At 74.4% G+C, this 54,398-nt stretch carries 57 protein-coding genes and 4 pseudogenes (1 of these 61 only partly in view); 33 read left to right on the forward strand and 28 right to left on the reverse strand.

Translation table 11 applies throughout. The annotated features are described in order from the left end of the window. The 3 genes in view from ACFSJS_RS16780 to ACFSJS_RS16790 are tightly spaced (each overlapping or abutting the next) and all read left to right on the forward strand, a layout consistent with a single transcriptional unit that may run on beyond the window. Positions 1-254, forward strand: partial view of an AMP-binding protein gene (locus ACFSJS_RS16780; RefSeq protein ID WP_380901093.1) — the end only. Its footprint begins 2,332 nt before the window's first position; the window shows 254 of its 2,586 coding nt (coding positions 2,333-2,586); its start codon lies off the left edge, out of view; its stop codon occupies positions 252-254. Continuing rightward, entirely contained in the window at positions 251-1,543 is a 1,293-nt protein-coding gene (locus ACFSJS_RS16785; protein WP_380901095.1) for an acyl-CoA dehydrogenase family protein, read from the forward strand. Before ACFSJS_RS16780 ends, ACFSJS_RS16785 begins: the two co-directional genes overlap by 4 nt. Next, complete coding sequence (locus ACFSJS_RS16790) at positions 1,540-2,775, forward strand: MFS transporter (protein WP_380901097.1); 1,236 nt, start codon at positions 1,540-1,542, stop codon at positions 2,773-2,775. Before ACFSJS_RS16785 ends, ACFSJS_RS16790 begins: the two co-directional genes overlap by 4 nt. A 141-nt stretch (positions 2,776-2,916) precedes the next feature. On the opposite strand, the gene ACFSJS_RS16795 is transcribed toward ACFSJS_RS16790, so the two are convergent. From ACFSJS_RS16795 to ACFSJS_RS16805, 3 genes and pseudogenes are all read right to left on the reverse strand, one after another. After that, on the reverse strand, positions 2,917-3,735 hold the full coding sequence (locus ACFSJS_RS16795) for an endonuclease/exonuclease/phosphatase family protein (RefSeq protein ID WP_380901099.1): 819 nt from the start codon (positions 3,733-3,735) through the stop codon (positions 2,917-2,919). A 75-nt stretch (positions 3,736-3,810) separates the two neighbouring features. Then, positions 3,811-4,278, reverse strand: coding sequence for a hypothetical protein (locus tag ACFSJS_RS16800; protein ID WP_380901101.1), 468 nt, complete (start codon positions 4,276-4,278; stop codon positions 3,811-3,813). Between the two features lie 63 nt (positions 4,279-4,341). After that, positions 4,342-4,520: pseudogene (locus tag ACFSJS_RS16805) on the reverse strand (alpha/beta hydrolase); the annotation flags it as partial. Positions 4,521-5,001: 481 nt separating this feature from the next. Between ACFSJS_RS16805 and ACFSJS_RS16810 the strand changes: the two are divergent. From ACFSJS_RS16810 to ACFSJS_RS16825, 4 genes are all read left to right on the forward strand, one after another. After that, on the forward strand, positions 5,002-6,039 hold the full coding sequence (locus ACFSJS_RS16810; RefSeq protein WP_380901103.1) for an XRE family transcriptional regulator: 1,038 nt from the start codon (positions 5,002-5,004) through the stop codon (positions 6,037-6,039). Between the two features lie 218 nt (positions 6,040-6,257). After that, the gene (locus ACFSJS_RS16815; protein ID WP_380901105.1) at positions 6,258-7,547 is read left to right on the forward strand and encodes a right-handed parallel beta-helix repeat-containing protein; all 1,290 of its coding nucleotides are present in this window, start codon (positions 6,258-6,260) and stop codon (positions 7,545-7,547) included. A gap of 438 nt (positions 7,548-7,985) precedes the next feature. Beyond that, complete coding sequence (locus ACFSJS_RS16820) at positions 7,986-8,396, forward strand: helix-turn-helix domain-containing protein (RefSeq protein ID WP_380901107.1); 411 nt, start codon at positions 7,986-7,988, stop codon at positions 8,394-8,396. A gap of 577 nt (positions 8,397-8,973) precedes the next feature. Further along, the gene (locus ACFSJS_RS16825) at positions 8,974-9,495 is read left to right on the forward strand and encodes a hypothetical protein (protein WP_380901109.1); all 522 of its coding nucleotides are present in this window, start codon (positions 8,974-8,976) and stop codon (positions 9,493-9,495) included. A gap of 105 nt (positions 9,496-9,600) precedes the next feature. Here the strand turns inward: ACFSJS_RS16825 and ACFSJS_RS16830 are convergent, their stop codons facing one another. Then, complete coding sequence (locus ACFSJS_RS16830; RefSeq protein WP_380901111.1) at positions 9,601-10,101, reverse strand: hypothetical protein; 501 nt, start codon at positions 10,099-10,101, stop codon at positions 9,601-9,603. A gap of 194 nt (positions 10,102-10,295) precedes the next feature. Further along, positions 10,296-10,494: pseudogene (locus tag ACFSJS_RS16835) on the reverse strand (transposase); the annotation flags it as partial. A gap of 240 nt (positions 10,495-10,734) precedes the next feature. Between ACFSJS_RS16835 and ACFSJS_RS16840 the strand changes: the two are divergent. Next, complete coding sequence (locus ACFSJS_RS16840) at positions 10,735-11,118, forward strand: hypothetical protein (RefSeq protein WP_380901113.1); 384 nt, start codon at positions 10,735-10,737, stop codon at positions 11,116-11,118. A 53-nt stretch (positions 11,119-11,171) separates the two neighbouring features. Continuing rightward, positions 11,172-11,558: pseudogene (locus ACFSJS_RS16845) on the forward strand (COG3415 family protein); the annotation flags it as partial. Between the two features lie 95 nt (positions 11,559-11,653). Here the strand turns inward: ACFSJS_RS16845 and ACFSJS_RS16850 are convergent. Both ACFSJS_RS16850 and ACFSJS_RS16855 read right to left on the reverse strand, forming a co-directional pair. After that, positions 11,654-12,412: a formylglycine-generating enzyme family protein gene (locus ACFSJS_RS16850; protein WP_380901297.1), complete on the reverse strand. Its 759-nt coding sequence runs from the start codon at positions 12,410-12,412 to the stop codon at positions 11,654-11,656. Positions 12,413-12,705: 293 nt separating this feature from the next. After that, entirely contained in the window at positions 12,706-13,581 is an 876-nt protein-coding gene (locus tag ACFSJS_RS16855; protein ID WP_380901115.1) for a helix-turn-helix transcriptional regulator, read from the reverse strand. Positions 13,582-13,906: 325 nt separating this feature from the next. Here ACFSJS_RS16855 and ACFSJS_RS16860 point away from each other — a divergent pair, with 325 nt between their 5' ends. After that, positions 13,907-14,782 (forward strand): helix-turn-helix transcriptional regulator, encoded by an 876-nt coding sequence (locus ACFSJS_RS16860; RefSeq protein WP_380901117.1) that lies wholly within the window; start codon positions 13,907-13,909, stop codon positions 14,780-14,782. A 112-nt stretch (positions 14,783-14,894) separates the two neighbouring features. On the opposite strand, the gene ACFSJS_RS16865 is transcribed toward ACFSJS_RS16860, so the two are convergent. Both ACFSJS_RS16865 and ACFSJS_RS16870 read right to left on the reverse strand, forming a co-directional pair. Continuing rightward, positions 14,895-15,362, reverse strand: a complete 468-nt coding sequence (locus ACFSJS_RS16865) for a MarR family winged helix-turn-helix transcriptional regulator (protein WP_380901119.1) — start codon at positions 15,360-15,362, stop codon at positions 14,895-14,897. 187 nt (positions 15,363-15,549) lie between these two features. After that, a complete protein-coding gene (locus tag ACFSJS_RS16870) occupies positions 15,550-16,296 on the reverse strand; it encodes a VOC family protein (RefSeq protein WP_380901121.1) in 747 nt (248 codons plus the stop codon). Between the two features lie 218 nt (positions 16,297-16,514). Between ACFSJS_RS16870 and ACFSJS_RS16875 the strand changes: the two genes are divergently transcribed. Continuing rightward, on the forward strand, positions 16,515-16,973 hold the full coding sequence (locus tag ACFSJS_RS16875; RefSeq protein WP_380901123.1) for a hypothetical protein: 459 nt from the start codon (positions 16,515-16,517) through the stop codon (positions 16,971-16,973). Between the two features lie 112 nt (positions 16,974-17,085). Here ACFSJS_RS16875 and ACFSJS_RS16880 read toward each other — a convergent pair whose 3' ends face one another. The 6 genes from ACFSJS_RS16880 to ACFSJS_RS16905 all read right to left on the reverse strand — a co-directional run bounded on the left by ACFSJS_RS16880 (position 17,086) and on the right by ACFSJS_RS16905 (position 20,524). Continuing rightward, entirely contained in the window at positions 17,086-17,769 is a 684-nt protein-coding gene (locus tag ACFSJS_RS16880; protein ID WP_380901125.1) for a hypothetical protein, read from the reverse strand. A 304-nt stretch (positions 17,770-18,073) separates the two neighbouring features. Next, positions 18,074-18,673, reverse strand: a complete 600-nt coding sequence (locus ACFSJS_RS16885; protein ID WP_380901127.1) for an Asp23/Gls24 family envelope stress response protein — start codon at positions 18,671-18,673, stop codon at positions 18,074-18,076. A 21-nt stretch (positions 18,674-18,694) separates the two neighbouring features. Continuing rightward, complete coding sequence (locus tag ACFSJS_RS16890) at positions 18,695-19,363, reverse strand: DUF6286 domain-containing protein (protein WP_380901129.1); 669 nt, start codon at positions 19,361-19,363, stop codon at positions 18,695-18,697. Then, on the reverse strand, positions 19,360-19,746 hold the full coding sequence (locus tag ACFSJS_RS16895; RefSeq protein WP_380901131.1) for an Asp23/Gls24 family envelope stress response protein: 387 nt from the start codon (positions 19,744-19,746) through the stop codon (positions 19,360-19,362). The genes ACFSJS_RS16890 and ACFSJS_RS16895 overlap by 4 nt, the downstream gene beginning before the upstream one ends. Before the next feature lie 39 nt (positions 19,747-19,785). After that, complete coding sequence (locus tag ACFSJS_RS16900; RefSeq protein WP_380901133.1) at positions 19,786-19,971, reverse strand: hypothetical protein; 186 nt, start codon at positions 19,969-19,971, stop codon at positions 19,786-19,788. Positions 19,972-20,023: 52 nt separating this feature from the next. Beyond that, a complete protein-coding gene (locus ACFSJS_RS16905; RefSeq protein WP_380901135.1) occupies positions 20,024-20,524 on the reverse strand; it encodes an Asp23/Gls24 family envelope stress response protein in 501 nt (166 codons plus the stop codon). Between the two features lie 211 nt (positions 20,525-20,735). On the opposite strand from ACFSJS_RS16905, the gene ACFSJS_RS16910 reads away from it, so the two are divergent. Further along, positions 20,736-21,545: a nucleopolyhedrovirus P10 family protein gene (locus tag ACFSJS_RS16910; RefSeq protein ID WP_380901137.1), complete on the forward strand. Its 810-nt coding sequence runs from the start codon at positions 20,736-20,738 to the stop codon at positions 21,543-21,545. A gap of 159 nt (positions 21,546-21,704) precedes the next feature. Here ACFSJS_RS16910 and ACFSJS_RS16915 read toward each other — a convergent pair whose 3' ends face one another. Next, entirely contained in the window at positions 21,705-22,532 is an 828-nt protein-coding gene (locus ACFSJS_RS16915) for an SAM-dependent methyltransferase (protein WP_380901139.1), read from the reverse strand. 447 nt (positions 22,533-22,979) lie between these two features. Next, positions 22,980-24,014 carry a saccharopine dehydrogenase family protein gene (locus ACFSJS_RS16920; protein ID WP_380901141.1) on the reverse strand — a complete coding sequence of 345 codons (1,035 nt, stop codon included), beginning with the start codon at positions 24,012-24,014 and terminating at the stop codon, positions 22,980-22,982. A gap of 110 nt (positions 24,015-24,124) precedes the next feature. On the opposite strand from ACFSJS_RS16920, the gene ACFSJS_RS16925 reads away from it, so the two are divergent. From ACFSJS_RS16925 to ACFSJS_RS16945, 5 genes are all read left to right on the forward strand, one after another. Next, on the forward strand, positions 24,125-25,162 hold the full coding sequence (locus ACFSJS_RS16925) for a helix-turn-helix domain-containing protein (protein ID WP_380901143.1): 1,038 nt from the start codon (positions 24,125-24,127) through the stop codon (positions 25,160-25,162). Between the two features lie 322 nt (positions 25,163-25,484). After that, positions 25,485-26,741, forward strand: a complete 1,257-nt coding sequence (locus tag ACFSJS_RS16930; RefSeq protein ID WP_380901299.1) for a PP2C family protein-serine/threonine phosphatase — start codon at positions 25,485-25,487, stop codon at positions 26,739-26,741. Further along, positions 26,738-27,100: an STAS domain-containing protein gene (locus ACFSJS_RS16935; RefSeq protein ID WP_380901145.1), complete on the forward strand. Its 363-nt coding sequence runs from the start codon at positions 26,738-26,740 to the stop codon at positions 27,098-27,100. The genes ACFSJS_RS16930 and ACFSJS_RS16935 overlap by 4 nt, the downstream gene beginning before the upstream one ends. Positions 27,101-27,273: 173 nt before the next feature. Continuing rightward, positions 27,274-27,621: a DUF1330 domain-containing protein gene (locus tag ACFSJS_RS16940; RefSeq protein ID WP_380901147.1), complete on the forward strand. Its 348-nt coding sequence runs from the start codon at positions 27,274-27,276 to the stop codon at positions 27,619-27,621. A gap of 375 nt (positions 27,622-27,996) precedes the next feature. Then, positions 27,997-28,566: an LOG family protein gene (locus tag ACFSJS_RS16945; RefSeq protein WP_380901149.1), complete on the forward strand. Its 570-nt coding sequence runs from the start codon at positions 27,997-27,999 to the stop codon at positions 28,564-28,566. 349 nt (positions 28,567-28,915) lie between these two features. Here the strand turns inward: ACFSJS_RS16945 and ACFSJS_RS16950 are convergent, their stop codons facing one another. Beyond that, positions 28,916-29,842 carry an alpha/beta fold hydrolase gene (locus ACFSJS_RS16950; RefSeq protein WP_380901151.1) on the reverse strand — a complete coding sequence of 309 codons (927 nt, stop codon included), beginning with the start codon at positions 29,840-29,842 and terminating at the stop codon, positions 28,916-28,918. A 108-nt stretch (positions 29,843-29,950) separates the two neighbouring features. Here ACFSJS_RS16950 and ACFSJS_RS16955 point away from each other — a divergent pair, with 108 nt between their 5' ends. Further along, the gene (locus tag ACFSJS_RS16955; RefSeq protein ID WP_380901153.1) at positions 29,951-30,580 is read left to right on the forward strand and encodes a TetR/AcrR family transcriptional regulator; all 630 of its coding nucleotides are present in this window, start codon (positions 29,951-29,953) and stop codon (positions 30,578-30,580) included. A gap of 158 nt (positions 30,581-30,738) precedes the next feature. Here ACFSJS_RS16955 and ACFSJS_RS16960 read toward each other — a convergent pair whose 3' ends face one another. Further along, positions 30,739-31,170, reverse strand: coding sequence for an ankyrin repeat domain-containing protein (locus ACFSJS_RS16960; RefSeq protein WP_380901155.1), 432 nt, complete (start codon positions 31,168-31,170; stop codon positions 30,739-30,741). Positions 31,171-31,377: 207 nt separating this feature from the next. Here ACFSJS_RS16960 and ACFSJS_RS16965 point away from each other — a divergent pair, with 207 nt between their 5' ends. After that, a complete protein-coding gene (locus ACFSJS_RS16965; protein WP_380901157.1) occupies positions 31,378-32,025 on the forward strand; it encodes a dihydrofolate reductase family protein in 648 nt (215 codons plus the stop codon). A gap of 141 nt (positions 32,026-32,166) precedes the next feature. Here the strand turns inward: ACFSJS_RS16965 and ACFSJS_RS16970 are convergent, their stop codons facing one another. Next, positions 32,167-32,676 (reverse strand): DinB family protein, encoded by a 510-nt coding sequence (locus ACFSJS_RS16970; protein WP_380901159.1) that lies wholly within the window; start codon positions 32,674-32,676, stop codon positions 32,167-32,169. 114 nt (positions 32,677-32,790) lie between these two features. Then, positions 32,791-33,591, reverse strand: coding sequence for a GNAT family N-acetyltransferase (locus ACFSJS_RS16975; RefSeq protein ID WP_380901161.1), 801 nt, complete (start codon positions 33,589-33,591; stop codon positions 32,791-32,793). Between the two features lie 413 nt (positions 33,592-34,004). Here ACFSJS_RS16975 and ACFSJS_RS16980 point away from each other — a divergent pair, with 413 nt between their 5' ends. From ACFSJS_RS16980 to ACFSJS_RS17000, 5 genes are all read left to right on the forward strand, one after another. Then, positions 34,005-35,708 carry a PHP domain-containing protein gene (locus ACFSJS_RS16980; RefSeq protein WP_380901163.1) on the forward strand — a complete coding sequence of 568 codons (1,704 nt, stop codon included), beginning with the start codon at positions 34,005-34,007 and terminating at the stop codon, positions 35,706-35,708. Continuing rightward, positions 35,705-36,355 (forward strand): hypothetical protein, encoded by a 651-nt coding sequence (locus ACFSJS_RS16985; RefSeq protein WP_380901165.1) that lies wholly within the window; start codon positions 35,705-35,707, stop codon positions 36,353-36,355. The genes ACFSJS_RS16980 and ACFSJS_RS16985 overlap by 4 nt, the downstream gene beginning before the upstream one ends. A gap of 243 nt (positions 36,356-36,598) precedes the next feature. Next, positions 36,599-37,048 carry a helix-turn-helix transcriptional regulator gene (locus ACFSJS_RS16990; RefSeq protein WP_380901167.1) on the forward strand — a complete coding sequence of 150 codons (450 nt, stop codon included), beginning with the start codon at positions 36,599-36,601 and terminating at the stop codon, positions 37,046-37,048. A 5-nt stretch (positions 37,049-37,053) separates the two neighbouring features. Then, positions 37,054-37,263 carry a hypothetical protein gene (locus ACFSJS_RS16995; RefSeq protein WP_380901169.1) on the forward strand — a complete coding sequence of 70 codons (210 nt, stop codon included), beginning with the start codon at positions 37,054-37,056 and terminating at the stop codon, positions 37,261-37,263. A gap of 266 nt (positions 37,264-37,529) precedes the next feature. Beyond that, positions 37,530-39,920 (forward strand): ATP-binding cassette domain-containing protein, encoded by a 2,391-nt coding sequence (locus tag ACFSJS_RS17000; RefSeq protein WP_380901171.1) that lies wholly within the window; start codon positions 37,530-37,532, stop codon positions 39,918-39,920. Here the strand turns inward: ACFSJS_RS17000 and ACFSJS_RS17005 are convergent. Both ACFSJS_RS17005 and ACFSJS_RS17010 read right to left on the reverse strand, forming a co-directional pair. Further along, the gene (locus tag ACFSJS_RS17005; protein WP_380901301.1) at positions 39,883-40,038 is read right to left on the reverse strand and encodes a hypothetical protein; all 156 of its coding nucleotides are present in this window, start codon (positions 40,036-40,038) and stop codon (positions 39,883-39,885) included. The genes ACFSJS_RS17000 and ACFSJS_RS17005 overlap by 38 nt on opposite strands. Further along, a complete protein-coding gene (locus ACFSJS_RS17010) occupies positions 40,025-40,528 on the reverse strand; it encodes a hypothetical protein (protein WP_380901173.1) in 504 nt (167 codons plus the stop codon). Before ACFSJS_RS17010 ends, ACFSJS_RS17005 begins: the two co-directional genes overlap by 14 nt. A 401-nt stretch (positions 40,529-40,929) precedes the next feature. Between ACFSJS_RS17010 and ACFSJS_RS17015 the strand changes: the two genes are divergently transcribed. Continuing rightward, positions 40,930-42,087 carry an FAD-dependent oxidoreductase gene (locus tag ACFSJS_RS17015; RefSeq protein WP_380901175.1) on the forward strand — a complete coding sequence of 386 codons (1,158 nt, stop codon included), beginning with the start codon at positions 40,930-40,932 and terminating at the stop codon, positions 42,085-42,087. A 188-nt stretch (positions 42,088-42,275) separates the two neighbouring features. Then, on the forward strand, positions 42,276-43,688 hold the full coding sequence (locus ACFSJS_RS17020) for an amino acid permease (protein ID WP_380901177.1): 1,413 nt from the start codon (positions 42,276-42,278) through the stop codon (positions 43,686-43,688). 57 nt (positions 43,689-43,745) lie between these two features. Here the strand turns inward: ACFSJS_RS17020 and ACFSJS_RS17025 are convergent, their stop codons facing one another. Next, entirely contained in the window at positions 43,746-44,405 is a 660-nt protein-coding gene (locus tag ACFSJS_RS17025; RefSeq protein WP_380901179.1) for a tryptophan 2,3-dioxygenase family protein, read from the reverse strand. A gap of 266 nt (positions 44,406-44,671) precedes the next feature. Between ACFSJS_RS17025 and ACFSJS_RS17030 the strand changes: the two genes are divergently transcribed. Beyond that, positions 44,672-45,943, forward strand: a complete 1,272-nt coding sequence (locus tag ACFSJS_RS17030; RefSeq protein ID WP_380901181.1) for a cation:proton antiporter — start codon at positions 44,672-44,674, stop codon at positions 45,941-45,943. A gap of 105 nt (positions 45,944-46,048) precedes the next feature. Here ACFSJS_RS17030 and ACFSJS_RS17035 read toward each other — a convergent pair whose 3' ends face one another. Together ACFSJS_RS17035 and ACFSJS_RS17040 are read right to left on the reverse strand one after the other, a co-directional pair. After that, on the reverse strand, positions 46,049-46,312 hold the full coding sequence (locus ACFSJS_RS17035) for an SAM-dependent methyltransferase (protein ID WP_380901183.1): 264 nt from the start codon (positions 46,310-46,312) through the stop codon (positions 46,049-46,051). Positions 46,313-46,364: 52 nt separating this feature from the next. Next, the gene (locus tag ACFSJS_RS17040; RefSeq protein WP_380901185.1) at positions 46,365-46,892 is read right to left on the reverse strand and encodes a hypothetical protein; all 528 of its coding nucleotides are present in this window, start codon (positions 46,890-46,892) and stop codon (positions 46,365-46,367) included. Between the two features lie 294 nt (positions 46,893-47,186). Here ACFSJS_RS17040 and ACFSJS_RS17045 point away from each other — a divergent pair. Then, positions 47,187-47,840: pseudogene (locus ACFSJS_RS17045) on the forward strand (IS5 family transposase); the annotation flags it as partial. 118 nt (positions 47,841-47,958) lie between these two features. On the opposite strand, the gene ACFSJS_RS17050 reads toward ACFSJS_RS17045, so the two are convergent. After that, positions 47,959-48,612, reverse strand: a complete 654-nt coding sequence (locus tag ACFSJS_RS17050; RefSeq protein ID WP_380901187.1) for a TetR/AcrR family transcriptional regulator — start codon at positions 48,610-48,612, stop codon at positions 47,959-47,961. Between the two features lie 117 nt (positions 48,613-48,729). Between ACFSJS_RS17050 and ACFSJS_RS17055 the strand changes: the two genes are divergently transcribed. The 5 genes from ACFSJS_RS17055 (at position 48,730) to ACFSJS_RS17075 (ending at position 53,881) form a co-directional block, all read left to right on the forward strand. Continuing rightward, the gene (locus ACFSJS_RS17055) at positions 48,730-49,740 is read left to right on the forward strand and encodes a hypothetical protein (RefSeq protein WP_380901189.1); all 1,011 of its coding nucleotides are present in this window, start codon (positions 48,730-48,732) and stop codon (positions 49,738-49,740) included. A 368-nt stretch (positions 49,741-50,108) separates the two neighbouring features. Then, positions 50,109-50,711, forward strand: coding sequence for a hypothetical protein (locus ACFSJS_RS17060; protein WP_380901191.1), 603 nt, complete (start codon positions 50,109-50,111; stop codon positions 50,709-50,711). Between the two features lie 23 nt (positions 50,712-50,734). Further along, positions 50,735-51,253 (forward strand): toxin-antitoxin system, toxin component, encoded by a 519-nt coding sequence (locus ACFSJS_RS17065; protein WP_380901193.1) that lies wholly within the window; start codon positions 50,735-50,737, stop codon positions 51,251-51,253. Further along, positions 51,253-52,449 (forward strand): DUF6545 domain-containing protein, encoded by a 1,197-nt coding sequence (locus ACFSJS_RS17070; RefSeq protein ID WP_380901195.1) that lies wholly within the window; start codon positions 51,253-51,255, stop codon positions 52,447-52,449. The genes ACFSJS_RS17065 and ACFSJS_RS17070 overlap by 1 nt, the downstream gene beginning before the upstream one ends. Next, positions 52,439-53,881, forward strand: coding sequence for an NAD(P)/FAD-dependent oxidoreductase (locus ACFSJS_RS17075; protein WP_380901197.1), 1,443 nt, complete (start codon positions 52,439-52,441; stop codon positions 53,879-53,881). The genes ACFSJS_RS17070 and ACFSJS_RS17075 overlap by 11 nt, the downstream gene beginning before the upstream one ends. A gap of 163 nt (positions 53,882-54,044) precedes the next feature. On the opposite strand, the gene ACFSJS_RS17080 is transcribed toward ACFSJS_RS17075, so the two are convergent. Next, on the reverse strand, positions 54,045-54,236 hold the full coding sequence (locus tag ACFSJS_RS17080) for a hypothetical protein (RefSeq protein WP_380901199.1): 192 nt from the start codon (positions 54,234-54,236) through the stop codon (positions 54,045-54,047). Positions 54,237-54,398: the final 162 nt, after the last annotated feature.

Genomic DNA, 54,398 nt, shown 5'->3' on the forward strand with positions numbered 1-54,398 from the left:
AGGAGATGCTGACGCGGATGGCGGACGGCCAGGTGGGGTTCGACGACCTGGTGGGGGCGCTCGGCGACCGCTTCGCCCACGTCCACCTCCTGTGGAACGGCACCAACTTCTACGAGTTCGTGGCGTGTGACGACGCCGGGGCGCTCGCGGAGTTCCTGGAACTGGCGGGGCAGCCGTTCATCCCGGACGGCTTCTGCTTCGAGGACCCGGTCGTGCGCCGGGTCGGCGGGCACGGCGGGGCGGGGCCGCGGTGAGGGGCGCGGACGCGCACGCCGAGGGCGCCGACCCGGAAGTGCTCGCCGCCGTCGACACGCTCGCCGGCCGGTGGGGCGGCCGGGCCGCCGAGGCGGAGCGGGAACGCCGGCTGCCGGACGCGACCGTCGCCGAGCTGCTCGACGCCGGGCTGCTCCAGCTCGCCGCGCCGCCGGGCTTCGGCGGGGCGGGGCACAGCTGGCCCACGCTGGTGGAGGCGGCCCGGCACGCGGCCCGGGCCTGCCCGTCCACCGGGTGGGTCATCGGGGTCGTCGGCGGGCACGCCGCACTGGCCGGGCGGCTGCCGCGGACGGCGGCCGAGACGGTCTTCGCGGCGGGTGCCCGGCAGGTGTTCGCGACGGCGTCCGCGGCGGCCGACGGACGCCTCACCCGCGTTCCCGGCGGTTTCGAGGTGGCGGGCCGGTGGCGGTTCTGCTCCGCCGCCGACCACGCCGACTGGTTCCTGCTCAACGGCCGCGGCGACGATCCGGCGGACCGGGTGCTGGTCCCGCTCGCCGCCGGACAGGTGCGGGTCGAGGACGGGTGGGACGTCAGCGGGATGGCCGGCACCGGATCGCGGGACATCACCGTGGACGGGGTCTTCGTGCCCGAGGCGCTGACCGGCTCCCTGCCGCGCTGCTTCGCCGGGCGGCGACCGTCCGGCACCGGACCGTCGACGTCGCCGTACTACCTCGACGAGGTGCCGTTCCCGGCGTACGTCAACAGCTGCGTCATCGGCCCGGTGCTCGGCTGCGCCGAGGGCGCCTTCGCCGCCTGCCTGGACCGGTTCGCGCGGGGCGGCGGCGGGTCGCGTCCGCTGGAGCAGCCGCTGGTGCGGGACGGGCTGACGGAGAGCGCGGCGGAGCTGGCCTGCGCCCGGCACCTGTACGAGGCCGTGTGCGCGCGCCTGCACGCGGCGGGAACCGCCCGGCGGGCCCTCTCCCCCGAGGATGCCGCCGCGATCGGCAGGGACCGCGCCTACCTGGCCCGCCTGTGCGTCCGCTCCGTGCACCGGCTGGTCCAGCTGGCCGGGACGGCCGCCCACTTCGCCGGCGACCCGCTCGCCCGGCACTGGCGCGACCTGCAGATGATGGCGGCCCACCGCGACCTGGACTGGGCCCGCAACGCGGCGGCGTACGCGGCGGCGGCCTTCGCCGCCGACGGGGCCGGAGGACCCGGCGCCGGTACCGGTCCGGCTCCCGACGGCACGCGGAACGCCGGCGACCGCGTCCCGTCCGCCCCCGACGGCGCGGGGCCGTCCGCCGCGGGCGGGCGCGGACAGGCCACATGACCCGCCTGCCCGAGGCCGCCTTCCTCCGCCGCGAGGGCCGCTGGCTGCTGGGCGGCTTCCTGCTGTTCCTGCTCTCCTCCTTCGGCCAGACCTTCTTCGTCTCGCTCTTCGCCGACGACATCCGCGACAAGCACGGCCTCACCCACGGCTCCTACGGTGCCCTGTACATGGCGGCCACCCTGCTCGGCGCCGTGGCCCTGACCAGGACGGGCGACCTGGTCGACCGTCACCCGGCGCGCCGGGTCGTCCTCGTGAGCGCGCCCCTGCTGGCCCTGGGAGCGGTGGCCATGGCGTGCTCGTCGGACCTCTTCACGCTGTTCGGGGCCCTCGTCCTGCTGCGGCTGTTCGGGCAGGGCATGATGACGCACACCGCGTTCACCGTGCTGGGCCGCTGGTTCACCCGGCAGCGGGGGCGGGCGGTGTCCCTGGCGGCCCTGGGCCTGAACACGGGTGAGGCCGCCCTGCCGGCGCCGGCCGTCGCCCTGGCCGTCGCCGCCGGGTGGCAGTCCGTGTGGTGGGCGGCCGGGGCGCTGGTGGCCGTCGCGGGAGTCGCCGTCGCAGCGTTGTTCAAGGTGGAACGCACCCCGCCCCCCGCGACCGGCGCCCCGGCCCCGGAGGTGCCCGCCGCGGCCGGCTGGACCCGCGCCGAGGTGCTGCGGGACCGGTGCTTCTACCCCCTGCTGCTCACCACCGCGGCGCCCGCCCTGATCGGCAACACCGTCTTCTTCCACCAGGCCCATCTGGCCGAGACGCGCGGCTGGTCGCTCGGGGTGCTGGCGTCGGCGTTCCCGCTCTACGCGGTCTCGACCGTGCTGTGCAGCGTGGCGGGCGGCCTCCTGCTGGACCGGTACACCGGGCTCGTGCTGCTGCCGGTCTTCCTGCTTCCGCTCGGCGGCGGACTGCTGCTGCTCGGCACCGTCACGGCCCCGTGGAGCGTGTTCGCCTTCATGGCCCTGTACGGCGTCACCAACGGCCTCTCCCTGAGCCTGTTCGGCGCGGTGTGGCCCGAGGTCTACGGCACCCGGCACCTCGGCGCCGTCCGGTCGGTGGTGGTGGCGGTCCTGGTCTTCGCCTCGGCTCTGGGCCCCGGGGCCGGCGGCCTGCTGCTCGACGCCGGTGTCGGCCAGCCGGTCCAGCTCGTCGCGCTGGGCGGGTACTGCCTCGCGGCGTCCGTGTTCGTCGTCCCCGTCACCCGGCGTCTGCGGGCCCGCCGCACCGCCGTCCTCCGCTGAAGGGGCGTTCCGTCCCGGCGGGCCGTCCGGTTCCCGCCTCGGCCCGCGCCCGGCCGGCACCGGCCGCGGCGGAGGACCGCCGCGCGGCTCCGGAGCGCGAACCGGCCCGGGACACCGGGGTCCCGGGCCGGTCCCACCGGATCAGCGCGGCAGCCGCGCCCGCACCACCATCACGTCGTGGTCGGTGTACGTCGCCGGCTCGACCTCCAGGGACGGCGCCCTGAGGTTGCCGTAGGCGTGCTGGATTCCGGGGGCCTGGGCGGCGGCCGCGTCGGTCAGGGTCCAGAAACCCTCAGGGGCGCAGGAGGAGCGCCGGTTGACGTCGCCGGCGAAGAGGGTCGGCCGGCCGCGGTCGGCCAGTACCTGCGTCAGTTCCGCGCACTGGGCCGAGTTGGCGCTGCCGGGGGCCTCGCCGTCGGTGGACAGGTGGCTGGTGCACACGTCCACCCCGCGCGCAGTGGTCACGCACAGCCAGCGGCGCTGCTCGACTCCGCTGAACACCGGGAACGGGGCGTCCTGGGAGGCCCGGATCGCCTCCTTCGTCAGCACCGCGTTGCCGAACACCCCGCGGTCCCCCGGCGTCTTGCACGGCAGCGGCGCGCCGCGGTAGATCACCGTCGCGAAGCGGACGTGGTAGCCGGTGCGTGCGGCGATGTCGGCCACGTCGCCGCTGCAGGCCTCGTTGAGGGTGACCGCGTTGACGTCGTTGGCGCGGATGCGGGCCACCGCCTCGTCGACGACCTTCGGGTACTGCGTGCCGGCGTAGCAGCCGGCGTATCCGCTCAGGCAGAGGTTCATCTGCAGCAGCGAGTACGGCGGGCCGGCGTTGCCCGGCTGTGTTCCCGCCGGTGCCGGGGCAGCGGCGGTGGCGGTGGCGGTGGCGGGGAACAGCACCAGGCCGGCGGCGGCCAGGCAGCCGAGCGACAGAGCGCGCAGGCGCGTCAGGAGAAGTCGGATCACGGTCCGATCCTGTCGGCACGCGGGCGGCCACGGGAAGGCAGTTCGTTGCGAATTAAATAACCCCTCACGCAGCCGTCACCGCCGCCGCCCGATCCGGCCCCCTGCTCCGGCGACCGGCACGATCCCGGCCAGCACGGCGGTGCAGGCGGCCGACACCGCCGCCGTATCCCGCACCCGCTGCGGCACGTCGTCCACTTCTCTGATCTCTCCGTCCTCCATGACGCACACCGTGCGCAGGGTGAGGAAGTGGACGTCGTAGTCCACCGCCCCCTTCACCTGGGACCTGCACGGGTGGTTGTAGGGGAACGGGGCCGAGTCCGCCCCGCCATCCTGCGCCACGGCCACGGTCAGCATCAGGTCCATGGCCCCCCACGAGTACGAGGCCGTGGCCATGGCCGCGCAGGCGTAGGCGGCGGCGGTGACCACGCGGCGCCACCCGGACCGGCGTCCGTTCCCCGGCAGGACGATCCGGAGGCACTGGAGCAGGCAGAAGACGACCATCGCGAGGGCGGCGAGGAACACCACCGGTACGAGGAGGATCACGGCGGTCCTTCCGTCGGGTTCGGCCGCTCGCGGTCACGGCCGGGCGGACCGGACCGTGAGCACGGCGAGCCCTTCGAGGTCCTGCGACGCCTGGCGGGCGCGGGGGCAGGTCGCCCCGGATCCGTGGCCGGGCAGGTCGACGGCGACCGAGCGGTGCCCTGGAGGCCGGGTTCGGCCTGAAGCGGCGTGAGGGGGAAGGAGTTCGCGAAGGCTCCTTGAACCAGTACGAACGTCGGCTGCATCTGTCGGCTCGCTTTCCGGGTTCTGCGCCACCGGCGGCACGCGTGTCGCCGGTCCCGTCACCACGAGCTGCCTCGGGTCCGGGGAACGGACCCTCGTCCCTGCGGCGCGCCGGGCGGTCGGGGGCCGAACCCCGGGAACAGCGTGCGGACAGTTGTCCGGTCCGATGACTCACGCTATCCAGCAGGAGATCATCCGCACCACCCGTACGGGTCCTTCCGTTTGTGTGCTTCGCCGCACCCGTGACGTCGGCGGGCGGATCCGTCCCCCCGTCACCGCCGGAAACCCCCGCGCCCCGGCAGGTGGGCGGCGTACGCCCGCCGCCGTCTCACCCGCTCGAAGAGCGAGCAGACCGGATCGCCGGACCGCTCGGCCGCCGTGGCCGAAACACCGCCTTCGGCGCGGACCCGTCTTGAGGCTGCACCTGCCCGAACACGATGCTGAGCACTGTCCGGACGCGGTGTCCGTGAGGAAGGCAGTGCGATGCAGGAGAGCCATGGGCAGCAGAGGCAGATCGGCCGGGAGACGCCCGATCCGTCCCACGCCGCGACAGCGGAGGAGTACGTCGCCGCGCTGCGCGCGCTCAAGGACTGGTCGAAGCTGACCTACCGGCAGCTGTCCGCCCGCGCCGAGGCGGCCGGGGAGGTGCTGCCGCACAGCACCCTGGCCGGTAGCTTGTCCCGGACCACCCTGCCGCGCAGGGACGTGGTGAAAGCGCTGGTCCGGGCCTGCGGTTGCGACGAGGAGGCGATGGCCGCGTGGATGTCCGCCTACGACCGGGCAGCCGCGGCGCAGGTGGCCGGACACCCCGCCGAGACGGGCCCTCCGGACCGGCAGGGGCCCGCTGCGGGAGCAGGCGGCCGCGCCGGCGAGGCGGCGGCGCCCGATGCCGGCGTCGGCGGCAGGCGGCCCGGGCGGTTCCGCCCGGTCGCGCTCCGCCCGCGGTTGTGGGCGGTGGTCGGCACGAGCCTGTCGGCCGTGCTCGTCGCGGGAGTGCTCGTCGCGCTCACCGTCATGGAGGACGGGACCGGCCGGCCGTCCGCGGCCCCGCCCGACCGGCCGCCCGTCGGCGACGTCCGCATCCGTGCGGCCCACACGGGCATGTGCGTCACGGAGGGCCGGGAGCGCAACGGGCGCACCGACCGTCCGCTGGCGGTGCAGCGTGACTGCGGCGCGGTGAAGGGCCTTCCGCCGAGGGTGGCACTGGAAGCACTGGGAAGCGGGGTCTACCAGATCGTCTGGGTCCATCCCGAGCACGGGCCGGGCTGCCTTCAGGTGGACGACGGCGGCCTCCAGGACGGTCTTCTGGTGGCTCCGCACGACTGCGACACCACGGCGCCCCACCAGAGGTTCCTACTCGAACCGGTGGACGGCCCCGGGCCGCGGAGGTTCCAGGTGCGACCGACCCACAGCGGCAAGTGTCTCGGGTTCGTGGACCCGATGACCGAGGAAGGGGCCGAATGGGTGCAGACGACGTGTACGGGCACCGCCGACCAGGAGTTCTTCGTCGAATCCGCCTGACCGGGCGGACGCGCGCCCGGCACCGGCGGGTCCGTCCGAGGCGCGCCGGTGCCGTCCGGAACGTGTCCGGAACGGCCGACACCGTTGCGGCCGGGGGAAACGGCGTACGACGGTGAGAGCATCCGCGGACCGGGCGGGGGCGCCCCTGTCCGGCCCCCCTCCCGCCGGGTTCACGTCCGTTCCCCGCGCGTCTCCTCTCCTCGCCCTCGGAGGTATCCATGCCGCTGTCCCTGTTCCGGACACCCTCGTACAAGCGCCGTGGCGCGGCCTGCCTGTCCGTCGCCGTCGCCATGGCCCTCGCCGGGACCGCGGCGCAGTCCGCGTCCGCCGAGGCCCCGGCCGGGGCCTCGGGCACCACCTACTACGTGGACGCGGTGAACGGTCACGACGGCAACGCGGGGACGAGCGCGGCCGCCGCCTGGCGGAGCCTGGGCAAGGTCAACGCCTTCGCGTTCCGCCCCGGTGACACCGTCAGCTTCCGGCGCGGTCAGAGCTGGACCGGCCGGCTCGTCGTCTCCAGGAGCGGGACGGCGACGAGCCCGCTGTCGGTGACCGCCCACGGCGACGGGGCCCGGCCGGTGATCGGTGGCGGCGCGGTCGAGTGCGTCCTCCTCATCGGCTCGTACGTGCGGGTCTCCGGGCTGCGGGCCACCGGCTGCGCCTGGGCCGGGTTCGAGATCCGGGGCGACCACAACCTGCTCGACTCGGTGCGGGCCGACAAGAACGTCGCCGGGGTGGTCATCACCGAGGGGGCCTCGTTCAACACCGTGCGCGCCGGCGAACTGGTCGACAACAACGAGATGAGCGTCAACGACCCCGGCGGCGAGAACGACTCCGGCGCGTTCGGGATCCTGCTCAACGGCGACGACAACACCATCACCGGCAACACCATCACCGGCAGCTTCGCCACCAGTTACGACTACGGGTACGACGGAGCCGCCATCGAGGTCTACAACGGGGACCGCAACCGCATCGAGTACAACACCACCCGGGACAACCTCGTCTTCACCGAACTCGGGCACGACGAGGGCGCGACCGCGGACGGCAACACGTACGCCTACAACGTCGTCACCTCGGTCCGTGACGCGGGGGCGTTCCTGGTCACCCGCGGAGCCGGAGTCGGCACCGGTCCGGTCAGGGGCACGACGGCCGTGAACAACTCCGTGCACCTGCCCGGCGAACGGTCCGACGGGTGGGTGTGCTACGCGGGGTGCGCACCCGGCGTCCTGAAGCTGCGCAACAACATCGTGTCGGTGGGCGGCACCGTCGGTTACGAGGACGGTGAGGGCGCCGACGAGGACAACAGCGTGTACTGGGGCCCCGACGTCCGGTTCGACCCCGGGCCCGCCTCCGTGACGGCCGATCCCCTGTTCACCGGTGAGGGCGACCTGCGGCTGCAGCCGGGGAGCCCCGCCCTGGGACGCGGCGTCCCCGTCGGCTACACCAGGGACATCGCCGGCGCCGCGGTCCCCGCCACCGCCCCGGACGCCGGAGCGTACCAGCACTGAGCCGGAAGCCCCGGTCGGCTCCCCGAGCCGACCGGGGCCGGCCGCCGCACCGCCGGCCCGCCGTGCTCCCTCGGCGCGGTGCCGTCCCGGAGCCGGCACGGCCCGGACGCCGGCGTGGGCCGGTCCCGGTCCCGGCCCACGCCGGCCGCGGCTGCCGCACGCCGGCACCGCGTCGCCCGCGACAGCGCCGCCGCCCCTCAGTCCCCGTGTCCGTCAGGCCGTCCGGAACAGTCCGGAACGCGCGGGTGCGCGGGGTGCTCGGTACCCGGGACGCCCATGGAGCCGCAGGTGTCCCGCAGCCGACCGGCCAAGCGGCCGGCCCCGGACCGCAATGCCGCGGCGACACCCCACCGCATCCTCAAGGGAGGCCACGAGATGGGACATCACTGTCCACCCCGCCCCGACGACGTTTCCGACCCCCGGTCGTTCGTGGACTGCATGCGTGCGCTCAAAGCGTGGTCCGGGCTGACGTACCGGGAGATCGCCGCCCGTGCGCACCGGAACGGCGACACACTGCCGCCCAGCACGCTCGCGGCCGTGCTGAGTCGCACCACTCTGCCCCGGGAGGACGTGGTACGGGCGTTCGTGCGGGTCTGCGGGGGCAAGGAGGAGACGGACGCCTGGTTGCGGGCGCGCAGCGGGATCGCCCGGGCTGCCTGGGCGCCGGCCGACCCGGACGGGACGCCCGGGCCGGCTCCGGACGGCGGGGAGGGCACCGACGGGCGTCACCAGATGGCCGGCGCCGCCGGCGCGGCGGTGTTCGCCGCCGGTTGCCTGGCCTCCTGGTGGTGCGGCAAACGGCTCGGCAGCAGGACCGCACGGCGACGCCCCGGCCGGGGCACGCCCTGAACGGACTGCCGGGGCCGTTCGCCGAGCGCTGCGGCGGGCACGGGCGGGCCGCCGGGCGGGCGGGATCCACCACCGGTGCGCGCCCTCGGGCCGGGGCAGGGGCCGCGTCGCCACCACGGCCTGCCCCGACGCCCGGCCCCGGGTTTCAGGGCGCATTCCGCTCGGATGGCATCGGCCCGGCCGGCACGCGGTGGCCGCCGACCGGATGTCGGGGCGATCGGTCGGCCTGCTTCCGTGTGCGGCCCGCGCCCGGGCGTTGGCGAAGCGGTGGGGGCGGAGCCGGTTCCGACGGTGGTGCCGTCGAGGGTGCAGCGGCTGCGCCGAGCCGCCGACCCGGGCCGACCGGGCCGCTGCTCCCGGGCGGAGAGTGCGAGGCGGGGAGCGGGAGCGGTCCGACCGCCGCCGACCCGGCCGTCCGCGCCGCCCGCGGCCGCCGGTACGGACCGTGCCGCGGACGGAGGCGGACGGAGAGGGCCCGCGGTCTTCTCGCGCATCCGGGTGTTGTGTACTTTCGGTACCCCACCCGTCACTTCACGTCGCACGTGCGGAGGTGACCGTCACTGTGGAGGTACAGGCGGTGCGGAGCATTCGAGGCCTGCTGGCCGTGATCGCGCTGATCGCGTCGTCCCTGCTGCTCTCACCGGCGTCCGCGCACGCGGCGCCGGGCGATCTCACCTGCACGGAGGACGAGTCCGTGTCCTACTCCCCCGGCCTGCTGAACACGCGCCGGCCGGTGGACGTGACCGTGCACAACGTCCTGTCGTGCACGTCCTTGGCCGATCCGGCCGTGACGCGGGGGCAGGTGCAGGCGACCATCCGCGGCCTCGACCGCTCGTGCACGGACCTGGCCGCGTCCGGCAGCGGCTCGTACACCATCACCTGGAACACCGGTGAAACCAGCACGATCGGCTACAGCCGGTCCGCCAACTACGTCCTGGGCACGCTGGTCATCGTGGAGAACGGGACGGTGACGGCGGGCAAGTTCGCCGGTGACTCCGTCCTGCACGTCGTCGAGCTGCCCAACCTCGACCTCCTGGCCTGCCTCGCGGAACCCGGGCTCACCAGCATCTCGGGCATCGGCAGCTACGTCTTCACCTGACGCGCCCGTCCCGTCCAGGAGGGCCGGGCACCGGCCGGTCGATCGGCCCGCTCGCCCGGTACCGGCCCCGAAGGTGCCGGGCGTACCGGGCGGGGCGGCCGGCTCTCAGATCAGGGGGGCGGCGGCGGGCAGGGCGGCGAGCACTTCGGGGTAGGTGGTGCGGACCTTCTGCCAGTCGAAGGCGTACCTGTCCATGGCGGCGGGCGTGATCTCGCGCTTGTGGCCGTTGGAGACGAGGTAGACGGTCGGGTCGTCGGCGCTGCGGGCGAGGTGGGCGTAGGCGGTGAGGGGACCGCCGTCGGCGATGTTGTCGGCCGTCAGGACGAGCCGGATGCCGTCGGTGCCGCGGAAGAGCGCGCCATGGGTCACGGAGCTGGGGATGAGGTGACGCCTGCCGTCCAGGACGAGGTGGATGTCGCCGGAGTCGGCGGCCTTGATCCGCATCCCGTTGAGCTCGGGGAACAACTCGCCCTGGGAGGCGGTACGGACGGCTGTCGCCGCCGTGTGCGGCTGTGCGGCCTGGACCTGGGGCACGACGCCGGCTGTGACGGCGCCCAGGGCGGCGAGGACCACGGCGGTGCGCGACATCAGTGACTTCTTGTTCATGACCGTCCTCCGATGGGATGGCGGGGTGGCCGACTGCCGGCCGCTCCGCTAACTAGTTGAACCTTAACCTTTTTTGTTGATGTGTCAACCACTCTCTCGGTCTGTCACTGTGCTCGGTCTTCCCCGGGCGGCACCGGCCGCAGTTGTCGGTGGCCCCCGATCAGCGCCCCCGGCCGCGTCGCCGTGGACGGGGCGGGCCTGCGGCGCCGTCGGCCGCGGCGGGAGCGAACGGGCGGGGTACCGCGCACGAGCGGGAGGAGGGCCTGGCTGTCGTGGGTGTTGGCGCCGGAGATGCCGATCTGCAGGGGCAGACCATTCCGGTCGGTGATCAGATGGATCCTCGTCCCGTACCTGCCCCGGTCGACTTCGATTCGGGCCGGTCGGCTCCCCCTTTTCGTCGCCCGCTTCGACAAACCGGCCACCCGCTACAAGGCGGGAGTCCGTCTCGCCTCACGGATCCTCCGGCTCCGCGAACCGGCCCGAGATCGTTCACCGGACGGAACCTGGCGCCGCATCAGGCAGCGTTCCCAAGCAGCGTTCGCCCCCTTCGGACGTCGACTGGTAGCCGGCCGGAGGCCCGCATCCGGTCGTGGGAACGGAACGGTGGCGGCAGTACTCGCCTAGGATGCCTGGGTGTTCAATCGGCTTGGGATCAGCGTGTTGCCACCAGGCCCCCGATGGCCTGCCCAGTTGTCCTTCCGGATCGATGGCGAAGAGGTGGCGGCAGCGATGATCGAAGAGGGAGGCCGCGGCCCGTTCGCGGAGGAGGCGCTGCCGGCCGAGGGCCAGGGTCCCTTCTGGGCGACCGACGAGGGACGACGTGCAGTACTGGGTGAGCCCGAGTGCACGGGCGGGTGCTGTGGCTACCTGTCCGTGTTCGTGCAGCGTCACGGCGAGATCGTGGAGTGGTCCGACTGGCAGGTGCCCGCTGATGAGGCGCGTCCTCCGGCCTTTCACTTCGACGCCGATCAGTACGACGCCGAACTCACCCGAGCGCTTACAGCATTTGCCTCGTGACAGTCCGCCTCGTCGGGTGGTTCCCGGCTCGGCGGCCGGGCCGGAATGACCACGTGGCTGGACGTTCACAGGCTCGTGAGATCGACGATGAGGGTCGGCGGCTGCCGCGGATCATCCGCAGGGACACCGGGTCGGTGGTGGCATGGCGGCGGGCCCAGACGGTGCTGCTGCCCGCGCAAGGCATGCCGGTGGCAAGGATCGCCGAGGTGTCGTTCACCAGCGGCGACCGGGTCGGAGACGTGACCCGGAATTTCAACGCGGACGGCTTCGACTCGCTGTGTCCGAAGTGCAGGGGCGGCCGGCCGAAGACGTTCACGCTGACCGAGCGACGTGAGATCGAGAAGGTCGCCAGGTCCGAGCCCACCGATCACCACCTGCCGTTCTCGACATGGAGTCCGACCAAGCCGGCGGACTTCCTGGCCGCCGAGAGGGTGGTCGACGGATCACGTCGATCTCCCGCGGCGATCGTCCCACCGGCCCCCGTGCGGCCCCGACGCCGGCAGGTGCAGCTCCGGCAGAGCCCGCTCGGCATTCGTCAGATCACCCCGCCCCGCCGCCGGAGCGACGGCTCCGACGCGAGGCCGCCACATGGTCCACCGGACAGGTCCCGGCCGACCGGTTCGGAACGGGGCTGTTGCGGCCGGGACAGCGGTGTGGAGCGCGCGACGCGGAATCCCACGTCGTCGATCCGGAAGGTCGGGTGGCTGCGCCGCCGCACCGACGCCCGGCAGCTCCAGTGCTCGTCGGCCCATCCACCGCCGCGGAGCACCCGGTAGGTGCCGTACACCTCGGCGTCGTAGACGTCCCAGCACCAGTCCCACACGTTGCCCAGCATGTCGTACAGGCCCCATGCGTTGGGCCGCCTGCCGCCGACGGAGTGGATCCGTCCACCGGAATTGCCCTGGTACCAGGCGATCTCGTCGAGCCGGCCGTACCGCGGGCCGGTGGTACCCGCACGACAGGCGTGCTCCCATTCGGCCTCGGCCGGCAACCGGTACCCGTCTGCGGAGGTGTCCCATTCGGCCGTCCCGGCGTCGACGCACAGGCGGTATGCGGGCGTCAGCCCCTCGCGTCGGGACAGGGCGTTGCAGAACCGGACCGCGTCCCACCACGAAACGCCCTCGACCGGCAGCCGCTCGCCTCGGGCGCTGCTCGGCCGCCGGCCGGTGACCCTCGCGTACCAGGACTGCGTGACCGGGAACGCCGACATCTCGAACGGCGCGACCTCGACCGGCCAGCTGCTCCGCGTCCGCCGGTCCGACAGTGTCACCCGTCCCGCCGGGACCGCCACCATCCCGATTTCTTCCCCCTCACCCACGGCAGGCCACCCTACCGGTGTCCCCTGCCTTCCGCCGGTCCCTCCCGAGGGGATCCGGGGAGGCGACGGAGCCGGACCGCCTCCGTACGTCGTGGAGCCGCCTCCCGTCCGCGCGGTGGAGCCCGAAGGAGCGCCTGCGGACAAGCGTGCCCTCGCCGGGCCCGCCGCGGGCCGGCGGGGCGTCCCTCCGGCCGGCACGGCCGGTGTCCGGCCGCCCCTGACCGGCCCTACTCCGCGGACGGCGGGACCGGCGTGCCGCGGACGTGCCGCTACCGCTCGTCGACCGCGGGGCCGGACAGGGGCTCAGGAGCCCGGACCTGCCTGGACGCGGCGGCCATGGCCCTCAGCGCCTCGAAGGCGGCTGCCGTCGGGCCGGCCGGTTCGGCCCGGTAGACGACCAGCTGCTGGTGCGGGGCACCGTTGACGGTGAAAGCCGCGAGCTTGATGTGCAGATCGCCCACCTGCGGATGCCTGAGGTGCTTGTCCTCCTGGGACTTGCTCCTGACCTCGTGCAACCGCCAGATCCCGGCGAACTCCTCGCTCGACGCGCAGAGCTCTCCGACCACCTCGGCGATCCGTTCCGATGCGGGATCGTAGCCGTAGGCGGTTCTGAGCTCGGCGACGCAGGAATGCGCAGCCCGTTCCCACTCCCGGTAGAACTCGCGCCCCGCGGGGTCGACGAAAACCATGCGGGCGAGGTTGTCGAACCGGTCGAACCCGCTGTGCAGGGCCGCCGCCAGGGAGTTGCCCGCCAGGACGTCGAGAGCCGGGCCGAGGACGAAGGCGGGAGTGTGCTCCCAGCCGTCCATCAACTCCAGCAACTGCCGGCTGACCTCTCCCCGGCTTCCCCAGCCGCGCGGGCGCTGCGATGCGGCGAGGCACAGCCGGTTGAGGTGGTCGGCGGCCTCCGCACCCAGTTTCAGCGCCTGGGCCACCGCCGCGACGACCTGCGGGGACGGGCTGTTCTCCCGTCCCTGCTCCAACCTGATGTAGTAGTCGGAACTGACCCCGGCCAGCAGCGCGACTTCCTCCCTGCGCAGCCCCGGAACCCTGCGCCGCCCATGCTCGGGCAGCCCGACGTCGTGCGGCTTCAGCGCCTCCCGGCGGGCTCTGAGGAAATCGCCCAGGGGTGTCCCACTGCTCATGGCAGCCAGACTAGACCGACTCCGGCCGACCGCAGGCGCCCGCCGTGCGGTCGGCGGTGGCCGCTCGGGACCCACCGGAGCGAGTGCCCGCCCTGACCGGCGGGATCTCCCCGACGCGGCCGCCTCGCCCCGGGACGGCCGGCCCTTCGGGCGGGAGGGCGCCGCACTCCGCGCGGCCGGCGCGGGCCGTGCGGGTGCGGAAGCGTCGCGGTGGGACTCCGTCCGGCCCGGCGCGCCCCCGGGGCGTGGGGTCCTCCGGTCCTGGGTGTGACGCACCCACCGTCGGCTGATCCCTCCGAGGCGCTTCCGTCCCAACCTCGGTGGCATGGACGACGGCACGCACTCCGACACGGCCGAAGAGCTGGGTCGGTTCCTCCGCGCCCACCGGGAGCGCCTCAGCCCCGCGGACGCGGGGCTGCCCGGCACCGGGCGCCGGAGGGTGCCCGGCCTGCGGCGCGACGAGGTCGCCGCCCTGGCAGGTGTCAGTTCGAGTTACTACGTGCGGCTCGAACAGGGCCGCGCATCCCGCCCCTCGCACCGGGTGCTGGGCGCCGTGGCCCGCGCGCTCCGGCTCGGGGAGGAGGACGTCCGCCGGCTCCACCGCCTGGCCCGGCCCGCCACCCGCCGAACGGAGCCCCCCGCCCGCGTCGAACGTGTCGCTCCCCACCTGCGGCACCTGATCGAGGGCTGGACCGGGACGCCGGCCCTCGTCGTCGGGCGCGTCCAGGACGTTCTGGCGGCCAACGCCCTGGCCGACGCCCTCCACTCCGACTTCGCGGAGCGCGACAACATCCTGCGCATGCTCTTCCTGGACCCGGCGGCCGAGGCCTTCCACCGCGACGCCGAACGGGCCAGGCGCCGCGCCGTGGCCGATCTGCAGCGGATCGCCGCGGACACACCCGACGACCCCCGCGTCCTGCGGATCGTCGGCGAACTGTCCGTGCGCAGCGGGGAGTTCCGCGCGCTGTGGGCCCGTGAGCGCGCCCGGGTCCCCCCGTGCGAGGTGAAGCGGGTACGTCACTCCGCGGTGGGGGACATCGAGTTGCGGTACGAGGCGCTCGGCGTCCGCAGCGCCCCGGGACAGCAGCTCATCGTCCTCCAGGCCGAACCGGACTCTCCTTCGGCGGACGCTCTCGCCCTGCTGGGGTCCATCGCCGCACCCGGGGTCCCCCGCCGGCAGGATCCCGCTCCGGGCGGCTGAGGCGGCCTGGGGTCCGGGGAACGGGCCGGGCCCGCGCGGGCCGGTCCGTGCCGCCTGCGCGCACGGGGCCGGGAGCCGCCGGCAGTCCCCGGCGGGCCACCGCCGGGCGGTGTTACTCCCGGGCGCTCTCTTCGACGGCTTCCAGGATTCTCCCGAGAACCTCACCGAGGAATTCCGCCTCGCCGGGCTCGAGCGGATCGAAGAAAAGCCGCCGCACCGTCTCGGCATGTCCGGGTGCGGCCGCCTCGATGACACGCCTGCCGTGCTCCGTCAGGCGCACCATCGAGCCGCGGGCGTCGTCGGCGCAGGGTTCCCGCGTGACGAGGCCGCGCTTCTCCATGCGGCTGATCTGGTGGGACAGGCGGCTGCGCTCCCAGCCGACCTCGGCCCCGAGGTCCCTGGCCCTCAGCACGCCGCCGGCGGACTCGGACAGCGGCGCGAGGAGGGCGTAGTCCGCCGCCGAGAGACCGGAGTCCCGTTGCAGCTGCCGGTCCTGGGCGCGCTGCAGCTCACGGCGTAGCAGCCGGTACTTCGCCCAGACCTCGGCCTCGCCCGGAGCGAGCCATCGCGGTTCCGCCATGCCCCTACGCTACCAGATTGTTGACATATCACCAGACTTCGGCGCCGCCGGTTCCTCCCGGGTGCGGGACTCCCAGGAAGAGCGCAGCCTTCATGCGGCTGCGGAGGGCGGGAAAACTCGCATTCGCAGACGGGGGTCCCGCAACGGCAAAACGACGAGAAAGGCTTTTCCATGGGTACGTGGTTCATCACCGGCGCCTCCCGGGGACTCGGCGCGGAAATCGCCCGCGCCGCCCTTGCGGCCGGAAACAACGTGGTGTCAGCACCCGGCCGCCGTCGCCCCGGCCCGCGCCGGTGCGCGTCGCACCGAGCGAGACCAGGCGGTCGACCTCCGCCTCCCCGGCGGCGCCGGCGGGGAGCGCCAGTTCGAGGTACAGCCTGTTCGTGCCCGTCTTCGGCGCCACCGGAGGGCCACCCCAGGTGATCTTCGTGCCGCCGTCCGGCGATTGGATCGCGGTCTCCTGGTCCTGGTCCCAGACCAGCGGCCACCGCAGCGCCCTGCTCCAGAAGCAACCGGCCTCCCGCGTACCGTCGCAGGCCAGCGCTCCGATGGTGCCGGTGCCGGCGAGGAACCTGTTGCCCGCCTCGATGACGCAGAACTCGTTGCCGTCCGGATCGGCGAGCACCACATGCCCGTCTTCCGGGAGCTGGCCCACGTCGAGGTGCTTCCCGCCCAGTTCCAGCGCCCTGGCCACCGTCTGCCGCTGGTCCTCCGGGCAGGTGCTCGTCAGGTCGAAGTGCGCCCGGTTCCGGCCGGTCCTCGGCTCCCGGCCCGGCAGGAAACGGATGCGGAACCCGGCGGCGTCAGGGGGCAGGATCGCGACGTCGTCGTCCGGGCCGTCGACCGACCCCCAGCCCAGGACCCCGGACCAGAACCGCGCCAGGTCCGGCGGCCGGGGCGTGGTGAAGCAGATCGCGAACAGTCGACTGGTCATGCCCCGTGCGTCTCCGATCCGTCGAACGGGCGGTACGGCGCCTCGCCCTTCCCACGGGCGCAGCCCGGGGGCGGCCGTGCGGCACCCGCACCCGGGTTTCCGGGCCCGGGCGCCGGGCTCCCCCGCAGGACGACCGCGGGGAGCGGCACCGTCGTGTGCGGCACCGGCCGAGCCGTTGAGCGTTGACGTGCCGGACGAGCGCTCAATAGGTTCTGAGGATGCCCCATCCGTACCGCTTCGGTCCTGGCTTCATCCACCGCTGGGAGACCCGGCTCAAGAAGACCATCTGGATCGGGGTCGGCGTGGGGGCGGCCTTGGTGCTCGCCGCCCTGGGTCTGGGCGGGGTGTTCGACGGCCGCGTCGCCGACGAGGATCCGCTGTGGCCGGTGGTGTGGGGCGTTCTCTGGACCGGGGTGGCGGTGGCGGGCCTCGCCGTCCTCGTCCCGCTGCTGATCGCGTGCCTGCTGGGGGGAATGGCGGTCCACCGCCACGGCTGGGTGCCCGGGTTGCTGACCTACGCCGGAATCCTCGGCACCGCCGTCGGCTGCGTCCTGGGAGGGTGGCTCGTCTACGCCGGCGTCGGAACGCTGGTGGCGGGCGTGCTGAGCTTCTTCCTCATCGGTCGCCTGGCCAAGGTGCCGATGGCCATCGGACCGTTCCGTGCGGGCCCCGGCTGACGATCGGGCACGCGGCCGGCGGTGAGGTGCCGGCTCCCGGCCGCTGGCCACGGTCGCGTGGTGGGCACGTGACCCGGCCCCGGGGTCGCCGGAGCGGCCGGGGCAGCCGCCCTCAGGCCGCCGGCTCCGCTTCGGAGCCCCGGTGGAAGGACCGGTGGGCGAGCCACGCCGTCCAGGGCACCACGACCACCAGCGTCCCGGCCGTGAGCCAGGCCGTGAGGACCAGCGCGTCCTGGAAACCGGGCCGGAGGAAGAAGGCCGCCGCTCCGCCGATGCCCGGGACCATCGCGGCGAGGTAGGCGACCACGAACGGCCCGAACTGCTGCGTCGCCACCGGCCTGCCCCTCCTGTTCCGACGGCTCAGCCAGTGGGCCGACCAGAAGAAGACCACGGCGAACGGGAGCGCGAGCGCCGCGATGCCGACGGGGGCCTTGTGCTCGCTCTCCGGCATGGCCTCGGTGCCCTCCCGGTACGGGCCCAGGGCCACCTCCCGCACCTCGCCCCGCCAGGTGATCGTGGTCACGGTGACGCCGACGCGCAGCCGGTTCCGGACGGATCCGTCCCCGGCCAGCCGCACCCGGTGCTCCGAGCCGTCGGCATGGGCGAGGTCGTAGTAGTCGACGTAGGTCTTCTTCGCGACGGTCTCCTTGCCGGCGACCGTCGCCTCGCGCTCCCACCGGCACTCCCCGGCGGGACCGTTCGCCGGGCACGGGGGCGCCGCCCGGTAGGCACGTTCCCTGCCCACCGCGACGGGCGTCCAGACGGCGAGGCACAGGAGCACGGCGAGCCCGCACACACTGCCGATCGTCCGGAGCACCCACGGGGGCGTCAGGTCCTGTTGGTACCGGGTCTCCGCTCTTCCGACTCCCCGCTCGGGCACGGTTCCACTCCCCAATTCTCGCGCGCCGCGGCACTTCGGCACTTCGCCGCCGTTGGGTCCCGGGCAGAATTGTGCCCCAGCCGGCCGGACACCGGCCGGTCCCGAGGGCCGGGCCGCCGCTCCGGCCGACCGGAGCGCGTGGCGGAGGGCGCGGCAGCGCGACGGGCCGCTGCGGGGCCGGCGGGGAGCGTGCGGGCCGGTGCCGGGGGCGCGGCGGACGTCAGCTCACCCGCCGGGTACGGTGCCGTGCCGCACGCAGGCGCACCTCCGCCGGAAGCACTTCGAGGCCCGCCGAGGCGCGGGCGTTCTCCAGGGGGCCGTCCCGCAGGTCCGCCAGGGTCCGGGCGGGGTCCGCGTGGGGGGCCAGCACCAGGTCGATCCGGGCCCGCGGCCCGGTACGGCGGTGTCCCAGCCTCGTCCGGCAGCGCTCCACGCCCGGCAGGTCCTCGGCTTCCGTGTCCATCGCGTTCTCCAGGGCCGGTGCCCGGAGGAGGGCGCCGTAGCCGTCGCCGCTGCCGACCAGGACCTTGTCCAGGGGGCGTCGCCGGAGCTGGGCCTGGAGCCACCACAGGGCGAGCAGGAGGACGACGGCCGGCACGCCGATCGCCACCGGCCGGCGCCACCAGCCGGCATCGCCCCACCAGGCCGGGGTGCCCCGGGCGAGCAGCACCTCGTCCGGCCTGTTCCACGGCCACTGCGCCGGCAGCCCGATGCCCCCGTTCCGGTGGAGGTCGAGGCCGCCTGCCAGCACTGACAGCCCTGCTCCCAGCAGTACCAGCCCGGTCAGGCCCAGCAGGGTCCGGTTCACCGCTGTGAGCATCCGGCCCACCTCGCCTCTCTCCTACTGTTTCTTCGGACGCCGCACACGGGCCGCCACTCTCGTTCGCCGGGCGAGTCCGAGTCGCCCGACCGCGTCGTGCAGGGCGCGGTCCACATCGCCCCGTACCTCGTCGAGGGGCCTGAAGTGCGCCCGTGCCTTCGCCTTCACCCTGCGCCGCCCCACGCGCACCCGGACCGACTCCACCCCGGGTACCTCCTGCAACCGGTCGCGCACGATCAGCCTGGCGGCGGACCGTTTCAGTCCGGCGCGCATCCGGACCCCGCCGGAGACGTCGCAGCGCATGGGCAGCAGCCGGCGAAGCCCCGGGGTCACTGCCAGGAGGAGCAGCCACAGGCCCAGCAGACCGGTGAGCGCCGCCCCGACGACCACCCGCGAGTCCTCCAGGGGGCGGGTGGCCAGTTCGTCGGTGGTTCCGCGCCACCACCGGGAGGGGGGCCGGCCGGCACTCGCGGCGACCGCCTCGTACAGCAGCGCGATGGCGATGACGGTCGCGATCAGCGCCACCACCGCTGCGGGCGTTCGCCGGGTGGACCAGAAGCGCCGGGTGCTCCCGCTTCCACCGCCGCCCGGATCCCGTCCGGAGGGGTCGGCAGCGGGCTGCTCCGCGGCGGCGGGACGCGCGCCGGGGGCTTCCCGGGGGGCCGGCTGCTGCCGGGTCTCGTGGTTCACCGTGTTCTCCCCCGCCGGGTGCCGAACGGGCTCGAGCGCACCGTGTGCAGTCGCGTCACCTCGACGGTGACCTGCCGGACCTCCAAAGCGGCCAGTTCCCGCAGGCGCGCGGACACCCGGGCGCGCACCGCGTCGCACTGCGCGCCGATGTCGCAGGGGTAGGGGAGCTCGACGGCGACCCACACCCGGCCGTCGCCGCTCCCCCCGCCCCGGTCCGACGGGTGGCGGGCAGCGATCATGGCCCGTGGTACGGCGGCCCGTCGGCCGTGCGGCTCACCGGGCGCGTCGGGAACGGCGCCCAGCGCTTCCCGGGCGGCCCGGATTGCGATCTTGGTCAGGACCCGGTCGGCGATTCTCGTCGCCCCCCGGTCGGCTGCCGGCACCCAGGATGTCTCAGCCGTGCGGAACTCCTGTGCCACCGGTTACCGCCGTCCGCGCTCACTGGTGCGGAAGAGTTCTCCCGGATCCAGGCCACCGTCGAGGACACGGCCCGCGACGAAACCGACCGCGCCCAGCGCGGCCACCAGAAGGAAGGCTCCGAATCCGCCGAAGTACCCGGCGAAGCCCAGTGCCATGCCGGCGATCAGGCCGACTGCGGCCATACTCATCGTGCGTTACCTCGCGCTCGTGCTCCGCCGGACCGATGCGGCCCGTGCCGTCCTACTGCAGTCGCGGCCTCTCCGGCTGCTGCTCCTCCTCGTCCTCCTCCTCGCCGGGGAGATTGACGTCGCCGACCGCGACGTTGACCTCGACGACCTCCAGTCCGGTCATTCGCTCGATCGCCTCGATCACGTTCTCCCGCACATCGCTGGCCACATCGGCGATCGCCACCCCGTACTCGACCACGATGTCCAGGTTGACCGCCGCCTGGACCTCTCCGACCTCGACCTTCACCCCCTGGGTCGCGGGCCGGCCGCCGCCGGGAACGCGCTCGCGCACCGCGCCGACGGTACGGGCCATGCCGGAGCCCATCGCGTGGACGCCCTCGACGTCGCGGGCCGCCATCCCGGCGATCTTCCCCACCACACCGTCGGCGATGGTGGTCCTCCCGCGGGCGCGCGGGTCGGTCGCGCCGCGCCCCTCACCGAGTTGCCTGCCGCCGGGGGACGCACCTCCGGCGGCGGAAGAGCCGGAGCGGCTCTGCTGGGTGGTCTCCGTCATCGTCGTCACTCCTCACCCGCACGAAGGTAAGATTTGCCCTCTTTGCGAATCTTAGTGACCTTTGCCACTTTCTTCTTGACGAGAGTGACACCCTGTGGAGGAGGCGTACGGCCCCCGTGCGGCCCCGCGCGGAAGGCCGGGCGTGCAGGGGGGCACCGCACCCCCCGGTGGATCCGGGGCGTTCCGATCACCGGGAGAGGGGCAGGCACCCATGGGCACGGACCCGCTGGCTCAGTCCGTACGCCGTCATCTGGCCCCGGGCCGCCTGCTCCCTCTGGGTGGGGCGGCGGACGGCGCCTGGCTCGCGGAGCGAGCCGCGGCCGGTGTGCTGCGGCACGCCTTGGACGGGATGCCGGGAGTACGGCCGGGAGCCCTCCGCATCGCGCTGTCCGACCCCGGCACGGCCGGGAGGCCGGCCGTGCCGGCCCCTCCCAGCGCGTTGCCTCCCGGGCCGGTCCGGATCGAGGCGGAGTTCGACGCCGCGGTCGACCGGCCGCTGCCGGTGACCGCCGAGCGCGTGCGGGCCGCCCTGGCCGAGGCCGCCGACGACCGTCTGGGGCTGGTGGTGGCGGCGGTCGACCTGCGGATCAGCGGGCTGCTGGAGGAGCCGGAGGACGTACGGTCGCGGCAGAGCACGTCCGAGGCGGAGCCCGGGGCCACGGCCCCGGCCGGAAGCGGCCCCGCAGACGGCGGAGACGGCGCGGGCGCAGCAGCCGCCGGAGGCGCGGACGGCGCGGTGCGCACCGCGGCCCTGGGCGTCCCGGGCGTGGCCCGCCTCACGCCCGCGCCGTACGGCAGGGACCGGCCGGTGTGGATCAAGGACACCTTCCCCGACGGGCGGGGCGACACCCCGCCCGGCCGCCACGTCGAGATCCACCTCGCCGTCTTCGCGGACCACCGCGTGCTCGACGTCGTGCGCCGGGTCCGCTCGGCGGCGGCCCGGGCCGCGGCGGGCGGCGCCCCCGGCCAGGTCACGGTCGCGGTCGTGGTGCCGCAGGTCGCGGACACGGCGAGGACGTGAGGCCCGCGGCCCCGCCCACGGGGCATGCGCCGCGGGGTGCCGTGCGTCCTCACCCCCCGGCGCACCGCGTGGCGGGGCGCACGCGGCGCCGGCGCGGCACGGCCCCGCCGCTCCGGCCGCCGCACCGCCCCCGCCACCGGCGCTGCCGGCGGGCCGGGACTACGGCTTGCGGGCCACGAGCGCGTAGCCGTTGATCTTGGAGTCGTCCATGAGGTCGTCGGTCTCCGGGCGCCAGCGGTGTATCGGCACCATGCCCGGGTCCACGAGTTCCAGTCCCTCGACCATGTCCAGGATCTCCTCGCCGCTGCGGATTGCGCACTGGGCCCGGCCCTGGTTGTAGATCTCCTGGAAGCGGGCCATCAACTCGGGCGCGTAGTCGGTGGTGGCGTGGCTGATGACCACGTAGCTGCCCGGCACCACGGCGTCGGCCAGGCGGCGGACGATGCCCTTGGGGTCCTGGTCGTCACCGACCAGGTGCAGCAGCGCGCACAGGTAGACGGCGACCGGCCGGTCCAGGTCCAGGGTGTCGGCCAGCTCCCGGGAGCCCAGGATGCTGTCGGGGTCGGTGGCGTCCGCGTCGAGGTAGGAGGTGCGGCCCTGGGGGGTGCCGGTCAGCAGTGCGGCGGCGTGAGCGAGGACCACCGGGTCGTTGTCGGTGTAGAGCACCCGGGCTGCCGGGTCGATGTCCTGCACGGTGGTGTGCAGGTGGGGGGAGGCCGGGCTGGGGATTCCGGTGCCGATGTCGAGGAACTGGCTGATGCCGGCCTCGGCGGCGAGCCATCGGGCGGAGCGGTGGATGAATCCGCGGTTGGCCTGCGTCCCCTGACGCACCTCGGGCCATAACTTCAGGATCCGCCCGGCGATCTCCTCGTCGGAGGCGTAGTTGTCCTTGCCGCCTGCGAACGCGTCGTACAGGCGCGCGCTGGACGTGCCGGGGGTGGTCGCCTGCCGGGGGTGTCCGCCCATGGCGCTGCCCGTCTCGTGCATCAGTGCTCCACTGTGTCGGAACCCCCGTGCTCGGGGGAGGGTTACGGCGCGGTGCGGCAGTGTAGTCAGCGGGGTCGGTCCCCCGGTAGCCGGTGCGAGGCGGGGATCGCGCCGTCGCCGGCGCCCTGCGGCCGGCCGGCGACCGCACCGCCGCGGCGATCGCCGAGGATCCCTCCGCCCGTCTCATCCGTCCGGGCACGGCCGTCCCGGATCCCGCCGCCGCGACGGCCCCCCACCACACCGTCCGCACCCACCTCGCCCGCTGCCCCGCCCTCCCCACGCAGTGGGCCTCCCCATCCGCCGCGGTCCGCGCCGAGGCGCGCCGGTGAGGCACCCGGGGCGGCCGGGGATCCGAACGGGCGGCCGCACGCCGTGCACTCGGACGCCGGCCCCGCCCGGGACGGGCCGGGGCGCGGTGTCGGGCGTGCCGCATGGACGGCCTGCCCGCTACGTCCACAGCTCCAGGTCGATGTGCGGGGACAGCGCGCGGAGGAAGTCGGCGGCGTCGAAGATCTCGCCGGCGGAGGCGACTCCGGTCGCCCTGGTCCGTCCGGCGAGGATGCGGTCGATCGCCTCCACCGCGAGCGGCGCCGTGACGGCGTAGATGTCCCGGCCTGTGGCGACGGCGCGCCGTTCACTGCCGCCGGAGCGCACGACGGCGTCGACGAGGAAGGTCTGCGCGGACCGCCCGCGCTCGTCGGCCGCGGTCGGCGCCGGGGTGTCGGGAGCCGACAGGTCCCTGGCCGCCTCGACCGCCATGTAGGTGCACACCTCCGGAATGGCCAGGTGGCTGGGAACCGTGACGACGTCGGCCATCGTGAACCCTCCGACGACGGCCCGGGGGCCCATCGGGTCGGGGAAGGGCCACTCCAGGACCGGCGGGTCGTCCTGGTGGTACTCCAGCCGCCCGTTCGTGTAGCGGACCCCCCGCCCGCCCCGCCGCTGCCGGGAGACCGCACCCGCGGCGCGCGTCCCGGCGGTGGGGTGCCAGCTGCTCAGCCCGTAGGCGACGTGCGCCTCGTCGGCCTCCTTCCAGTCGCCCATCGCGGCGGTGATCAGCAGGTCGCCGAGGCCGCCGTAGAAGGCCATCGCGGGGACGACGGCCGTTTCCGCGGCGCGGGCACGGTCCCCGAAGTGGGTGAACGTGTCGATGTTGGCCTCGATCTCGGCCGCCACGTCCACGTACGGGATCCCGGCACGGAGTGCCGCCTCGATCACGGGGGCGGCCGTCACGGCGAAGGGCCCGGCGCAGTTGACCACGGCTGCCGCACCGGCCAGCGCACGGTCGAGCGAGGCCGGGTCGTCCACCGACGCCGGGCGGACGTCCGGTTCGGATCCGTACGCCGCCGCCAGTTCCTCCAGCTTGCCGGCGTCACGGCCGGAGAGCACGGGGGTGAACCCGCGTTCCCTCAGCTGCGCCACCACGAAGCGCCCGGTGTGCCCGTACGCGCCGTACACCGCGACCACGGTTCCCGCCGTCATGGATGCCTCCCCTGCTCGAATGATCCGCTCGGATTCACCGCGATCATCCTGACGGCGGCGGGCATCCCTCCGCGAGTGTCTGGAACGCCATGGGCCGTACAATTCCGGACGTGGATGTTGTCGCGCTGGCCGTCACCGACGGAATGCTTCACTTCGAACTGGCCCTGGCCTACGAGGTCTTCGGCGCCGCCCCGGCCGGCGTGGCCGGTCCCTGGTACGACGTCGCCGTCTGCGGGCCGGGCCCCGTGCGGGCCGGCCGGTTCCTGCTGGAGCCCGACCACGGCCTCGACCGGCTTCCGCGCGCCGGCACCGTGATCGTCCCCGGCTGGGCCGACGTCGACGAGGAACCGCCCCCCGACCTGGTCGACGCGGTGCGCGCGGCCCACGATGCGGGGGCGCGCGTGGTCTCACTGTGCACGGGCGCCTTCGTGCTGGCCGCCGCCGGCCTGCTGGACGGGCGCCACGCGACCACGCACTGGGCGCACGCCGATGTCCTGGCCGCCCGCCACCCCCGGGTGCGGGTGGACCCGGACGTCCTCTACGTGGACGACGGCAGCGTGCTCACCTCCGCCGGCAAGGCCGCCGCCATGGACCTGTGCCTGCACATCGTCCGCCTCGACCGGGGCTCGGCGGTCGCCAACGCGGTCGCCCGCCGCCTGGTCGTGCCACCGCACCGGGACGGCGGCCAGGCCCAGTTCGTCACCACCCCGGTGCCCGCCCCGTACAACCACCCCCTCGCCGACCTGCTCTCCTGGGCGCTCGAACGGCTCGACCGCCCGCTGACCGTGGAGGACCTGGCCCGCCGGGCACGGATGAGCTCGCGCAACCTGGGCCGCCACTTCAGGGCCGCGACCGGCACCACTCCGCTGCAGTGGCTGCTGACCCAGCGGATCCGCCGCGCCCAGGAGCTGCTGGAGACCACCGACGACAGCATCGACACCATCGCGGCGGCCACCGGCATGGGCACCGCCACGACGCTGCGCCGGCATTTCAACCGCACGGTCGGCGTGCCTCCGGACACCTACCGCCGCACCTTCCGTTCGAGGACCCGCTCCGGCCCGAGCGGCGGCGAGCAGCACGACGACCGTCCCCGAGCCGGTCTGGCGGAGCACCACGGCCAGTGGCGCCGCACCCCGTGGGACCCGTGACCGTCCGCGGCGTCCTCGACCGCGACCGCACCCGGCCCTGCCGCGGGCCCCGGTCACTCGTCGTGCACATGCCGCGGAAACCGAGCCGGAGCCGCTCCCCGCGGACCTCCGCGAGCCCGCCGGTCACCGGTCGCAGCCGCAGCCGGTGAACGGACGCAGCCGGGAGTGAACGAGACCCGGTGTGCGGCGAGCGGTGATCGCAGGCGGTGATGGCGGGTAGCCGAGACAGTGGACATGGGTGTGCCTGCCGGGGCGCGCCCGGCTCTTGGCGGGAGATGACGTGGCTTCGTCTGGACCGGACAGGGATGCGGGCGGGTGGCGGATGCTGTCGGGCCTGCTGGCGGACAGCCATCTGACACCGCTGGAGTTGCTGCCCGCCAGGGTGGGCATGAACGCCGCGAAGGCCGGTTTTCCGCAGGTGCTGATCTATCTCGGGGACCTGCAGCGGCAGGTGCTGCAGATGCTGACCGGAGAAGGCGTGCGCGCCGAGGGCCACCAGACGCAGCTGCCCATCCAGGGCACCGTGGCCGGGCGAGCCTTCCAGTACGGGCGGATCCTGCCGGCCGGACCCGCGCAGGAAGGGGGCCGTGACTGGTGGGTGCCGCTGCTGGACGGCACCGAGCGCATGGGCGTGCTGCGGGTCACGGCGGCCCACGACGACGACCGCGCGCGGGAGGGCATGGAACGGCTGGCCTCGCTGCTCGCGCTCATCCTCCACAGCAGGCGGGAGAGCAGCGATCTCCTGGCCCGGATCGAGCGGGTCAAGCCGTTGAACGTCGCGGCGGAGATGCAGTGGAAGCTGATGCCGCCGCGGGTCTACGCCGACGGGCGGGTGGTGATCGCGGCGGCGATGGAGCCGGCCTACCAGATCAGCGGGGACGCCTTCGACTACGCCACCGACGGCCCTCTGGTCCATCTGTCCGTCTTCGATGCGATGGGACACGACACCGCCGCCGGCCTGTCCGCCAACCTGGCCGTCGCCGCCTGCCGCAACACCCGCCGGCAGGGGGGCGACCTCGTCGCCTGCGGTGAGGCGGTGGAGGCGGAGCTGATCGAGCAGTACGGCCGGCGGCGCTACGTCACCGGCATCCTGGCCACCCTGGACACCCGGGACGGGACGCTGTCCTGGGTCAACCGCGGCCACCACCCGCCGTTGATCATCCGGGACGGCCGGTGGGCCACGCACCCGCAGTGCCCGCCCGCCCATCCGATGGGCACCGATCTGGGCCTGGACAGCCGGGTGTGCCGCGAGCAGTTGCAGCCCGGCGACCGCATCGTGCTCTACACCGACGGCATCGTCGAAGCCGGCGGCGTGGGAGACGCCCAGTTCGGTCTCGAACGCTTCACCGATCTGCTCATCCGCCACCACGCCGACGGCCTGTCCGTCCCCGAGACCCTGCGCCGTGTGGTCCACGCGGTGCTGGAGTACCACGACGATCAGTTGCGGGACGACACCACCGTGCTGTTCTGCCAGTGGCTCGGCCCCCGCCCCGATCCCACCGAGGAGGCGGCCGACCTAAGCGGGGTGCCCGAAGCCGGCCGTCCCGCAGCAGCCGCCCCGGACAGGAGCGCCCCATGACCGGCAGCGGTCTGCGCCTGACCCTCGTCGAAACCCGTGGCCCGCTCGCCGTCGCAGCCGTCGGCGGAGAGATGGACCTGCACACCGCCCCCGACCTCCGCCGGCAGGCCACCGCTCTGATCGGTGACCACCCGCACCTGATCCTGGACCTGTCCGGTGTCACCTTCTGCGACTCCTCCGGACTCAACGCGCTCCTGCGCCTGCGCCGCCACGCCGGCGAGAACGGCGGTCGCCTCCCCCTGGCCGCCCCCACCGACCGGATCACGCGCATGCTGCGCCTCACCGGCGCCGACACCGTCCTCCCCCTCCACGCCGACGTCGCCGAAGCCCGAGCGGCCCGGCCCTCCGACGTCCGCTGACTCCGCGGGACCGGCGGACCGAGGCGCAGAAGCTCCCGCCCGGCCCCCGAAGCGGCCCCTGCGGGCGGCCCGCCGTGGGCCGGAACTCCGCATGACCCGGCAGGTCATCGACCCCGGCGCACCCGGGTGCCACGATCGCCTGTGTACGGAACCCGACCGGCCGGAAGGACGCCATGCCCGCCTACGCCATAGCCCACCTGCAGGACGCCGCCCCGCACCCGGAGGTCGCCGAGTACGTCGAGCGCATCCCGTCCACCTTCGAGCCGTACGGCGGCCGCTTCCTCGTGCACGTCGCGCAGCACGAGGTGAAGGAGGGCGACTGGCCCGGGCACGTCGTGGTCATCGGCTTCCCCGGGATCGCCGAGGCGCGCGCCTGGTGGGACTCGCCCGCCTACCAGGAGATCGCGCCGCTGCGTTCACGGCACGTCAGGGGCGACATCATCCTGGTCGAGGGCGTCCCCGAGGGCTACGACCCGGCTGCCACCGCCAGGGCCATGCGGGAGGCCCTGCCCACCGCATAGCCCCGGACCCGGGTCCCGGCCCCCTCCCCGCCGCGGGCCGGAAGCCCGGCCCGGAATCCTGCGCCCAGCCGCCTGCGCCGCGGGCCCCGGCCCGGGACGGCACCGATCCCCGCTCCGGCGCGCGGGGCGCCCCGGCACGGACGGGGGGGAAGCGCTCGGAGGCGGCGGCCGGGGTCGGCAGGGCTTCCGGTGCGGGGGCAGGCCCGACGATGGGCGGAGGGCGGGCCGGGCCGGTCGGTGTTCCACCGGCGGGGACGGGGCACTCGGTGGTGGCCCCGGCAGGTGGGAGGTCCGGCCGGGCCGCGTTCCCGCTCACCGGGGGGACGGCCCGCGGTCGCGCTTCCCCACGCCGTCGTCCGCGGAAGGGACATCACCGTGCGCATCTGCGTGTTCTGCGGCTCGTCGCGCGGCAGCGCCGGCTATCTGGAGGCCGCCCGCCAGGTCGGCCACACCCTGGCGACCCGCGGGTTCGAGATCGTCTACGGCGGGGCCCGGGTCGGGATGATGGGCGCGGTGGCCGACGCCGCGCTGGCCGCCGGCGGGTCGGTGACCGGTGTGATCCCGCGGAATCTCCTCGACTGGGAAGTCGCCCACGACGGGCTGAGCGCCCTGCACGTCGTCCCGGACCTGCACCGGCGCAAGGCCCTGATGGCCGATCTGGCCGACGCCTTCATCGCGCTGCCCGGCGGCGCGGGCACCCTGGAGGAGACGTTCGAGGTGTGGACCTGGGCCCAGCTGGGCCTGCACGCCAAACCGGTGGGGCTGCTCGACACCGGCGGCTACTACACGCCCCTGCTGCACTTCCTGGACCACATGACCGCCGAGGGATTCCTGCGGGCCCCCTACCGGCGGATGCTGATCGCGGAACCGGACCTGGACCGCCTGCTGGAGCGGTGCGCCCGCTACCGGCCCCCCGACTACACCTGGACGGAGACGGACGTCTGAACCGGGACCCCGCCCACGCTCCGGTCGCCGGCGCCGTCCGCGTACCGGCGGTACGAGCCGGGCTCCGGCGCCCTGCTCACGGGCGCGCCCCCCGGCCCGGGGCCGGGGCGGGCGGGTTCGGCCGGGGCCCTGTTCGCCCTGCCCGGCCTGCCGACCGCCGGACGGGCGCGGCAGGCCGGTGGCGCAGCGAGGTCCGTGCGGCGGGGTGACCGGGCCGGGCCTGCGCTTCTGCGGTGGGGGCGGCATCGCCGTGTTCCCGTCCGCCCGGGGGCGCGGCGGCCGGACCGCGGGGGCCCGGGACGGCCGCGGGAGCCGTCCCCGGGCCCGTCGGACCCGGCTGCGGCGGCTGTCAGCCGACTCGGTCGACGGCGTCCATGAAGTCCAGCATCCGGCGGTTGACCTCGTCCGCGTGGTCGATCTGGGGGCCGTGGCCGGTGCCGGAGACGATCTCGGCCCGGGCGCCCGGTATCAGGCGCGGAATGCGCTCGGCCTGCCTCTGCGGGTGCACGAGGAGGCTTCGCTTGCCGAGTACCAGGTAGAGCGGGGTGCGGATGGCGGCCAGTTCGTCCTCGGTCAGCGGCAGCGGGGCGGGACGGCGTATGCGGTAGGCGCGGACGCCCGTCCTGATCATGGTGCGCAGCTCCGGCACGACGAGGACCGGCTGTTCCAGCCAGGCCGCCAGTCGCGGGCGCAGGGCCTTGGGCGCGAAGGTCGCGAAGAGGCTGGCGAAGATCCAGAGGAAGAAGCGCAGGCCCACTTTCTCCAGGCCGCCGGGGTCGAGCAGGGTGACCGAGGCGAGGCGGCCGGGCCTGCGGTGCGCCTGGTTCAGGGCGAGCCATCCGCCGTAGGAGGAGCCGACCAGGTGCACGTGGTCCAGCCCGAGCCCGGCGAGCGTCTCGTCCAGCCACTGTGCGGCGCGCTCGGGTTCGTGCAGGGGCTCGCGCTGGACGCTGCGTCCCGGATCGCCCGGGGTGTCGATGGCGTAGACCGGCCGGGCGGCACTGAGGGCGGGGGTGTTCGGGTACCACATGGCCGAGCAGGAGCCGGCCCCGTGCACCAGGACGACGGGGGTGCGGGACCGGGCGGCCGGATCGGCGGGGCCGTACCGGTAGACGTGCGTGGTGCCGGAGGACGTCTCCACGTCCGTCTCCGCGAGAGCGGGTGCTCCCAGCGCATGGACCGCTTCGCAGGCTGCGAAGTACCGGTCGCGCCAGGCGTCGCTCACGAAGCGGCCGACATCGTTCCGGGTGCGGGCTGGAGTCCGGGACACGGTCACCTCCGGGTGCGGTTCTTTATGGTACGAACGTATCACATGCTTGGTACGGCTGTATCATCAAGGTGGATTGGATCCGACCAGCGGCGACAACGAGCGGAGGGCCGGTCGATGCCCAAGCGCGTGGACCACGCGGAGCGGCGTACCGAGATCGCCGAGGCGCTCCTCCGTGTGGCGGCGCGGCGCGGGCTGCACGCCGTGGGGATGCGCGATGTGGCGGCGGAAGCAGGCGTGTCGCTGCGGCTGGTGCAGTACTACTTCGAGACCAAGGAGAAACTGCTGCTCTACGGGCTGCAGCACCTGGCGGGGAGGTTCGGGGAACGGGTCGGCGCCCGGATCCGGGCCGCCGGCCGCGACCCGGGACCGCGCGCGCTGGTCGAGGCGATGCTGGGGGCCGCGCTGCCGACCGACGAGGAGAGCCGCACCTTCCACCTCGTCTACACCTCGTACGCCGTGCTGTCCGTCACCGACCGGGCGCTCGCCGCCCAGCCCTTCGTCAAGGACCCCGACGCGGCCGAGAGCGCCCTGGCCGGACTGCTGCGGCAGGCGGAGGAGAGCGGTCTCCTCCGGCCCGGCGTGGACCCGCGGATGGAGGCCGTCAGCCTGCTCGCCCTGTCCGCAGGGCTCGGTACCAGCGTCCTCGTCGGCCAGCGCAGCCCGGAGGCGGCCGCCGCGGTCCTGGACCACCACCTGGACCGGATCTTCCGGGACCGCCCCACCGGCGCGCAGCCGCGCCGGTGACCTACCTCGCCCCTCGTGGACGCCGCCGGTGCCTGCCGGCCGGCGCCGCTGCCGCCCGGCTCCCCCGGTCCTGCGGCGCGTCGCCCCTCGGGCCGGCCCCCTACGGCGCTACGGCGTGTATGGGGAGCGCATCGCGAGCCCTGGCGCCACCGGCGGGGTCACGTGGTTCGGCTGCGCGGTCGGGCGCCCGCGGCGAGAAGCACGGCGATCGTCCCGGGGTGGGGCCCGGTCATCGCCCATTCGAGCGGGGAACGGCCCGTGTCGTGGTCTTCGCGGGGACCGGGGTCGGCGCCGTGGGCGAGGAGTGCGCGCACCGTCTCGGTACGGCCCCAGCACGCGGCCGCGCACAGGGGTGCGCCTTCCGCGCCGCGTCCGCTCCCGGTGTCGGGCGAGGCCCCGGCCGCCAGCAGACACAGGACGTTGCCGGTGGCTCCGGCGACCGATGCCGCGTGGAGGGGCGTGGTGCCTTCGGCGTCGCCGGCCTCCGGGCAGGCCCCGGCCCGCAGCAGGGCGTTGATACGGGTGCTGTCGCCGAACGTCGCCGCACCGACGAGCCGTTCGGACAGTTTCCTCCGCCGTCGCCTGTTCACGGTCGCCCGGGCTAGGCGGTCCCGCAGTCGATCACGGTGGTCCGGCCGACGGCGGCCCGGATGTCCACGGGAGGCGACGTCACCGCCTGGGGCCGCCCGCCGTCCGTGACGGCAGGCGGCCCGATTCCCGAACGGTCACGGAGGCAGCGATGAGTTTGCGCGGCCCGGAGAGTCCCACCGGCGTTGCCGACGACACAGGAGGAGCACGTGGCTCAGCTGCTGAGGGTCCAGAACTTCACCGTCTCCCGTGACGGGATCGGTGCCGGTGAGGACCAGAGTCTTGAAAATCCGTTCGGCCGTGCCGTCGACCCGGCGAGGCTGTTCGCCTGGGCCGGTGCCACGGCGAGCTGGCCCATGCGCACCGATCCCGGGGGGAGCCGGGGCCTCGACGACTACTTCACGCGGGACTACGGGCGCAACATCGGTGCCGAGATCATGGGCCGCAACAAGTTCGGGCCCCAGCGCGGGCCCTGGAACGACCACGAGTGGCGCGGCTGGTGGGGCGACGAGCCCCCGTTCCGCACCCCGGTGTTCGTCATGACCCACCACGGGCGTCCTTCGTTCACGCTCTCCGACACCACGTTCCACTTCGTCGGCGGCGACCCGGCCGCGGTCCTGGAGCAGGCGCGGGAGGCGGCGCGGGGCAAGGACGTCCGGCTCGGCGGCGGGGTCACCACCATCCGGGAGTTCCTGGACGCCGACCTCGTCGACACCATGCACGTGGCGGTCTCGCCGGTGGAACTCGGGGCCGGACTACGGCTCTGGGGGTCACCCGATGAGCTGCTCGACCGGTTCCACCTGGAGGTCGTGCCCAGCCCGAGCGGTGTGACACACCACCTGTTCTGGCGGAGGTGACCGGACTTCGGGGCCGGTCCCGGTCGGCTGTTCCGCCTCCCGGGGCTGCCCCGGGGCGGGCCGTCGAGTCACGCCCCGGGCGGTCGGGGCGGTCGGACGGTCGGCGACGGCCGCGCAGGGGGAGCGGCGGGTCCTGTGGGTTCAGGCGCCCACGGTCCCGTCGACACCCTCGCGCAGGAAGTCCGCGTGCCCGTTGTGGCGGCCGTACTCCAGGAGCACGTGCAGCATCACCATCCGCAGCGACACCTCCTCGCCCCACCTCGGCTGGTATCCGGCCTGCTCCAGGGAGGGCGCCTCCCGTTCGATGCGGCGCGAGTTCTCCACCTCGGCCTCCCAGGCTTCGAACGCCTCGCCCCTGGTCGAGGCGTTCGCGTCGTACGCCGCCTGGAAGTCGATCGTGTCGGACCAGACCATGGGCGCGTCGTTGTCCTCGAACACCCGGCGGAACCAGGCACGCTCCACCTCCGCCATGTGCCGCACCAGACCGAGCAGCGAGAGCGTGGACGGCGGCATCGACTGCTGCCGCAACTCCTCGTCGGCGAGCCCTTCGCACTTCATGGCGAGGGTCGCACGGTGGTAGTCGAGGAAAGCCCGCAGCATGTCGCGTTCGCTTCCGAAACCGGGCGGTCCCACACGGCTGTCGCCGGTCACTGTCCGTGCTCCTCATCCCTGTCTGCGTTCGGGGCAGGTGCCTGCTCCCGTCCCCCTGGCCCACCGCCCTCGACCGAGGGCCGTCGAGTGCGGCCCGCCCGGCGACCGGAGATGTCAGCTCCTCAGGCCGTAGAAGCGTATCGGTGAGTTCGGTGTGAACCCGATACGCGGGTACACCGGGGCTCCGGCGGCGGTCGCGTGCAGGGTGGCGCGGGTCAGCCCGGTGGCCCGGGCGCCCTCGTACAGCGCCTTCCGCGTCACCGCCTCGCCGTACCCCCTGCGTCCCCATTCCGGAGCGGTGGCGACCAGCGCGACGAAGAGGCGGCCCTCCGCCTCCACCGTCGCCGCGCAGGTCACCGGAACACCGTCCCGCACGCCCAGGTAGGCGTGCACCCGGTCCTTCCACAGACGGGAGCCGAGGAGCCCGTCCCGGCCGTCCTCCAGGGGGAATCCGTAGGCGCGCGAGTTGATGTCCGCGTAGGCCCGCAGGTGTTCGTCGGTGGTCACCCGCACGAACGTCAGGTCGGGGTGGGCCGGTTCGGGGACGGGGAGCAGGTCCCCGGCCATTCCGGTGCCGGGGAAGGCGTACTCGAGGCCTGCCCGCTCGGCCGCCGCCTCCAGCGCCGTGCGTGCGTCCTCGTCGAGGAGGTCCTCGAAGACCCACAGGAAGCCCGGATGCTTCTTCGAGCGCATGATCTCCGCTGCCCGGCCCAGGCGTTCCCCGGTGGTCCCGGCGTCCGCGCCGGCCTCGGTCAACGTGATGCAGTTCCAGAAGGCGAACCGGCAGTCCGCCCAGCGGACGGCGATGCCTGGGAGGTCCCGCACGTCCGCGTCCGGGTTCCGGTCGAGCACCATGGCCCGCCAGACCACGGCGAGTTGCTCCATCGATTCGATGGAGTCCACCAGTTCCGTCACCGAGACCTCTCAAGCGGTCGAGCGGGCAGGGAGTCGACCGGGCAAGGATATGCCCCCGCCGGTCCCGCCACCACGGCCCTCGTCCCGCATCGGGCGCGGCGCCCGGAAGCCGAAGTCCCCCTCCGGCCGGGGCCGTTCCGAAGGCCGCTCCCCCACCGGCCGGCACCGCCGCGCCGCCCTCGCCGCCGACCGCCTCGCCCGCACCGTCCCCGTCACCGACGCGGCGCACGTCGCGGCCCCGGCCCGCCGCCGCGCCGGCGCACGCGGCCGCTCCTCCGACACGGGACTCCCGCATATGCCAGGTGACGCGCAAACTGCGTTCGCGGGTCAGACGGGTGCCACCCGGCGTTCATCTGCCCTCCCGAGGGTTCCCCTCGGCAACCGCCGACGCCTGGAACACCTCAGGAGCGCCCATGGGTACCGGACACCATCACGACAACCACCCCCACCCCCATCACCACCACGGTGGGGAGGCCGAGCCCACGGCGCTGCCCGCGGCCATGGACCCGTCCGTGCCCGACGAGGAGCTGAGCCCCGAGCAGCTGTCGCGGCGCGGCATCCTGCGCCGGGCCGGTCTGCTCGGCGCGGGCATCGCCGGCGCGAGCGTCCTGCCGGGCGTCGCCACCCCCGCCGCCGCGGCTCCCGCCGCCTCCGGCAGGGGCCGCGGCGGCAGGCTGCTCTGGCTCGCCGGCGACCACCACATCCACACCCAGTACAGCTCGGACGGCATGTACCGGGTGGCCGACCAGGTACGCAACGGCACCCGCCACGGTCTGGACTGGATGGTCATCACCGACCACGGCAACGCCGACCACGTCCGCATCGGCGTGGAGAAGGTCAACCCCGACATCCGGCAGGCCCGCGCCGAGTTCTCCGACGCCCTGGTCTTCCAGGGCCTGGAGTGGAACATCCCCGGAGCCGAGCACGGCACCGTCTTCGTCCATCCCGGGGCGAACGAGGTGTCGGTCCTCAAGCAGTTCGAGGCCGACTACGACGGCAGCGTCAACGGCACCAGCGGCAACAGTCCGCAGAACGAGGCCCTGGCCATCGCCGGTCTGGACTTCCTGGCCCGGCAGGTGAGCCGCAGGAAGGTCAAGGACGCGCTGATGCTCGCCAACCACCCGGCCCGGCGCGGTGTGGACTCCCCGCACGAGATCCGCGGCTGGCGCGACGCCCAGCCCGCCATCGCGATCGGCATGGAGGGCGCTCCCGGCCACCAGGCCGCCGGCATCCCCGCGCCGCACGGCCCCGGCAGCGCCCGCGGCTACTACGGCGGAGCCCCCGGCGCCGGCTCCTGGCCCGGCTACCCGGCGGAGAGCTACCGCACCTGGGGCGGGTTCGACTGGATGACCGCCACCGTCGGCGGCCTGTGGGACAGCCTGCTGGCCGAGGGCAAGCCCTGGTGGATCACCGCCAACTCCGACTCCCACGTCAACTGGGGCGACCTGTCCAAGCGCCCGGCGGACACCGACTTCGGCGCCGACGGCCACCACGGCGACCCGGTGTACTCGGGGGGTCCCAACCTGACCGCCGGCGACTTCTGGCCCGGCCAGTACAGCCGCACCCACGTCGGCGCCCGCGACTTCTCCTACGCCGCGGTGATGGAGGGCCTGCGCGAGGGCCGGGTGTGGGTGGACCACGGCGGCCTGATCTCCGGTCTGGACGCGCGGCTGCGCAGCGGCGGCCGGTCCGTCACCCTGGGCGGCATGCTCCGGGTCAGGCGCGGCGCCCGGGTGGAGCTGGTCGTCGACATCGCCCTGGCCAACGGCGCCAACTGGGCGCAGTTCGTGCCCACCCTGGCCCGGGTGGACGTCATCCGGGGAGCGGTCACCGGCCCGGCCTCCGACCCGGACACCATCAGCGCCCCCCACACGCGGGTCGTCAAGTCCTTCGAGGTGGGCAGGTCCACCGGCAGCGTACGGCTCACCTACGACCTGGGCAGGGTGGACAGCCCGCTGTACGTGCGGCTGCGCGGCACCGACGGCAACCGCAGCCAGCCCGGACTGGGCGGTGCGGACGTGGACCCGCACGGCCCGGCGCTGGACGTGGTGGGCGACGCCGACCCGTGGCTGGACCTGTGGTTCTACTCCAACCCCATGTGGGTGATCCCCTCGTGACCGAGGCCGCCCCGACCGGCGTTCCGGCCGGCACCGTGATCGGCCTGGACGCCGGTCTCGGCGGCCTGCACGAGGCCGACCACCTGCTGCTCGCCCTGGCCGGGCAGCTTCCGGAGGTCGCCTTCGCCTGCACCCACCGGGTACCGGAGGCACCCGGCCGCATCGTGCTCTCGCTGGCGCTGCCGGACGCGGTGGCGGCCGAGACGGCTCTGGACCGCCTCGCCGCGTCCGGTGGCTCCCCCGCCTCGCTGCTGCCCCCGGGCACGCACGCCGTGCTGGGGGACCGCCGGCTGCCCCTTCCCGGCGGCGCGGACGGGCGCCCGGCAGCCACGGAGGGCTGGGGCGCCGCCCGCGCGGCCGCGGCGGAGTGCGCCGCCCGCACCGGGGGGCGAGCGGTGGTCTTCCCCGGCTCGGCCGACCTGCCGGCGGTGCTCGCCGTCGGCGAGGTGCCGGAGCGGAGCGCCATCACGGCGGTCGAGGTGCTCGGCGGCACCCCCGTCGATCCGGCGGCCGCGCTGGACACCCGGAACCATCTGCGTCCGGAGTGGCGGGACGGCGCGCTGCTCCTGAAGCTGGTTCCGGCCCGTGGGGGTTACCTCCCCTTCGACCTGCCCGACCCGCACCCGTGCTGCGCCGCGCACGGATGACGCCGGGCGGGTGACCTCCGGGGGCGCGGTGCCCGGGCACGTCGTGTCCCGGCGCCGCGCCCGCTTCCCGGCACCCGGCTCATCGTGCGGGCCCCGGCCCGTTCCCGGGCCCCGAGGTGCCGCCGCGGCGCCCGGCGGGGCGTCCGCAGCCGCGCCGGGCACGGCCCGCGCCACCGTCGTGCCGACGGACCGGCGGGCCCGCGGCGCTGGGCAACTCCGGCGCCGCGTGGCACGATCGCCCGGGTGAGCAGCAGACCCGCAGCAGCACGGCACCTCCGCGGTCTCGCGAGGCTGCGCCGCGTCCGCGACCGGATCGGCCGGGGGTGTGCGCAGCCGCCGGACACCGAGGCGCTCGCCCGCGGCGTGAACATGTCGGCCGGGCACCTGAGCCGCCAGTTCCGGCTCGCCTGCGGCGAATCCCCGTACGCCTGCCTGATGACGCGCCGCGTCGAGCGGGCGATGGCGCTGCTGCGCCGGGGGGACCTCGGCGTCACCGAGTTCCGCCTCGCGGTCGGCTGCTCGTCACCGGGCATCTTCGGCACCCGCTTCACCGAGCCGGGCGGCATGCCGCCCGGCGCCTACCGGCGCCTGGCGGCGGACGCGACCGCCGGGATGCCGTCGTGCGTGGCGAAGCAGGTGACCGGACCGGTCAGGAATCGAGAAGCGCAGGCCGCGGGAGCGCACCTAGCGTGATCGCCATGGACATCACCCTCCGCTCGGCCGTCCTCCCGCACGGCGCCCCGGACGCCTCCCCGGCCCTCCACCGGGACGTCCTCGGCTTCGAGGCCCACGACGCCGTCGGAAGCGGCGCGATGCGCCGGCCCGCGGCCGGTCCCGCCGGCCGGCCGCGGGAAGTGCGCGACCGCGCCTCCGCGGGCGACCGGACACGGACCGGCGAACCGCGCTGAGCCCTCCGGCGACCGCGGCCACGTCCCGCGCGGGGGCACCGCGCAGCAGGCCGCGCGCGGGGCCGACGGCGAACCGCTCCAGGGCCGACGACACCGAACCCCGCTCCCGCGCCCGGCTCGCCCCGCCGCCGGGCACCGGCCCGCCGCGACCGCGCCGGCGCGGGAGCCCGACGCACTGCCCGACACACTGCCCGAGGCCGCCCGGACCGAGCCGGGCGGCACCGACGGGGCCGCGGAGGCGGCTCCGCCCGACAGATGGAGACACGATGAGCAGGGCCACGAGGACGGACACGCAGCCGTTCGCGCCGCACGTCGCCGACAGCCACGCACTGATCCGCGTGCACGGCGCGCGCGTGAACAACCTCAAGGACGTCAGCGTCGAGATCCCCAAACGCCGGCTGACGGTGTTCACCGGCGTCTCCGGCTCGGGCAAGAGCTCCCTGGTGTTCGGCACGATCGCCGCGGAGTCGCAGCGGCTGATCAACGAGACCTACAGCGCCTTCGTCCAGGGGTTCATGCCGACGCCGGCACGGCCGGAGGTCGACGTGCTCGAAGGGCTGACGACCGCGATCATCGTCGACCAGCAGCGGATGGGCGCCGATCCCCGCTCCACGGTCGGCACCGTCACCGACGCCAACGCGATGCTGCGCATCCTCTTCAGCCGGCTCGGGCAGCCGCACATCGGCCCGCCCAGCGCGTTCGCCTTCAACGTCGCCTCGGTCCGGGCGAGCGGTGCGATCACGGTCGAGCGCGGCGCCGGCAAGCCCGTGAAGGCGACCTACAGCCGCACCGGCGGCATGTGTCCGCGCTGCGAGGGCCGGGGAACGGTCTCCGACATCGACCTCACCCAGCTCTACGACGACTCCAAGTCGATCGCCGAGGGCGCGTTCACCATCCCCGGCTGGAAGTCGGACAGTTGGTGGACCGTGCGGCTCTACGCCGAGTCGGGCTTCCTCGACCCGGACAAGCCGATCCGCGAGTACACCGCGAAGGAGATGCACGACTTCCTCCACCGCGAGCCGACCAAGGTGAAGGTCGAGGGCGTGAACCTCACCTACGAGGGGCTGATCCCCAAGATCCGGAAGTCGTTCCTCTCCAAGGACCGGGAGGCGATGCAGCCGCACATCCGGGCGTTCGTGGACCGGGCGGTGACGTTCACCGCCTGCCCCGAGTGCGGCGGCACCCGGCTCAGCGAGGCGGCCCGGTCGTCGAAGATCGCGGGAATCGGCATCGCCGACGCCTGCGCGATGCAGATCAGCGACCTGGCCGCCTGGGTCCGGGACCTGGACGAACCGTCGGTGGCGCCGCTGCTCGCCGCGCTGCGGCAGACCCTCGACTCGTTCGTCGAGATCGGGCTGGGCTACCTCTCGCTCGACCGGCCGGCGGGCACGCTCTCGGGCGGCGAGGCGCAGCGCACCAAGATGATCCGCCACCTCGGCTCCTCGCTGACCGACGTCACCTACGTCTTCGACGAGCCGACGACCGGACTGCACCCGCACGACATCCAGCGGATGAACGACCTGCTGCTGCGGTTGCGGGACAAGGGCAACACCGTGCTGGTCGTCGAGCACAAGCCGGAGGTGATCGCGATCGCCGACCACGTCGTCGACCTCGGGCCCGGCGCCGGCGCGGCGGGCGGCACCGTCTGCTTCGAGGGCACCGTCGAGGGGTTGCGGGCCGGCGGCACCCTCACCGGCCGCCACCTCGACGACCGGGCCGCCCTCAAGGAGTCGGTGCGGAAGCCCACCGGAGCGCTGGAGATCCGCGGCGCGACGGCGCACAACCTGCGCGACGTCGACGTCGACATCCCGCTCGGGGTGCTGGTCGTCGTCACCGGTGTCGCCGGTTCCGGCAAGAGTTCGCTCGTGCACGGGTCGATCCCCGCCGGTGCGGGTGTGGTCTCGATCGACCAGGGCGCGATCCGCGGCTCACGGCGGAGCAACCCGGCGACGTACACCGGGCTGCTCGACCCGATCCGCAAGGCGTTCGCGAAGGCCAACGGCGTGAGGCCGGCGCTGTTCAGCGCCAACTCCGAGGGCGCCTGTCCCACCTGCAACGGCGTCGGCGTCGTCTACACCGACCTGGCGATGATGGCCGGAGTCGCCGTCACCTGCGAGGAGTGCGAGGGGAAGCGGTTCCAGGCCGCGGTGCTGGAGCACCGCCTCGGCGGCCGCGACATCAGCGAGGTGCTCGCGATGTCGGTGGACGAGGCCCGGGAGTTCTTCGGCGCAGGCGAGGCGCGGACGCCGGCCGCGCACCGCGTCCTCGGCCGGCTCGCCGACGTCGGCCTGGGCTACCTCGGCCTCGGCCAGCCGCTCACCACGCTGTCCGGCGGGGAGCGGCAGAGGCTCAAGCTGGCCACCCACATGGGCGAGAAGGGCGGCGTGTACGTCCTCGACGAGCCGACCACCGGCCTCCACCTCGCCGACGTCGAGCAGTTGCTCGGTCTGCTCGACCGGCTCGTCGACTCCGGCAAGTCGGTCATCGTGGTCGAGCACCACCAGGCGGTCATGGCGCACGCAGACTGGATCATCGACCTCGGCCCCGGTGCCGGGCACGACGGCGGCCGGATCGTCTTCGAGGGCACGCCCGCCGACCTCGTCGCCGCCCGCTCCACCCTCACCGGCGAACACCTGGCGGCCTACGTCGGCGCCTGACGGGAGCCCGCCCCCGGCGGAAAGCGGAGGTCCGCGCGGCCGCCCCCGGCCAGGCGGCCTCCGCTTTCCGCTCCTGCACGCCGTCGGTGAGGAGGAGCAGCCGGTCACCGGGGCACAGGTCGAGTTCCTGGAGGCGGTAGGGGGCGGGTGAGGGGGACGCCGGAGGGCAGGTCGGCCCAGAGGGCGACCTCCTCCACCACCCCGCCGCGCAGGGCGGCGACCACCGAGGTGGCCGGCAGCGCGGAGTCGGTGTCGTGGCCCATGGCGTCGGTGACGGACAGGTGCAGGGTGTCGCGGTCCGGGGCGAAGCCGTAGGTGCCGCCTCCGATGGTGGCGGCGGGCACCAGGGCACCGGCGGCGGTGAACCGGTCCGCTTCGCGGCAGGAGGCCGTCGGCAGCAGGTGGTGCCGGATCCCGGCGGCCGGGCCGACGGGGACGGTGCGCCGGCCCCGCCGGCGGAGGTCGGTGAAGCGCCGGTCGGTGGCGATGGCGTGGGCCGGGGCGTGCGCGGCCTCGCCCACCTGGTCCGGCACCGTCCGGTCGGGGTCCGGCAGGGTCGCCTCCGGCAAGCCGACGGGGTCGCCGCGATCGGTGGTCGGCGCGATCACCCGCTGCCCGCCCTCCCCGCCCGGTTTCCGGCGGGGGTCTCCCGCGCCGGGCCGCGGGTCCGCACCGGAGCCGGAGCACCGGAGTCCCCTCACCGATGGTCCGAGCTTGCCGAGCCTATCGAATTTCGATAGTTTTCCATCGTTCTTCGATGGAGGAGAGGCGATGGGACGGCTGGTGGTGCCTGCGCTGCGCGCCGTGATCGCGGCCCTGCTCGCCGACTCGGTGCCCGCCCGGGCGGTGGCAGAAGCACCCCACCGCCGGCCCGGAGAGCGCCGATGATCCGGGGACGCGGACCGGCGAAGCGCTGCGGCGGTGCCCCGGCCGACGGCCTCTTCGCCCCCCGCCCGGTCCGGTAGCCCCTCGGCGCCGACCGACGACGGACCCCGACAAGGAGCGGACCGTGAACGCAACCGACAACTCCCACCCCCTGGGGGCCGCGGCCAGAGCCGACGTCCTGGTGGTCGGGGCCGGGCTGGCCGGCCTCCACACCGCCACGCTCCTCGCCCGACGGGGCCACGACGTACTCCTGGTCGAGCGGCGGGCCCGTCTCGCCGGCGCGATCCGCACCACGGGGATCTTCGTGCAGAAGACGCTCGACGACTTCCCGCTGCCCCCCGAGCACCTCGGCCCGCCGATCCGGCGGGTGGTGCTCTACCCGCCCGGCCTGCGCCGTCCGGTCAGCCTGGTCAGCGCCCGCGACGAGTACCGGGTGGGCGACATGGGACCCCTGTACGAGACGGCGGCGGCCGCCGCCGTCGACGCCGGCGTGCGGATGGCGCTCGCCACGCGCTACGCCGGCCGGCAGGGCGACACCTGCCGCCTGGTCGGCCGCGGCGGGCCGACGGCGGTCCGGGCGCGTTTCGTCGTGGGCGCCGACGGCGCCCGTTCCAAAGTCGCCCGCGACCTGGCCCTCGACCGCAACCGCCACCTCCTGGTCGGCGCCGAGGAGGTCTTCGAGGTGCCCGGGAGCGACGAGCCGCCCACCTTCCACTGCGTGCTCGACCCCTCGCTCGCCCCCGGCTACCTGGCCTGGGTGGTCAACGACGGGCGGCACGCCCACGTCGGCGTCGCAGGGTATGCCGACCGCTTCCCGGAAGGTCTCCGCCGGGCCCTGGAGCGGTTCGGCGCCTCAGCGCCCGGGCTGGCCGGCGTGGACCGCCCCGAGGCGGTGGAGCGGCGCGGCGGCCCGATCCCCGTCGGCGGCGTACTGCGGCGGATCAGCTGCGCCGACGGGCTCCTCGTGGGGGACGCGGCGGGTGCGGTCTCCCCGCTCACCGCCGGCGGCCTGGATCCGTGCCTGCGGCTGTCGGAGTTCGCGGCCGCGGTCCTCGACGACGCGCTGCGGACCGGGAGACCGGAGGTGTTGGCCGGCTACGACGGAGCCGCCTTGCGCGCCCGCTTCCGGGGACGGCTCGTGCTGCGCAGGGGACTGGCCCACGTGCGGACGCCGGCCTGGGCGGCTGCGGCGTTCACCCTGCTGCGCACGCCGCCGGGCCGGGCGGCGGCCGGCCGGGTCCTGTTCGGCGACAGGTCCTTCCCCGACCCTCCGCGCGGGTGACCCCGGTCGGCCCCCTCGGTGGCACGGGACGATCGACGGCCCGAAGTTCGCAATGGCTCATTTTTTACGGCATCGGGGAGGGCCATAGAGGACAAAAGCGAGCGATTTGGAGCAGCGTCGCTCCATGCCCGACCATGGGCACCGCCCGGTGATCCCGGGCATCAGTTCGAAGAGAGGCGCACCACCCCATGCACGTCACCGGAACCGCCCCGCAGCCGGCTCCGGCCCCGCAGGAGATCCCCGCGGCCACCGTCCCCGCCGAAGACCCCGCCGGCAGCACCGGCGGCACCGGCAGACACGCCCGCCGCTTCGGGCTGCCCGTCGCCACCGCCCTGGTCATGGGCAACATCATCGGCGGCGGCATCTTCCTGCTCCCGGCCTCCGTCGCCCCCTACGGCACGATCAGCCTGGTCGCCTTCGGCGTCCTGACCGTCGGCGCCATCGCCCTCGCCCTGGTCTTCGGCAGGCTCGCCGAGCGCGACCCGCGCACCGGCGGTCCCTACGTCTACGCCCGCGAGGCCTTCGGCGACTTCGCCGGCTTCCTCGCGGCCTGGGCGTACTGGATCACCGCCTGGGTGTCGAACGCGGCGCTCGCCGTCGCCGCCGTCGGCTACCTCGACGTGCTGGTCCCGGTCGGCGACCACCGCTGGACCGCGTGCCTGGCCGCACTCGTCCTGCAGTGGCTGCCCGCGCTCGCCAACTTCGCGGGCACCCGCTACGTGGGCGCCGTCCAGCTCGTCACCACCGTGCTGAAGTTCGCGCCGCTGCTGCTCGTCGCGGTCGGCGGGCTGTTCTTCTTCGACCCGGACAACCTCGGCCCGTTCCAGGCGGGCGACGGCAGCGCGATCGGCGCGGTGTCCGCCTCCGCCGCCATCCTCCTCTTCTCCTACCTGGGAGTGGAGTCCGCCTCCGTCAGCGCGGGCGAGGTCGGGAACGCCCGGCGCAACGTGGGACGCGCCACCGTCATCGGCACCGCCGGCGCGGCGCTCGTCTACCTGCTGGGCACGCTGTCCGTCTTCGGCACGGTCGCGCACGACCGTCTGGTGGGGTCCACCGCGCCCTTCTCGGACGCCGTGAACGCCATGTTCGGCGGCAGTTGGGGCGGCTGGGCCGTCGCGCTCGCCGCGCTCGTGTCGATGACCGGCTGCCTCAACGGGTGGACGCTGCTGAGCGCGCAGACCCCGTACGCCGCGGCGCGGGACGGCCTGTTCCCCGCCGCCTTCGCGCGCAGGCGGCGGGGCGTTCCCACCGTCGGCGTCGGCGTCACCGTCGTCCTCGCCTCACTGCTCACCGTCTACAACTACACGTCGGACTCGGCCAGGGTCTTCGAGGTCCTGGTCCTGGTCACCACGTTCACCGCGACCGTGCCGTACCTGCTGGCCACCGCCGCGCAGATCTTCCACCTCCTTTCGGGGCGGCGCGAGCCGGTCGACCGGGCGCGCCTGGTGCGGGACGCCGTGGTCGCGTCCGTCGCGGCCGCCTTCTCCGTCTGGCTGGTCGCCGGCGCCGGATACGCGGCGGTGTACCAGGGCGTGCTGTTCCTGTTCGCGGGGGTCATCGTCTACGCGGTGATGGCGGCCCGGCGGCAGCGGACGGCCTGATCCGGCCGCGCCGGTGTGCCCGGCGCCCCGGCCGGGGCGCCGGGCACACCGGCGCGGTCACGCGGGGCCTTCCTCCGGGTGCGCGGACGAACCGTCCCCGGCGTCCGCCTCGGCGACCGGCAGCAGACGCGAGCGCAGCCAGCTCACCCCGTCCGTCCCGCCCGTGCCCTTCGCGTCACCGATCAGGCGTTCCACCAGGGTGATGTGGGCTTCCTGCCAGCGCCGCAGCTCCCTGCGGACCTCCTCGAACCCCGCGGTGACGCTCTCGGGGACCGCTCGCCCCCCGGCGCTCCCCCGGCCCGGCTCGCGCGCCGGCGCACCGAGTGGCCCGCCCGCTCCGAACAGGGCGAACACCTTCGCGAACTGCACCGACTCGCCGGCGCTGGCAGTGCCCAGAAACTCGCGGAAGGCAAGGAAGTGGGCGCGCGGCAGGTGGTCCAGCGTCTCGACGTGCTCGCGCAGCATGCGCATCACGGCAGCGGCGCGGCGCAGTCCCGTCTCGGTGTCGGACCATTCGCGCGCGCCCCGCTCGCAGGCGCGGACGGCCGCTCCGAGGTCGACCAGCAGTTGCCGCAGCAGCAGTTCGGCCGACTGGTGCACCACGATGAAGAACGTCTCGGACGCGCCGACGGCCTCCCCCAGTTCCCCGGCGCGCGGGTGCTGCAGCCTCAGAAGTTCGGGAAGGTGCAGGTACTGCTCGTACTGGTTCACCGGCACGGGCCACTCCCTCCATGCGGGCCGCCGGGCGGTGCCCGGCCGGAACGGGAAGTGCCCAGCGTCTCGCACGGCGGCGCCGGCGGGCCGCCAGGCACGCCGGGCGTGCGGGGGACACCGGTCGGCCCGGGCCCGGAGCGCTGCCCGGTACGGGGAGCGGGCGGGGCGGGGCCCGCCGCCCGGTCCATGCTCCGGCCCGCTTGGGGCACGGGTAAAGTGCCGACGCGGTACTTCGGCGGCCGATCGGGCGACAGTGGGGAGCGCATCACGTGGTATTGGTCATGGTCTTCGGGGTCGCCCTGCTCGTGGCCGTGCTGCTGTCCGGGCTGGCCGCCCGGTCCGTGCTCTCCACCTCGCTGCTGTTCCTGGTGGGCGGCGCGCTGGTCAGCGACGGCTTCCTCGGGCTGATCCACATCACCCCGGACAGCGACATCGTGGCGGTCACCGCCGACCTGGCGCTCTTCGCGGTGCTGTTCACCGACGGCATGCACGTCTCCTTCCCGGCCCTGCGCCGGGCCTGGCGCAACCCGGCCCGTGCGCTCGGTCTGGGCATGCCGCTGGCCTTCGCCGGCGTCGCGCTGCTGGCCCACTTCCTGGCCGGCCTGGACTGGACGACGTCCTTCCTGGTCGGTGCGGTCCTGGCCCCCACCGACCCGGTGTTCGCCTCGGCCATCGTGGGCCGCAAGGAGGTGCCGGCGAAACTGCGCCAGCTCCTCAACATCGAAAGCGGCGTCAACGACGGCCTCGCACTGCCCTTCGTCCTGGTCCTCATCGCCGCCGCCGCGCCGGCCGGGCATGCCGAGGACGCCGACCTCGGGGCGATCGCCGTCGAACTGCTCCTCGGCCTGCTGTTCGGCGTGGCCCTCCCGCTGCTGGTGCACTGGCTGGTCCACTTCCGCCTGCTGGGCGCCGAGCCCCGGCTCCAGCCGCTGCTGCCGCTGACCGTCGGCGTGATCCTGTACGCGGCCTGCCATCTCACCCACGCCAATCCCTACCTCGCCGCCTTCTCCGCCGGCGCAGTGATCGCCGCCGTGGCGCCGCAGGCCAAGGAGGCCTTCGAGCCGCTGGGCGAGTCCCTGGCCGAACTGGCGAAGTTCGCGGCGCTGCTGGTCTTCGGCGCGCTGCTGACCCCGCAGCTCTTCGGCGACCTGTCCGCCGGCGGCTACGTGGTGGCGGTGCTGTCCATCGTGCTGATCCGCCCCGCCTCGCTGCTGCTGTCCCTGGTGGGCACCGACTTCGACCGGAAGGAGAAGCTCACGGCGGCCTGGTTCGGCCCCAAGGGCTTCGCCTCGGTGGTCTACGGGCTGCTGGTGCTCCAGGCCGGCATCCCGCAGGGCGAGGAGGCGTTCACCCTGATCGCCGTCACCATCGCCTTCTCGATCATCGCCCACAGCAGCACGGACGTGCCGATCGCACGGGTCTTCGACGTCGAGGAGCTGGCCGGCATCCCGGACGACGGCCGGGGTCCGTGGTCGTCGCCGGGCGGAAGCGGCGCGGACGGCGCCCCGGGGAAGGACGGCCCCGGCGACCGCCGCGGCTGACCGGCTCGGTCCGAGCCGGCCCGCGACGCCCTGCGGGGGCGGGCGGCCGCGGAAGCGCACGGCCCTCGCCCGGCGTCCGGGGGCGGGGGCGGGGACGGGGACGGGTCAGGGTTTGCGGGCGACGCCGGCGTACAGCAGCACGTCGGCGTCGGCGGGCAGCGCGTCCTCGGGTTCCCCGGGACGCCGGCGGTGGGGCGGGACGACGCCGGGTTCGACCGGTTCCGGTCCGGCGAACAGGCGGGCGATCCGGTCGCGGGAGCCGTGGACGGCCGGGAGGCCGGCACGTGACGGCCGCCGGTCCCCAGGGTGGCGCTCTGCGTCCGTCCCGCGGAGATCCGCTCCAGTACGGCCGTGGGCAGCCCGGTCCACTCCCGGCCCGCCCGGCCGGGGAGGGCGGTGACCCGGCTGGAGGTCTGGGCGCTCAGCCGGCGCAGCAGCGGCTCCGGCCCCCGCCCTGCCGGTCCGGCCGGGCCGACAGCTCCAGCAGCCGGTCGCGTTGCCCGACGCTTTCGCGCAGCGCGTCGGTCAGGCGCCGGAGCGGCCGGTTGAGGAGTTCGGGTGCGGTGCACGTCCGGGCCGGCACCAGCAACGGCAGTCCCGCCTCCCGCGCGGCCTCGGCCACGGCCGTCCCGGGTTCGCCGGGAGAGGCGACGGCCACGGCCCCGGCCCGTGCCAGGGCCCGCAGCGCCGACTGCGGGCGGCCGGGCGGACCGTTACCGGCCGGCAGGACGGCCAGCGTGTTCCGGGCGCGGCCCGCCCCGGGGCGCAACCGCCGGTCCGGACCGCCCTCCCCCACCTGCTCGATCACCCGGGCCGCGGTGCGTTCGCCGTACGCCCCCGCCGGCTTGCGGGCCCGGGGGCGCGCCGTGGACGCAAGACCTCGGCCCGGTGCCGCCACGGCGCGGAGCAGGGCGCCGTCTCCGGTGGTGAGCTCCTCCAGGGTCGGCATCCCGTTTCCCCCCGCGCTTCGGTGTGGGTGGTCGGTCCTCCCGACGGAGCCGCGCCGGCAGGCGGTCGGCCGGTCCGCCGGCGGAGCCGGACGCGGGCGTCGGGCGAGGAGGAAGGGCGCACCACCGCGTGTGCGGACGGTGATCCACCGTGACCGGATCCTGCTGTGTGGGTGAGCGGGACGTCAACGAACGAATGTCCCTTCCCTGCGATCGTGCGTGGGGGAGGAATCCTGTTCACGGCGCTTACGGGCCATCTCATGTGGCGTAGCCGGTAGCCTGCGGGCGCGACGGTCGTGGAGCGTCCGGTGCCGGATGAGCTGTGGGAGCTGTTCCAGCGGGTGGTACCGCCTGCTCCGACCCGCCCGCACCGGCGGCGGCCGCCGGCACGGTGACCGGGAGGTGCCGGCCGCGATCATCTTCGTGGCCACCTCCGGCTGTACCTGGCGGCAGCTGCCGTCCGCGTCGTTCGGACCGTCCGAGGCGACCGCGCACCGGCGGTTCGCCGAGTGGAGCCGGGCGCGGGTGTGGGCCAGGCTGCACCGCCTGGTCCTGGACGAGCCCGGTGCCCGGGGCGAGCTGGACCGGACCCGCTGCGCGATCGACTCGGTGACCATGCGGGCGACGAAAAAAGGGGGAGCCGACCGGCCCGAATCGAAGTCGACCGGGGCAGGTACGGCTCGAAGATCCACTTGATCACCGACCGGTCCGGTCTGCCCCTCTCGGTCGGCATCTCCGGCGCCAACACCCACGACGGCCAGGCCCTCCTCCCGCTCGTGCGCGGTATCCCGCCCGTTCGCTCCCGCCGCGGGCGACGCCGCAGGCCCGGCAAGCTCTGCGGAGACAAGGGCTGCGTCCACGCCCACCTGCGGCGACGGCTCCGCCTTCGCGGCATCCGCCGGCATCGCCTGCACCCTCATCCGCTACCGCCGTCTCGCCAAACAAGACGACTTGTAAATGAGGATCAGCCGAGGTACGGCCGAAAGGGACAGCAGGACCCCGGCGGTGTGATTGTCGGGGTCCTCGTCTTGGGTCGAGCAGGAACCACACAGACCGGTTGAGTCGACTTCACGGCTGGGTTCGTCGCTCGGCGGCGTCGAACGCGGGCGCGAGCGGGGCCAGCGCCACGCGGAGCTGGTCGGGCAGCGAGCCGGAGGGCACGACCAATCCTCCGGCGCCGAAACTCTCGACGGCACCTGTGTTCCCGGTCGGCCGGAGCCAGCTTTCCAACGCGATGCGAACCGCCGCGGCCACGCTCGCCGCGAGAACGCGGGCTGTGTGCGACCCGGCATCGCCCAGGCGTTCGGCGATCACCGACGTGAGAGGGGGCTCGATACCGGCGGTGGTATCGAGGAACGCGTCGCGCAGCGTGGTGCGGGTGGTGATCAGCAGCAGCGCCTCGCGTTCACGCTCACCGGTGTTCGCGTACTGCCCGACCACTGCTTCGGTGACGGCGTCAGCCAGGCGTACTCCTGCGGGCCGGGCTGCGACCGCTGCCGCGATCCGCGCCTCCCGGTCCGCCGTAACAGCGGAGACAATCGCCTGCTCACGGCTGGCGAAGTAGTTGTTATAGGTACGCGGCGAGACCCCGGCCGCCTCGGCGATGTCCTCGACCCGCACCTGGTCCGGTCCCCGCTCCACGGCCAGGCGCAGGGCCGCCTTGCGTAGCGCCTCGCGCGTGGCCTGCTTCTTCCGCTCCCGCAGCCCTGGTGGTGTCGTCACGGTGTCAGCATTCCACACAAGAATGCGTGCACGCAAACTTGCGTGCACGCACTTTTACTGTCAGCCTCGACCCGAACCGGGACCGACAGAGAGGACGTCACCGTGCGAGCAAGAGGAATGACCTACGACACCGGATTCGTCGTGCATGGCCAGACATCCCGCGAGCACTTCGACCTCGCGGCGGTCCGGCGCGAGCTCGCCATCATCCGCGACGACCTGCACTGCAACGCGGTCCAGATCATCGGCGGCGACCCGGACCGACTGGAGGCAGCCGCCGGTGCCGCCGCCGGGCTCGGCCTGGAGGTCTGGTTCTCGCCCTATCCGCTGGAGCTGGATCCGGAGCAGATCCTCACGCTCTTCCGCGACTGCGCCGAGCGAGCGGAACGGCTCCGGCAGCAGGGGGCCGCAGTCGTGTTCGTCGCAGGGGTCGAGCTGAGCGTGATGAACCGCGGATTCCTGCCCGGAGGGAGCCCCGAGGAGCGGGTCGAGCAGCTGATGAGCCAAACCGAGCGCCGGGCCGAAGCGATGCGCGAGCTCGGCGTGCGCATCAACACATTCCTCCGCGACGCCGCGGCCACGGTCCGCGAGCGCTTCCAGGGAAAGCTCACCTACGCATCCATCCAGTTCGAGCAGGTCGACTGGACTCCCTTCGACATGGTGACGTTCGAGCTGATCCGCTCCGCCGGCGTCGCCGACCGATTCCGGGACGCGGTGCACACCCTGGCCCAAGGCCCGAAGCCGCTCGCTATCACCGGGTTCGGCACCGCGGCCTACCGCGGCGCGGGAGACCGAGGTGGGCGGGTGCTGGAAGTGGTCGAGCACGATCCGGAGACCAGGGCCCCTGTACGGCTCAACGGCATATACGAGCGCGACGAGGCCGGCCAAGCCGCATATCTGGACGAACTGCTGGAGATCTTCGAGACAGAGGGCGTGGACAGCGCGTTTGTGTTCTTGTTCTCCTCGCACGGCTACCCGCACCGCCCGGACGGCGACCCCAGGGACGATCTGGACCGGGCCGGCCTGGGCATCGTCAAACTCCTCGAAGGGCGCCGGGGGCAGACCTACCCCGACATGGAATGGGAACCCAAGGCCGCCTTCGCTGCAGTGGCGCAGCGGTATCGGAGGTGACAGGCCCCGCGCACGGTGACCACGGTTCGGGATCCGCACTGCGGCGCAACGCAGATCCCGAGGTGGCCACGGAGATGACCGCGGCCGGCACCTCCCGGTCACCGTGCCGGCGGCGGCCGCCCTGCGGGCGGGTCGGAGCAGGCGGCACCACCCGCTGGAACAACTCCCACAGCTCATCCGGCACCAGGCGCTCCACGATCGTCGCACCCGCAGACCACCGGCCACGCCACATGAGATGACCTGTCATTGCGGAGCCCCGGTTGAATTCGATCGCATGGGCGGCGCATACGATCGTGTCCGTGGACAGCCCCGTCCGAGCGTCGGGCCGTAGTCTCGGCGGACGACCGCACGCGCCCCTTGGAGGATCCGTGGCCCGGACCGACCCCTACGATCGTCTGCGCGCCCTCCTGGAACGCCTGGACGGGGCCCTGGAGAGCAGGGGGGAGACCCGCGAGGACGTCCTGGACATCGAGCGGTTGTCGGCCGCGACCGGTCTGACCAAGCGGAACGTCGGCTCCCTCCTCCGCGGCAGGAGACTGCGGCCGCGGGACCCGGAGGAGTACGTCCCCCAGCGGGTGGTCCGGCTGCGCGAGCGGCACGAGGCGGCGTGCGGCAAGACGCTCGCCAGGATGGTCGACGACCTGACGGCCGGCGGGAGGATGAAGGAGGCCTGGGCGCGCCTGCTGCTCCAGGGGCAGAGGGTGCCCAGCGTGCCGCATCTCACGGTCCTCGCCGACTACTTCGGGGTCGAGGTGGTGTACTTCACCGATCCCGGTCCCGTCGCGCTCGCCCGGGAGCTCCGGCCGATCGTCGAGGGGCTGGAACCGGACACCTTCGAGGAGCTCATGAGACGCTTCGAGATCCGGGAGGTGCACGCCCGCGCCGACGGCCCCCTCACCGAGCAGCAGAAGAGGACCATCGCCGGGCTCATCGAAGTCGTCCTCAGCCAGGGAAAGGGGACACGGCCGTGAGCACGTGGAGGACGAGGCGTGAGGTGAAGCGTTTCGCCGACGCCGTCACCAGCCGGCTCGACGGGCCGGTGACCTCCCGCCAGATGTGCCGGGAGATGTGCCGCACCATGAGCGAGCAGCGCGGGCGGCCCATCGGGCTGCACCACGTCGAGTTCCCCCCCGGCTCGGCCACCGGACTGATGCTGGTCCGCGAGCACTGTGACACGATCCTCGTGGACAGCCGCGCCACCGGACCCCACGAGATCCTCATCACCGGGCACGAACTCGGGCACCTGCTGGACCCCGAGCCCGGTCGGTACGTGGACGGTGCCGTGGCGGCCGCCCGCATGCTGGCCGAGGCCGACGACGTCGAGCGCGCCTGGAGCGAGGTGCTCCGCGTCGCGGCGCGCAACCACGCCCAGGACCCCTGCGAGGAGCGTGCGGAGGCCTACGGTGAGGCCCTGGCCAGCCGGCTCCTGCCCTGGCTGGCCGACGGCGCCCGGGGCACCGGGCCGGGCGGCGGGCTCGCGGGCCGGATCTCCGCCTCGCTCGGGCCGCGGTGATGGACTCCGTCACCGACTACGTCGACTACCGCTGGCCGGCGGCCTTCCTGGCGGCCGCCCTGGTCGCGAAGCGGGTGACGCGGACGCGGTTCTGGGCGAACCCGCTGCTGCGGTCGGTCGGCGGTCTGCTGGTGCTGGCCGTCTGCGTGTGCGTGTTCGTGACGCCGCCGATGATCGTCTGGGTCAACGACGTCACGGGGGTGCCCAACCTGGCCGCGCCGTGGGTCTACACCCTGCTCACCCTCTTCAGCTTCTCCTGCCTGCTGATGATCATCGCCTGGCAGCGCGGCATGGACAGGGCCCGCCGCGTGCTGGGATGGACGACCGCCGTCTACGCGGCGGTCGTGGTGGCGCTGTGGGTCCTGTTCGCACTCGCGGACACCCCCGTCGAGCGGATCCGGGACTTCGACACCTTCTACGCCACCACGCCGTACGCACGTGAGCTGATCGTGCTCTACCTGCTGGCCCACGCCGCCGCCGGGACGGTGACCTCCGCGCTGGTCTGGAGCTGGCTGTTCTCCGGGAAGCACGAGGTCCGAGGCTGGCTGCTGGCGGGGCTGGCCATGCTGGGCGGCTGCTACGCCCTGAACATCGTGTTCGACGTCCTCAAGCTGACCGCGGTGGTGGCGCGCTGGAACGGCCACGACCTCGACTGGCTCAGCACCAGGGCCGCCCCGCTGGCCGGCGCGTTCAGCGCCGTCCTGGCCGGCCTGGGTTTCCTCACCCCGCACCTGGGCGAGGACCTCCAGGGCCGCCGGGCGGCCAGGGCGGCCTACCGGCGTCTGGAGCCGCTGCACCGGCTGCTGCAGGAGGCCGGCGTCCTGCTGCGCTCCCCGGCCACCGGCCGGGCCGACGCCTACCTCGCCCTGACCCGCCGGGACACGGCCGTCCGCGACAGCGTCCTCAACCTGGCACCGTACCTGGACGCGGCGCTGTGGGACCGGGCCCGCGCCGAGGCCGCCCGGCACGGGGCCGCCGCGGGCGAGGAGGGGGACGGCCTCGCCGGGGCGGTGGTCCTCACCGCGGCCCTCGGCGCCCGCGGCGCCTCCTCGCCGCCGGAGACCGCCCTGGACGTCACGGCGATCCTCGGCCGCCTCCCCGCGATAGCCGACGCCCTGCGCCGCCCCGACGCCCTCGAGACGGTCCGCCGCCGGTGTGCGGCCAGCACAGGAAGCACCCACGCCCATGACCGATGACCGCACCGCCCCGGTGGCAGAGGCGATCGTCTGCGGCGGCGGCCTGGCCGGCGTCCTCGCAGCCCGCGCCCTGGCCGAACACGCCCGCGTCACCGTCGTCGAGAGCGACCTCCTGCCCGAGGAGCCCGAGCACCGCAGGGGGCAGCCGCAGGCCCGGCACGCCCACCTGCTGTGGTCCGGCGGAGCCCGCGCGATCGAGGAACTGGCGCCGGGAACGATCGGGGAGCTGGTCGCGCGCGGCGCCCACCGGGTGTCCATACCCCGGGACATGGTCGCGCTCTCCCCCCGGGGCTGGTTCCGCCGCTGGCCCGAGTCGCACCACGTGATCGTGTGCAGCCGCCCCCTGCTGGACTCCGTCCTCCGGCGGCGCGTCCTCGCCCATCCGCGCATCACCGTCCTGGAAGGAACCCGGGTCCTGGGCCTGACCGGCGACCGGCGTGCGGTCACCGGCGTCCGCACCGACAGCGCCGGCCCGCGGCCCGCCCGGCTGCCCGCGGACCTGGTCGTCGACGCCACGGGCCGCGGGTCCCGCACCCGGGTCTGGCTGGAGGACCTCGGTCTGCCGGTCCCGGCCCAACGCGTCGTCGACCCCGGCCTCGTCTACGCCAGCCGCACCTTCCGGGCACCCGTACACGCCCGGCACGGCTTCCCCGTCGTCACCGTCCAGGCCGATCCGCGCGGGCCGGGGCCCGGGCAGGCCGGGACGATCGCCCCCGTCGAGGGCGGCCGGTGGCTGGTGACGCTCTCCGGGACCCGCGGCGGGGAACCCACCGGCAGCGCCGAGGACTTCGTCCCGTTCGCCCTCGGCCTGCGCCACCCCGTCATCGGCCGGCTGCTCGCCGGCGCCACCCCTCTGACCGGGGTGGCCGTCACCCGCAGCACCGCCAACCGCCGCACCTACTACGAGCGGGTCCGGTGCTGGCCCGACGGGCTGGCGGTCGTCGGGGACGCGCTGGCCACCTACGACCCGGTCTACGGGCAGGGCATGTCGGTGGCCGCCCAGAGCGCCGTCGCCCTGCGCGAGACGATCACCCGCCACGGCTGGGGACCGGGCCTGGCCCGCCGCGTCCAGAGGGCCGTGGCCCGTCCGGTGGCCTCTGCCTGGGACATGGCCGTCGGCCAGGACGTCTTCTACCCCGGAGCCGTCCCGGGCGGCCCTTCCTTGCGGGACCGGCTGGTGGCCGCCTACGTCAGCCGCCTGCTGTACTCCTCGACCGGCGACGAGGCGATGGCGTACGCCCTCACCCGCGTCACCTCCATGGAGCACGGTGCCCCCGCCCTCCTGCGCCCCCGTGTCCTCCTGGGCGCCCTGCGCGGTCCCCGGCGGCCGCCGCTCGGCGGGCCGCCCCTCTCGGACGAGGAGATGGGCGCCGCCACGACCCCCTCCCCGGCCCCGGCCGGCCCGGCGTCGCTTCCGACCCGCGCGCGTTGACACCGCTCCGCCCGGCCGCCGGGAAGCGCAAGGGCGCCCTCCGAACCGGTGCCGTGACCGCCTTCCCGGTGCGGGAGCCGGCCGGGGGGCGGCTGCCGGGGCAGCGCCGGCCACCGGCCCGTTCCGGGCGCTGACGCAGCACCGCAGGCCGTACCGGGGCCCTCTACAGGTCCCGGTGGCCGGGAATGCCGGTCGGCCGGTGGGCGGGCCGGCGGAAGTCCAGGGCCCGGGCGGCCTCCTGGAGGGCCGTCTCGGCCGTCTCGCGGGCCTCGGCGGGTACGTCGCCGCGCTCGCGCACGAGCCGGTCGTAGATCGGCGTACCGGGCGTGGGCACGGTGCCGGACGTGGGTATCACCGGTGGTCCTTCCCCGCTGCAACGTGTGGAACGCTCCGAGCCTAAGGCAGGACGAGGCGCGACGAGAGGCAAAACCCGCAAGAAGAGGCCCGGTTGCGAGGAGCGCGAGCGCTCCTGGTGAGCCGGGGATGTTCGCACCCGTGCCGATGTGTCCCCGTTGCG

The sequence above is a fragment of the Streptomyces desertarenae genome, from assembly GCF_042681365.1.
Lineage (GTDB): Bacteria > Actinomycetota > Actinomycetes > Streptomycetales > Streptomycetaceae > Streptomyces > Streptomyces desertarenae.

Bases quoted from the DNA above. Each gene is read 5' to 3' on its own strand.
- ACFSJS_RS16790 (WP_380901097.1), top strand. From the start codon at position 1,540: ATGACCCGCCTGCCCGAGGCCGCCTTCCTCCGCCGCGAGGGCCGCTGG.
- ACFSJS_RS16810 (WP_380901103.1), top strand. From the start codon at position 5,002: ATGCAGGAGAGCCATGGGCAGCAGAGGCAGATCGGCCGGGAGACGCCC.
- ACFSJS_RS16815 (WP_380901105.1), top strand. From the start codon at position 6,258: ATGCCGCTGTCCCTGTTCCGGACACCCTCGTACAAGCGCCGTGGCGCG.
- ACFSJS_RS16820 (WP_380901107.1), top strand. From the start codon at position 7,986: ATGCGTGCGCTCAAAGCGTGGTCCGGGCTGACGTACCGGGAGATCGCC.
- ACFSJS_RS16830 (WP_380901111.1), bottom strand. From the start codon at position 10,101: ATGAACAAGAAGTCACTGATGTCGCGCACCGCCGTGGTCCTCGCCGCC.
- ACFSJS_RS16850 (WP_380901297.1), bottom strand. From the start codon at position 12,412: ATGGTGGCGGTCCCGGCGGGACGGGTGACACTGTCGGACCGGCGGACG.
- ACFSJS_RS16855 (WP_380901115.1), bottom strand. From the start codon at position 13,581: ATGAGCAGTGGGACACCCCTGGGCGATTTCCTCAGAGCCCGCCGGGAG.
- ACFSJS_RS16860 (WP_380901117.1), top strand. From the start codon at position 13,907: ATGGACGACGGCACGCACTCCGACACGGCCGAAGAGCTGGGTCGGTTC.
- ACFSJS_RS16865 (WP_380901119.1), bottom strand. From the start codon at position 15,362: ATGGCGGAACCGCGATGGCTCGCTCCGGGCGAGGCCGAGGTCTGGGCG.
- ACFSJS_RS16870 (WP_380901121.1), bottom strand. From the start codon at position 16,296: ATGACCAGTCGACTGTTCGCGATCTGCTTCACCACGCCCCGGCCGCCG.
- ACFSJS_RS16875 (WP_380901123.1), top strand. From the start codon at position 16,515: ATGCCCCATCCGTACCGCTTCGGTCCTGGCTTCATCCACCGCTGGGAG.
- ACFSJS_RS16885 (WP_380901127.1), bottom strand. From the start codon at position 18,673: ATGCTCACAGCGGTGAACCGGACCCTGCTGGGCCTGACCGGGCTGGTA.
- ACFSJS_RS16900 (WP_380901133.1), bottom strand. From the start codon at position 19,971: ATGAGTATGGCCGCAGTCGGCCTGATCGCCGGCATGGCACTGGGCTTC.
- ACFSJS_RS16905 (WP_380901135.1), bottom strand. From the start codon at position 20,524: ATGACGGAGACCACCCAGCAGAGCCGCTCCGGCTCTTCCGCCGCCGGA.
- ACFSJS_RS16910 (WP_380901137.1), top strand. From the start codon at position 20,736: ATGGGCACGGACCCGCTGGCTCAGTCCGTACGCCGTCATCTGGCCCCG.
- ACFSJS_RS16915 (WP_380901139.1), bottom strand. From the start codon at position 22,532: ATGCACGAGACGGGCAGCGCCATGGGCGGACACCCCCGGCAGGCGACC.
- ACFSJS_RS16920 (WP_380901141.1), bottom strand. From the start codon at position 24,014: ATGACGGCGGGAACCGTGGTCGCGGTGTACGGCGCGTACGGGCACACC.
- ACFSJS_RS16930 (WP_380901299.1), top strand. From the start codon at position 25,485: ATGCTGTCGGGCCTGCTGGCGGACAGCCATCTGACACCGCTGGAGTTG.
- ACFSJS_RS16935 (WP_380901145.1), top strand. From the start codon at position 26,738: ATGACCGGCAGCGGTCTGCGCCTGACCCTCGTCGAAACCCGTGGCCCG.
- ACFSJS_RS16940 (WP_380901147.1), top strand. From the start codon at position 27,274: ATGCCCGCCTACGCCATAGCCCACCTGCAGGACGCCGCCCCGCACCCG.
- ACFSJS_RS16955 (WP_380901153.1), top strand. From the start codon at position 29,951: ATGCCCAAGCGCGTGGACCACGCGGAGCGGCGTACCGAGATCGCCGAG.
- ACFSJS_RS16980 (WP_380901163.1), top strand. From the start codon at position 34,005: ATGGGTACCGGACACCATCACGACAACCACCCCCACCCCCATCACCAC.
- ACFSJS_RS16995 (WP_380901169.1), top strand. From the start codon at position 37,054: ATGGACATCACCCTCCGCTCGGCCGTCCTCCCGCACGGCGCCCCGGAC.
- ACFSJS_RS17000 (WP_380901171.1), top strand. From the start codon at position 37,530: ATGAGCAGGGCCACGAGGACGGACACGCAGCCGTTCGCGCCGCACGTC.
- ACFSJS_RS17020 (WP_380901177.1), top strand. From the start codon at position 42,276: ATGCACGTCACCGGAACCGCCCCGCAGCCGGCTCCGGCCCCGCAGGAG.
- ACFSJS_RS17040 (WP_380901185.1), bottom strand. From the start codon at position 46,892: ATGCCGACCCTGGAGGAGCTCACCACCGGAGACGGCGCCCTGCTCCGC.
- ACFSJS_RS17055 (WP_380901189.1), top strand. From the start codon at position 48,730: ATGACCTACGACACCGGATTCGTCGTGCATGGCCAGACATCCCGCGAG.
- ACFSJS_RS17070 (WP_380901195.1), top strand. From the start codon at position 51,253: ATGGACTCCGTCACCGACTACGTCGACTACCGCTGGCCGGCGGCCTTC.
- ACFSJS_RS17075 (WP_380901197.1), top strand. From the start codon at position 52,439: ATGACCGATGACCGCACCGCCCCGGTGGCAGAGGCGATCGTCTGCGGC.